We start from the raw sequence: 56643 nt of genomic DNA on the forward strand, positions 1-56643 counted from the left end.
TATATTTTTTATCTGCGAGTATGTATTGTTTTCATGGATCGGAGAAAGTTCCTAATTGGTGCAACGGGTGCAGCAGCCGTGGTGGCCGGCTGTAGCGACAACGACGAGAACGACGACGACGCGCCCGAGGATGATGGGGTAGCGGACGAAGACAACTCGACGGACACCGACGAAAGTGACGACGTCGGTAACGAGACCGACGACGAGGACGACGGGGAAGACGAGGACGACGAGGACGGGAACGAGACCGACGACGCCGGGGACGAAACCGACGACGAGTACGACAGCGAGGAAACCGACGACGACGAGGAGTTCGAGGGCGAGGAGGCTGACGACGACGACAGCGACGACGGGGACGACGATAGTGTAGACGACGATGAGGACGATAGCGATGATGGTGACGACGATGACGAGGAAGACGAGAGCGACGACGAGGACGGACAAGACGAGGGCGAGGACGAGCTCGATCCGGATGACTACGAGGACGAAATCGCCAACGACAGTCCGCTCGAGGTTGCGGAGTTCGAGGCCGAAGACGGCTGTGAACTGACCGCGAGAATCACCCGACCCGACGGCGAAACCGCCGAAATTCAGTACGATTTCGTCGTCTACTACGGTGACGAGATCATCTCGGAGTCGCGAAACAACGAGTACGAACTCGACGGGAACGACTCGAGTCACGAGCTAACCGCCGTACTGGAGGGTTGCGACGAGGCGACCCACTACGGGTTCGAACTTCACGGCTACGAGGCGATCGACCGCGACGCCGACAACGACATCGACGGACACGTCAGCATGGAGGGTGGAACTGACAACGTCTTTTCGATCCGGTCCCACACGTTCGACGGGCAGAACTGTCAGGTCGAGGTCGAAGTGTACAACGAGACGGACAGCGAGATTACGGGCTTCGTCTGGGTCGGTTTCCGGGGCGACCGCGGCGAACAATCCGAAAACACCGAGATCGAGCTCGAGGCCGGCGACACCGAGACGATCACGTTCGGCGCACAGAACTGCGGCGAGGTTCGAGCCTACCAACTTCGCGGCGACGTTCTCGATCAGTAGCGACGTACCGGAACGGGGCCTTCGACTCGGTGGCACATCGGTCTACGAAGGTGTTTTTGAGGAGATACGAGCTAGAACTCGCGAAGGTTTCGGCTTCGGAACGAGGTCGCGGATGTCTCGACTCCGGAACGAGACTCGAGATCCGGCGACTGAACGAGTATCCGCCATCGAATGCGTTTCTCGGGCGAGTTGCGTCGTTGCTGTGCCGGTGGTGAGTGGACGGAGACGCGTCCGTATACGAGCGTTCGAAAACCCGAGAGGTGGTTGGGGGTGGGTAGCCGGAGATGCATGCGAACGACAGAGCGTCAGCGGCGGGACCCTCCGGCTAATCCTTTGTACAATAATATGGAATAAATACTTTCTGTACTGATGTTATACCGTGGAGGGAGGTTCGGGGTGACCGTCGCGCTCGAAACGAACGCGACGCGGGGTGAACTGCGACGATTCCGACACGGGTGCCGAGAACTCCCGCGTTAGTATGAACCATTTATGTAGTATCCGACGAATGCAATAATCAATAATAGGTAGCTCAGATTCAGATCAGGGGGGTGGGATCGGGGAACGAATCGTCACTGCCGATCTTCCGACGGGATGGCGATACGACCCGGACTGGACGTGGGGGACGGTCGATGCCGTAGTGTACCACGAATCGCTCTTCGACGTTCTCGACGGCACCGACGAGGTAAGCTACGTCGTCGAAATTCGAGAGACGAAACTCCTCCTTCGGCGAATTTGCCGGGACGACGACAACGACGTCGTCGATCGGTTGGATCGAACGGACGAGACCGACGATCTCGAGTCGCTGCTCGAAGCTGTCGAGGTGTAGCGTCGTCGAAAAGGGCTGATGGCCGGGTCGGAGTTCGCGTACTATGGCTGTCGAGCGTATTCCGTCGGCCAGTGTCGACTCCGGAGCGGTTCGATAAATACTTTCTGGCGATTATAAGGTGAACAGAACTGGAGGGTTCCGTCACCGATCGTCGGTTGATGCGTAGTCGCTGCCGGGTCCGCCTCGAAGCGTCGCTGTTCGATCCGAGCTTCGTCTACGAAGCTGTGAGGGGGCGTCCCGAAATATCGGTCCAGTGTTCGGTGCAATCGCAGCGATCGAGTAACAGACGTGGGTGTGTGAAACCGACCGAGATCGGAATCCTCGACCGGTCCGTAGCGAACCGACCTCGAGCGAGCCCACCACGACTCTCGAGTGTCGGGACGCGACGATAGGAACAGGCATCCCACCCGTAGTACCGATCTGCCGATTGACAGTCGGACACTCTACCGTAAATACTTTCGTCAGACATAGTGTCGTCCGATAACAATTAGGTTCGGAAGACCCCCGTTCGGGAAGGGGGCCGACCCGGTCGAGAAACGAGCTACCCCTCGAGATCGTCCTCGGCGGTCGCGCGGCGACGCAGCCACTCGAGGCCGAGCACGCCGCCGGCGATCCCGGCGCCCGTCGTGAACCCGGGCGTTGCCTCGGCGTCGTCGTCCTCCGGTTCGGGGTCGGTATCGTCGGATACGCCGTCCGTCCGCTCGTCGGCATCGTTCGTATCGGTCGTCCCGTCATCGCCTCCAGTGTCGCTGTCGTCGGTTTCGTTCCCATGAGCGTCATTCTCGTCGACGTCGGTATCGGTGACATCGTCGTCCGCAGCGTCGTCGGCTTCACCGCTTGCGGAGTCGTCGGTCACGTTGCCGTCGTCTTCGGCCGGCTCGTACTCGCCGGTCCCGTCGCTCTCACCCCCGTCGGATTCGTCCTCGTCTGCAGGCTCGCCGTCCGTATCGTCGCCCGTCTCGTCGTCGTTGCCCGCTTCGTCACTCTCCTGGTCGTCCCCGTCCGTTTCACTCGATTCCTGCTCGTCGTCGGCGTGCTGGTCACCGCCGTCGCTCTCGTCGTCCTCACCGTCGTTTTCGCCTCCCTCGTCCTCATCGTTGGCGTCGTCCTCCTCGTCAGTTCCTTCCGCCTCCTCCTGTCGGATCGCGACGAGTCCGTTCTCGCCAGTCGTGTAGATCGTGTCTCCGGCGATGGCGTACCACTGGGACGGCCCGCCTTCGTCGACGACCGAGTGGGTGAACTCCCACCGTTCGCTGCCGTCCGCGAGGTCGAGTCCGTACACTGCGCGCTCGTTGTACCCTGGGTAGTACGGAACGACGATCGTCTCCCCGACGATCGACGGGTTCCGCCAGCCGGCTGTCCCGCCGACCTGTTCCCAGTCTTCGCCCCGCTCGTAGTTGCGGACTCGAAGCGCGTCGGGGCTAGCGGCGACCCGCGCTTCGGCGGTCACAGCGGGCGTGAACACGTTCGGAACCGCGTCAAGTCGCTCACCGGTCGCCGCATCGACGATCGGAAAGTCGTCTTCCGGACTTCCGCTGACGTACACTCGTTCGTCGGTCGCCGCGATCCCGGAAAACGAGAGTCCGCGATAGTCGTCTCGCCAGTGAGTCCACGCGGTCTGGCCGTCACCGACGTCGAAGGCGGCGAATCCCGGTTCGTCGGCGACCGCGTACACGAGCCCGTTTGCGACGGCCACGGGCGCGGACCCAAACGAGGCGGTTTCGGTCTGCGGCTCCGTCTCGGCCTCGCCGTCCTCGAGTTCGACCGTCTCCCGGCTCCAGCGCACCGAGCCGTCAGCCAGGTCGAACGCGAACAGCGACTCCTCGGCGACGACGTAGACCGTTCCGTCGGCGACGGTCGGGCTCGTCACCGCCGGTTCGTGGTCGTTCGCTGTGTCGTCGAACGTCTCGCTCCAGCGCACCTCGCCGGTGTCCGCCTCGAGCGCGCTCAGTTCCGCTCCGCCGACGACGACGCTATCGCCGACGACCGCCGGCGTGCCATCGGCATCGATCTCCTCGCTTTCCCACAGTACGGATCCGTCGGCATCCTCGAGCGCGTGGACCGCCCCTCCCGTTCGAAGGTAGACCGTCCCGTCGACGATCGCGGCCCGGCCGCTCTCGTCGTACTCCCACGCGACCGCTTCCGGCTCGGGGAACGAGCCCTCGGACGGAACGTACGCGGTGTTTCCCGCCGTGCCCCGGTAGGAAGACCAGCCCGCGGGCTCCCCGGTTGACGACCCGTCCCTTCCGTCGGTTTCCGCGACGCCGCTCTCCGTCGTCGTGATGGCGGTCCCGGTCGAAATCGCTGCTCCCGCCGCCAGTACGGACCGCCGCCTCCAACCCGACATGTCTGTCTCAGGTGTTATCGGAGACCTATATAGATCCCGTGCTTGCCACACTCGTCTCGTTACCGGCATCCTCGACGGAATTTGCGAGGACAGCGATCAGGAAGTGAAACCTCGAGGATACGAGCCCCGAGATGCTGCTCGCCGCCTCACGAACTACCTCGAGTACGACGCTGACAGCGACGTGTAGTCGATCGAGGAACACGGTACGCCGAAGGCGTGGTTCTACACGTAGTCCAAGCTGACTTTCTCACCGCATACAGTAGTAGCTATATTTAAATCATATAAGCTACCGTTTAATACCGAGTTAGCTATAAAACCATCACAAAAGATGAGTCACGAGCGCTGCACGAGCGTCCAGCCAGTCGTTTATCTGCTGTATAATAATCCGCCGTATTCGACGAACACAGTGTATGCCAGGAGTCACAGTCGCCCAGGAGGTAGACGATCCCGACGCTGTCGACGATGCTCTCCAATCGGTCTGTTTCGATGAGCGATATACGCGGCAGTACGCTATCGAGGACGGCGATCGAATCGTCGCACACACCGGGTACGAGGAGTATCCGACAGCGGTCTTCGAGACCGACGACTACACGATCGTGCTCGAGGGTCATCTCTACGGGACTGCGGATATCGAAGCGGCGGTAACGGACGCGGCTAGCTTGGTCGCAGAGGGACGACACGCGGCGCTCGAAGAGTGGGTCGCCGAGCGAGACGGCGACTTTCTGTTAGTAATCGTCGACCGAGCTGACGGAACGATGTGGGCCTTGAACGACGCGTTCGGTCGCCTCCCAACGTACCGTGCGACCATCGACGGAACGACGGTCGTCACGCGCGAACTCAAGTTCGTTCGCCAACTGGCCCGGGACCACGGCGACGATCTGACACCAGACGAAGTTGCGCTCGGACAGATGCTGTTGTTCGGGTATCCGCTCGGTACTCGAACCCTGTTCGACGAGGTCGAGCAACTGCCGCCGGGATCGGTTCTCGAGATCGACAGCGGAACGATCGACTCGACCCACGAGTTCCGGTTCGACCGCCATCCGAACGCGAATCAGTCAGTCGACGAAAACGCTCGAGCTCTCCGAGACGAGTTCGTTCAAGCCTGTGAAAACCGTGCCAGCGTTGTCGACGAGACGGTCGTTTCCCTGAGCGGCGGACTCGATTCCCGAGCGGTCATCGCGGGCTATACACACACTGATGGAACGCTACTGGCGGCGACGTCGGCACGGAAGGACGGCGGCAACACCGCCGAGGTCGACGTCGCCAGACAGGTCGCGAACGCACTCGACGTTCCCTGGCAGTCCTACGTCGCCGACAGGACCGACTATCACCGCGAGCGGCTGCTCGAAATGTGCCAGGGAATGAACAACCTGGGGATGTCGCTCGGTCTCGACTTCGCCGATCAAGTATCGTCGGATCACCCGTCAGCTGCCTTCGTAACCGGTGATGGCGGGGACAAGGCTCTCCCCGACCTCACACCGTCGAAGGACGTCGACTCGATGAACGACCTCGTGAGGACGATCGTCGAGTCTCAGGAAGTGTTTTCCCTCGAGGAGGTGACCGAGATCGTCAACGTCGACCGAGACACGCTTCTCAGTTCGGTTCAGGAACGGTTCCACTCGTACCCCGAGTCGACCCTCGAGGCGAAATACGTCCACTTCCTCGTTCGTGAGCGCGGAATCAACGCGCTCAACCACGGCGAAGACCGGACCCGGTACTATCTCTGGTCGACGACTCCGTTCTACTCGCTTCCGTTCTTTACGCAAGCGATGGCGTGTCCGCCCGAGCAGAAACAGGGCACCGATCTCTACCAGAAGTTCCTTGCCGAGCTTTCTCCGGTCACGCTCGAGATCGACTACGTCGACTTCGGGGCGCCGCCGAACTCCCTGACCTACCGCTTCAAGAAGCTCGGATACGATTGGATCTCCGGACATCCCGAACTCAAAGACCGTGTCTTCGGGTTACTAGGGAAGGGTACAACGGGTGCCGACAGTCCACCACTCGCCCTCGTCGAGGCGACGAGCGACCCGTCCGCACTCGGTGAGCACTTCTCGAGCGAAGCTGTACAGCGCATCACCTGGTCGAGCGGTGCGTACAGCGCCAATCACCAGTACTATCTCCTGACACTCATTGCCGCGACGGCGACCGATCGCAGCGAGCGTTCACCGGAATCGGACGGTGAGGAGTCGGATCGCGTCTCTGTTTCGTACCAGTCGTGAACTACCCTACCCTACCGCTCGCCTGACGGCTCGCGCTTGAGGGAAGGGCTTCCTGTTTCAACGACAGGCGTTGTAGATACGAACGTATCCACAGGGAGCGCAGTCTTCACAGGCGTTAACGAATCGCGAAGCGATTCGTTCGTACACCAGAAATCTTCGATTTCTGGGGACGTTGATTCGGAGTGTCCCACTCCTATCTGCTTGACGGGACTCGCGCCCGAACCTGCTTACTCTGGTCACCGAATCCGAGATCCAGAGTTCGTACGCGGCCCGAAACGCCGGCGTCCGGGCCGCCGATTCCGAGAGCGAGATTCTCGCCTTCCTCGACGCCGATACGACCGTCGAGGACGACTGGCTCGAGCGGGAGGGACGGCTGACGGTTCTGGCCTGGCTGCGCGGCGAGATCGCCGTCGACGTCGGTCGGGACGGCGAACTGTTTCTGGTGTGTGGTAAACACCGCTTCACGGTCGCCTCGTTGCTCGGCGTGAGCCATGTCCCGGTGTTGTTCCTGACTCGACACCCCGACTGGATGGCCCACGGGGATCGCGTCGCCGATGGAGAGGCCACCGCCGAAGCGCATCCCGACCTTCGAGCGCTTCGTGGAAGGGGTCTCCCCCACTGAGCCGGTGGGAGACGCGGTCGGAGTATCCTACTGGGTTCCTCGCTGCGGACGAGAGTGGAGTGGGGACAGTAGTAAGCAGTTACCGTCGCCGACGGTTCAACATCATGGTCAAGTAATATCAGTGCGGACGGTGGAAGGGAGTGCAATGACTGAGGCACGGATCTCCGATGGGTGCACCACGGCGGAACGCACGACGAAACGGGAGCTCACGACGGACGTGGTCTACACGGTCGCGGACGTCTCGGATACGGACCCCGTCGACCTCCCACCGCTCTACGACGTGATCGACACCGATGCGCTGAACGACCTCGTCGCCGGGAGCTACGATGGAGCGCTTCGGACGATCTCCTTCCAGTACTGCGGCTACACCGTCACGGTTACCGGCGACGGCGATATCAGCGTGGCCTCGACCGCCTGAGGTCGGCGTCCGACCCACGCGTCGCCTGACGCGAGGAACTCCGACGCGCTTACGAAAGGTCGATCTCGGCCGGCTCGCAGATCTGGATCCAGCTGTCGCTCCTGACCTTCACGAGGTAGTCCGCGTAGCGAAACTCGACGACTCCCGTTCCCCGTCGGGGTCCGTCCTCCGGATTGGACCCGAAGAACGCGTTCTCGATGGCCGCCACGTCGACCGACTCGTACAGCGGCGGTGACGTCACCTCGTTCGGGGAGACGTCCTCGGCTTCTGCGACGGCGAACACGATCGCCGTCGTGAGCTCGCCGTCTCGAGCGGGATCGTAGTGTCGCTGTGTAACCTGCCGCCAGCGAGTGTTCTGCTCGAGGGTCGACTCGTCCCGTTCGGCCCCGCTACCGTTGTTCGTCATCGTTCATCTCTCCTCGTGCGTGTGTCTCTTGATTCGAGTCCAGCGTTCCTCGACGGCCACCACCAGAAGGACGCGACGCTCGAGTACTTCGATGCGCTGTACGACGTCGCGAACGAGAACGCCACCGTCGTCTTCGACGACGTGAACGGCTACTCGTCGGGGATGGACGAGGCGTGGAACGAGATCAGCGCCGATCCGCGGGTCGATCTCTCGGTGCTAACGGACAGGATCGGGTTCGCCATGGTAAAGTCGAGCATTTCGGAGCCAGAGCGGCTTTCGCTGCCGTACTGAACCGAACGGAGTGGTCGGGGCCACGCGGAACTCCCTCGCGACCGTCGTTCATGATAACCGTTTAGTTACGGTCTTACTGTATGTCCAGTACCAATGAACGACGAGTGTCCGAACGGCGGAAGCGGGGCCGACGCGAACTCCGGGGACGAACGGTGACCAGCTGTGAGACACCCGTCGTCCTGTTGCTCTACAACCGACCGGATACGACTGCACAAGTGGTCGAACGGCTCGCGGCGGTCGAACCCGAAACGGTCTACGTCGTCGCCGACGGGCCGGTCGACGCCGAGGACGCCGAGCGCTGTCGGGCCGCGCGCGCCGTCGTCGAGGAGGGGATCGACTGGCCCTGCGAGCTCCACCGCCGGTACCGCGATCGCAACCACGGCGTCTCGAGCATCGCCAAGGGGCTCGACTGGGTGTTCGGACGCGAACGGGAGGCGATCGTCCTCGAGGACGACTGCGTGCCCAACGATTCGTTTTTCGCGTTCTGCGAGGCGATGCTCGAGCGCTACCGGGACGACGAGCGGATCATGTCGGTCAACGGGACGAACCGCCTCGAGAGCTGGAAGGACGACCGCCAGGACTACCACTTCGTCACCTACCAGGGCGTGTGGGGGTGGGCGACCTGGCGGCGCGCCTGGAGAGCGTACGACCAAGAGATGCAGAAGTGGACCGACCCGGAGGTCAGGGACCGCGTTCGGGACGTCATCTGCGACGACGAGCAGTTCGCCTACCGGTACGAGCGGTTCCAGAAACGGTACGAGGGCAACTCCGTCGCCTGGAGCAAACCCTGGCGCTTCGCGATCACGGTCAACAACGGGCTCTCGGTGGTTCCCTCGAAAAACCTCGTCTCGAACGTCGGGTTCGACGAGCGCGGCATTCACACGACCGATCCGGACTCCGACCTCGCCGAGATCCCGCGGTACGAACACTCGCCGTGGTACGAGGGGCCGGGACACGTCATGCCCGACCGCCAGTACGAACGGCGGTACTTCGAGCGCTTCGAGCGGACGACCGAGCGGGAGGAAGCGGTCGAACGGGGCGTTCGGCACGCGAAGGGCGTCGGCGCCCGGGTGCTTCCGGAGGGAGTGAAGAACGTGCTGAAACGCCGATTCGGGCTGGGCTACTCGACGTAACGGACGTTTCGCCGCGCGACGTCGGCGAGTTCGCGGCTGCGCTCGGCGAGTTCCTCGCGACGATCCTCTCCCTCCTCGGCGTACGAGCCCGCGAGTTCGACGATCGACTCGACGTGTTCGTGGAGTTCGAGGGCATCGAACGTCGGCGCGTCGAGACCGACCTGTTCGATCACCCCCATCGTTTTGTGAGTGTTCGCCGTCAACGTGACGATCGGCGTCCCGCCGACGAGCGCGTAGATGCTCGGATGCCACCGCCCGCTGACGTAGAGGTCGGTCTGCGAGAGGACGTCGATCGCCTGTCGAACCGGGGTGTGGGGCCCGATCAGCGGGTAGCCGTGGCGCTCGGCGATCGGGCGGAACAGCTCGGCGTCGCTCGAGCAGGACGCGGTCAGGACGACGGGTGCGATCTCATCCTCGAGACGCGCACAGAGCTCCTCGAAGGCCGGCTCGGGATCGTACGCGGGGGAGCTTTGTGTCCGGATCGGGACGGTCCCAGTCGCCGTCGCGAACGGCACCGAACAGGCGCTCCTTGCCATCCCAGGGCGGGTACTCGCGTATCGTCGTGTGCGTGATTCGTGACGGGTCGACGGACGCGATCCCGAACGGATCGAGCGGTGCGGCGTACTCGTCCGTGTCGAACGTCATCGCCCGCCTGTAGTACCGGCGTCCGAGTCGCCAGCGGACCGATTCGGGACAGGCCTCCCGTCCGAACACCGCGTAGCCGAGCCCGCGGACCGACAGCCACCGCAGTCCGTCACGTCGGAACGTCCGATACCCCCGCCGGAGCGGCGACTCACTCATCACGCGCCGTTCGTCCGCACACCGACAAGAGTCTTGAGGAGCGACCAGTTTCCGAACTACCACGTTCGACCCGTCTCGCCCCGTTTGCCGTCGTGTCCGGAACGCGTTGAACTCGAGAGGGAGCCCCGTCGACGGTTCCTCGACGGTTCGGTCCCGGAAACCGCTCGAGCCAGGACGGTCAGTCCTCGGACTCTCCTTCGGCGTTCGCACGGCGGCGGAGCCACTCGAGGCCGAGCGCGCCGCCGGCGATTCCGGCACCCGCAGTGAATCCCGGCATTCCCTCGGGGCCGTCCTCGAGGTCGGCGGCGTCGCCATCCGCGTCGTCGGACTCGGCGTCGGCTGCGTCGTCCGTGTCGTCATCGTCGGACTCGAGGACGTCATCGGTGGCGCCCTCGGGCTCGTCGGTCGACTCCGGTTCGGCCTCGCTCTCGGTAGTCGCGTCGTCGGTGCCGTCGTCGACGGTTTCAGTGTCGTCCTCGGTTTCGTTGTCCCCGGATCGCTCGTCGTCCGCATCTGCCGCCCCGTCACCGGTTCCGTCTGGCTCCTCGCTTGCACCTTCGTCGGTGCTGTCCATCTCGTCCCCATCTGCGTCGTCACTGTCCGTCTCCCCGCCGTCGGATCGGCGGTCGGTTCCGTCGTCCCGATCCCGGTCGCTCCCGTCGCCCTCGCTCTCGTCTTCAGTGCCGTCGTCACCGGTTCGATTGGATCCGTCGTCCTCGCTACTGCTGTCGTCCTCGCTGCCGTCGTCGTCAGTTCGGTCGGATCCGTCGCTCTCGCTACTGCTGTCGTCTCGGCTATCGCTCCCGTCGTCGTCCCGGTCGCCGTCGTCACCGTCGTCCGTCCCGGACCGGTCCCGAAGCGCGACGAGGGCGCCGTCGCTGGCGACGTAGATCGCGTCCTCGGTGATCGCCCGAATCGGTCCGAGCGGCCCCTCGCTCCCGTCGACCGACCACCGTTCGCTGCCGTCCCGTTCGTCCAGCGCGACGAGCCGTCGACCGTCGTCGTCGCCGACAACGGCGTAGACCGTCTCACCGGCGACGGCGGCCCGTCCGTGGGTGGTCGTCGCCTCGAGGATCCACTCGGTCTCGCCGTCCTCGAGCGAGCGACCGCGGTACGCGTCGTCCGTCCGGGTAACGGCTACCGACTCGCCCATCGCGACCTCGCCCGAAGCTCCGGACGCCGTCCCGAGGACGGCGCCCGTCTGTGCGTCGTAGTGCCGTCGATCTCCGTCTACACCGCCCGCGGAGATGACGGCGGTCGCGTTCCCCTGGATCGTCGGGCCGCGAGCGGAGCCATCGGACTCGCGGCGCCAGACCTCCTCGCCGGTGTCGGGATCGTACGCGAGCATCGTCCTCTCGGTCGCGGCGTACACGACGCCGTTCGCTGCCGCGGTTCCGGCGACGAACCCACTCTCGTCGCCGTCCTCGTCTATCGAGGCGACGTCCCACCGGACCGAGCCGTCCTCGGGCTCGAGCGCGTACAGCACCCCGTTGACGACGACGTAGACGCCGCCGTACGCGACCGTCTGCCAGGCGGCCGCCTCGTCCGTCCCGAAGTCCGTTCGCCAGCGGACGCGACCGTTCGATCGGTCCAGCGCGACGACCTCCGTTCCGGTGAGGAACACCCGCTCGCCGTCGACCGAGGGGGCGGTCGCCGCGACGTCGGGGTTCTCCCAGACGAGCGCCCCATCCGCCGCGTCGAGCGCGACGACGCCGTCGTCGATCGTCGCGTACACGGTCCCGTCCGCGACGGCGATCTCGTCGTGGTGGTCGATCGACCAGTTCGCCTCGAGCGTCCCGCCCTCGAACACGGGGCCGTCCGCGACGTACCGGGCGTGTCCGGCGTCGCCGCGGTGTGACGGCCAGCCCCCGACCAGATCCGGGGTCGCCTCGATATCGGGATCCGGGAGCGCCTCGTCCCGATCACCGCCGACGGCTCCTGCGGAGGCGACCGTCCCCGCCGGGAGCGCCGCAACCGCCGTCAGTACCGATCGCCGGCTCCAATCGCTCATACGCCCCCATGTTATGTAGCCTACAAATACTTTCAGGCCATATTTTATTATTTAGCTGAGGATTCGGCCGACGCGACAAACCGGTACGGGCGAAGGGACGACACGTCGCTTTCCGGGACCGGAGGGCGGTCTTCGAAAACGAGAGGCGGCGATCGAAAATCGATCCGCGACCCACCGAGGAGCGGCCAGGGGCGTGCGATACCGATCGGACGGGACTCACCGATCCGCGGCTTCGGATTCGATGCGTTCGATAGCCTGTGCGCAGGTTGCCGCCTCGAGCGCGCCCGACGCGCGCTCGGCCGCGTCCTCGGCGTCGACAGCCTGGACGGCGGCTTTGACCTCCGGAACGGTGACCGCGCTCATGCTGAGTTCGTCGAGACCCAGTCCGACGAGGAGGTCGGTCAGCTCGGGATCCCCGGCCATCTCCCCGCACATGCCGATCCAGGCGCCGTGCTCGTGGGCCGCCTCGACAGTTCGGGCGATGGCTCGCAACACGGCGGGGTGGCGCGGCTCCCGGAGCTCGGCGACGCGCTCGTTCTCGCGCGCTGCAGCCATGACGTACTGGGTGAGGTCGTTCGTCCCGATGCTGAAGAAGTCGACTTGGTCGGCGAGTTCGGGGGCAGTAAAGACGGCCCCGGGCGTTTCGATCATGACGCCGAGCTCGGGGATCGCGTAGTCGACACCCTCCTCGTCGAGCGCGTCGGCGATCGCGCTCACGGTCTCGAGCGCGTCGGTCAGCTCCTCCGGCGTCGTGACGAGAGGAAACATGACCGCCAGCTGCCCCTCCCCGTCGGCGGCCGCCCGGAGCAGCGCCCGGAGCTGGGTCTCGAAGAGGTCGGCGTCCGGGCCGAGCGAGCGCCGGATGCCGCGCTGGCCCAGGAACGGGTTCTCCTCTTCGGGCAGCTCGAGGTAGGGGATCGGCTTGTCGCCGCCGACGTCGAGGGTGCGGACGACGACGCGGCCCTCGGGGAACGCCTCGAGCGCCTCGAGATACGCCTCGTACTGCTCGTCCTCGTCGGGGGGTGCCTCGCGGTCGAGAAAGAGGAACTCGGTCCGGTAGAGCCCGACACCGTCGGCCCCCTGGGCCTTCGCCCCCTCGAGTTCGGCGGGTCGGCCGACGTTCGCGGCGACCTCGATCTCGGTACCGTCGGCGGTCGTCACCGGCCTCTCGCGGATCTCGACGTCGTGGGTGGCGCGTGCGGCCTCGCGGCGCTCGTCCCTCGGCTCGACGACCAGTTCGCCCGCCTCGCCGTCGACGACGACCGTCGCGCCCTCGGCGACGTCGTGGAGGTCGTCGCCAACGCTGACGACAGCTGGGAGCGCGAGCGACCGGGCGAAGATCGCGGCGTGGGACGTTCGCCCTCCGGTAACGGTGGCGAACCCGGCGACGCGGTCGGGATCCAGCCGGGCGGTGTCGCTCGGCGTAAGCCGCTCGGCGAGGACGACCGCCCCCTCGGGTAGCTCGCCGAGATCGATCCGATCGCTGCCGGCGAGGACCCGAACGAGCCGATCGCGGACGTCCCGGAGGTCGTCGGCTCGCTCCGCCGTGCGTCCGCCCATCCCCTCGAACTGTTCGATCGGATCGGCGAAGGCTCGCTGGACGGCGTGCTCGGCAGGCAGCCCGTCTGCGATCGCGTCTTCGACGCCGTCCTCGATCTGCGGATCCGCGAGGAACTGGAGGTGCGCGTCGAAAATCTCGGCTTCCTGTTCGCCGACGCGCTCGGCGGTGCGCTCACGTTCGGCCTCGAGTTCGCTCCGGGCGGTCTCCCGTGCGTCCGCGAACCGTCGGCGTTCGGCCTCGGGGTCGACGTCCGCCTCGTCGGGGTTGGGACGGTCGGCGTCCGGGCTGTACCAGACGACCGTGCCGACGCCCGAGCGCGGCGTCGCACCGGTGCCCGTGAGCGTGCGTTCGGTCATCGTCACTCCTCAGCGTCAGCGGGTTCGTCCTCGGGGGCAGTCAGGACGCGCTCGAGGGCGTCCAGCGCCGCCTCCTCGTCGGGGCCGTCCGCGATGAGCCGGACGTCCTCGCCGGATTCGGCACCGAGGCTCGTCACCGCGATCATGCTACCCGCGGCGATCGGGTCGTCGTCGCCGTACGCGATCTGTACGTCCGAGTCGTGCTCGTTGACCGTCTGGACGAACCTCGCGGCCGGACGGGCGTGCAGTCCCGCCTCGGGGACGATCGTCACGGTTCGTTCGCTGCTCATGTCGGCACCTCCCTCGGCACGGCCCGACCCCGAACCGTCCGCGGATCCGGCCGTTCCGGAACGTCGTCGAACGCGTCGAGCCCGTGATCGTGTCTAACGGTGGTTGCCCTCTCGCCCCGTACGAACGGTATCTCGGTTGGTTGTCGCATTCGATGGAACGGAGTACGCAGTCGGGCTAAACAGTATCGTCTGTACCCGTTTCGTACCGAACCACCCGCGGTGGACTCCCGATCAGCCGCCACCTGTGTTCGTCGATTCGTCCGAGCGAAAGAAGTGTTGAACCATCGATAGGTTACTCGATGGAACGTGCTCACAGTCCTCGTGGCAGGCTTCCTGCTCGTGACGGCAGTAGCCGTCTTCTTCCTGCCGAACTGGGCTATCGGTAGATGGCAATCCGACGGTCGGAACGACCGCACGGAGTCGCGGTGACGGGGCGCATCGGGCCCCCGCTACCGAACGGGAGGCCGGGGACTCAGTCCTCGAGCCGAAGATCCGATTCGGCGACACCCCTGACGCGGGAGCGCTCGTTCGGCCGGCCACGGTCATCCCGATACCGACTGAATCCCGGTCATCAGCGCCCATCGTAACCCTCAGCTGTCATACTCTGCACAGAATGTGCTACTTCACAGCATACGACGTACCGAAAGCGAACGCAAGACGGCTCGGGACGTCACCTGTGTAACCCGGGACGAGGGCCCGGGTCAGCATCGGTGCCGATCCTCTCAAATACCCAGCATGAGACTCATACTATAATAACACATTCACTACTACGGCTCCCAATTAGTTTGGAAACGGGACTATGCCGGTTCACGCTCTTGGTAGAAGCAACTCATGACCTCGATCGTCAATCTCGAGATTTCGGGCGACGGGACCGGGCTGGCGGAACTGTTCGACGCCGTTCCGTCGCTCACCTGCGAAGCGGAGGCCGCTATCGTCTCGAACGGGTACGATCTGTGGCTCTCCGGATCGTCCCGGTCGGAGCTCGAGGCAGGCCTCGAAGCGGCCTCGCCGATCGAGGAGTACGCACTGGTCAACGGCAGCGAGGAGGAGTGGCTGTACAACGTCCGGTTCAGTTCGGAGACCACCGATCTCTTCGAACTGGTCCTCGAGGAGGGCGGCACCATCCTCGACGCGTCGGCCGTCGACGGCTCGTGGGTCCTCAATATTCGGGTCCAGGATCGAAGCGACGCGAGTTCGATCTACGACGAACTGGAGGACCGCGAGCTCGAACCGACGATCATCCGCCTCTACGAGACCAACGACGGTAATCGCTCGCAGGCCGGGCTCACGGAGCGACAGTACGAGACCCTGGTCGCGGCCGCGAACCACGGCTACTTCGAGATCCCGCGAGAGGTTTCGATGCAGGAGCTCTCCGAGGAGCTCGAGGTCTCCCACCAGGCGCTCTCCGAGCGACTCCGCCGCGCGTACCGATCGCTGGTCACCTCGGAACTCGACGTCACGACGGAGGAAGCAGAGCCCACGCCTTCTTCGACGCTTTCGGACTAACCGCCGGCGGATCGAGCTCCCACGTTCGCTCCGAGTCGGCAACCCTGCAAATGGAGCCCGAGAACTGATTGCGATAGCCCCGCTTACAGCGGACAATGCAAAAGCGGTGTCTGAACTGTAGCTGGGAGATTCGAAGCGCAGAGAGACAGCCGAAGGAGGAGCGAACGCGCGAAACGATCGATCACTTCACCGAGACGGGACACACGATCGTGACGCTCTCCGAGCCGAACACGTTCCGACCGGCCGAGCTGATCCCGTCCGATTAGCGAACCCCCGCGCCCGAGACGGATACTCCGGGATCAGTCCTCGAGATCGGTCTCGGTGCCCGCACGTCGGCGCAGCCACTCGAGGCCGAGCGCGCCGCCGGCGATCCCGGCACCGGCGGTAAAGCCGGGCATCCCGTCGGTGTCGTCGCCATCGTCCCCGCTCGTCTCGTTGCTTGCGTCGCCGCCGTTCCCGTCGTCGGTTCCATCGTCGCCGTTTCCGAGCCCACCGTTCTCGTCGCCGTCCGACTGGTTACTGTCGGACTCGTTGCCGACGCCTTCGTCCTCTTCGGAGTCGTTACCGTCGTCCTCGCCCGGTTCGTACTCCTCGTCGTCGCTTCCGTCATCGGTTTCGTCGCTCTTCTCCTCGTCGCCGCCCTCCTCCCAGCCGGTCGGGCGGATCGCGACGAGCTCCTGCCCCCGCTGTGCGTAAACCGTTCCGTCCTCGACGGCGAGGAACCCGGCGTCGGCGCCGTCGGTCCAGCGCTCGCCGTCGTCGAACTCGTACGCCCAGCTCTCGCTGCCGTCCTCGAGGTCGAGTCCGAGGACCGCGTCGTCGTCAGCTCCGGGATCCGGGCTCGAGTGGGTGACGACGACGGTGTCACCGACGATCACCGGGAGCCCGTACGTGTACGAACCGCTGTGGGTCCACCCGGTCGTCCGCCCGGAGTCGTCGAGCGAAACGGCCTGGAGATCGTACCGCCCCTGCGTGACCGCCACGCCGTCGTCGATCGACAGCACGTAGGCGTCGGTGAGCTTCTCCTCGGTCTCTCGGCGCTCGGCGTCGAACGTGTAGACGCTCTCGAGGCTGTCGTTCTGGACGAGAAGTGTTCCGTCGGCGGCGGCGAGATCGCCCGCACCGGCCTCGACGGGACCGCTCCATCGCGTCTCGCCCGTCGCGGGCTCGAGTTCGGCCAGCCCGTCCTGCCCGGCACCCTCGAGGGCCACCCAGACCGAGTCGTCCGTCGCGACGACCTGGCTCTGGCGGGCCTGGAACGCCATCGGCCCGCCGTCGTAGTCGTCGACGTCGACGGACTCGCGCTCCCAGCGAAGCGAGCCGTCGGTCGCATCGAACGCGTACAACGATCCCTCCGAAAGGACGTACGCGGTCCCGAACGCGACGAGCGGTGCCGACACCGAGCCGTCGCCGACGGACGTCGACCACTCCTCGCTCCCGGTCGCCGCCTCGAGCGCGACCAGTCCCTCGCCGCCGACGTAGACGGTGTCGTCCGCGACGGTCACGTTCTGACTCTGCCCGTCGATCTCCGTCTCCCACTCGAGCGAGCCGTCCGCCGCGTCAAGCGCGCGGATCTCGTCACCAGCGAGGTAGACGGTTCCGTCGACGACGGCGGGTTCGCCACCTCCCTCGTTTCGCCAGGCGACGGTATCTGGCGTCTCGAGTGCGTTCGCGTCCGCGCGACGGGCGTTCCCGGGGCCGCCGCCGACCGACGACCAGCCGTCGCTCTCCGCCACCGTCGGCAGGTCGTCGGTGCGCTTTGGCTTCGCCGTCGCGACACCCGTTCCGACCGCGATGATCGCGCCGGTTGCGAGCACGGATCGCCGATTCCAGTTTTCCATACTCGCTTCGATCCGGAGCAGACGCATTACTATCGGCCAAGTATGTAAAATTCCCTTACTCTACAACAGTCTTAACAATGTCCTCATCGTCGCTCGCGTACGGCCGCGAGCTCGAGGGCAGGCCCGTAGGCGCCGTCAGCTCCCGGGAGAGGGCGATCACTCCGTCACGTCGATCGATCGACGGACGGACGCGATCTCAACTGAGGGGAGACCTGTCGTCAGGGCGAACGGTCGATCCTGGGTCGTGCGCGCTCGAGCGACGTCTCCGGCGTTAACTAACGGGTAAGCTCTCACCACGGAATCGGCATCAGCCCGATCGTCAGCGTGAGTCCCCAGGCGTTGACGAGTAGATGCATCACCCACGGGGCGACGAGGCTGTCGTACCACAACCGAAGCGCCGTCAGTACGACGCCGAGCGCCCCAGTGACGGCGATGCTAACCGCGCCAGCCATGAAGACGTGAACGAACGCGAACAGCGCGATCGACAGGAGGCTCGCGGTCACAACGCCGTACCCGCGTGCGAGGAAGTGGCCCAGAACCAGCCCGCGGAACAGGATCTCTTCGGCAACTGGGGCGATCACGATCGATGTCAGAACCAGCGCCGTGATCCCGGCGGTGCTCGTCACCGGAGCGCGAGCGTGCGGGTCGAGGCCGACCGTCGTCGCGGCGACGTTCCCGACGATGACGATCGCGATCCCGACGGCGGTAGCCACTACCGCGACGCCAAGTTCCCGCGGTGCCGGGGAACGGACGACCGCAGCCGCCCGCCAGGTCGACCGGTCCCACCGCCAGTACAGTCCGGTGACGACGGCGACGTACGCGGCGCCGAGTGGCACCAGCAACACCCAGTCCGGCCAGCCCGGATCCGAACCCTGGTGAGCGGCGATCCCGACGGTCATCACGAGCACGACAGTCAGGATCGGGACCAACGGGAGGAGGATCGTGTGGAGAAGCGAGCAGCCTGCCAGCGGTGCGACCGGTTCGAACGGCAAAGTGGTTAGATCCGCGCCGGCTGAGAGCTGGATACGGCTATCGACCGTTCGGAGACGGATGGGAGCCGGAGTCGGAATCGTTAACTCGGTACCGCGACCGCGTACAGTCGGATGGTCCGTCGGCGACTCGCGGTCGTGACCCTCACCGTCTTCGCGGTCGCGTTCGCGGTTCGGATGGCGCCGACGGTGTGGACGCCGTACCCGTTCAATCCGGACGGATTCGTGTTCGCTGCCCAGGCCCGCGACAGTATCGCGGCCGGCTCGCTCGTCGAAACGGTCGAGCCGTACGGCTACACGTTTCCGACCCTACTCTCGATCGTCGCGCTCGTCACGGCCGTTGGACCGCTGTGGATCGCGCAGCCGACCATCGCGTTCGTCGGCGCCGTTCCGTCGGTGATCGCGGCGGTGCTGACCTGGCAGATCGCCGACCGACGCGGGACCGACCCCTCGGTGACCGCCGTCGCGTCGCTGGCGGCCGGGACGACCCTCGCACTCGAGGGCGTGTTCCTCCGGCGTACGGTGGCCGTGAGCTACGAGGTCCTGGGCATCCTGTTCGTTCCGCTGGTCGCGATCGCGGCGTACCGCTTCTTCCGAACCGAGCGGCGGCGCTGGGGGGTCGTGACGGGCGCGTTCGTGCTCGTGCTCCCGATCACGCACCACCTGAGCGCGATCGTGGCCGCGCTGACGCTGACGGCCGTCTGCGTCCTGGCCGGACTGGAAACCTGGCGTCGCCGGGCGCTCAGTGTGGCCCTTCTCGTCGTCGTGTGGGCCTACGTCGGCGCGTACTACTGGATCGTCGACCCGTCGTACACGGGCGAACCCGTCGAGCAGTACGGGCTGTTCGTCGCCTGGATCGTGTTGCTGTGTGCGCTCGCGTACTGGCTGTCGACCGCGGCCCCGGCCGTCACTCGCGGGACGCTCGGCGGCGGATTGCTGTTCGGGTTCGCGGTCGTGGTCGCGGACGCCGTCTGGGGCGTGTTTCCGGGGACGATGGCGCCGCCGTCGCTGTTGCTCGGCCTCCTCGCGCCGCTGGTCGTGCTCGCCGCGCTCGGAAGCTGGGGCGTTCCGAACGCGACCGGCCCACGCGGGCCTCGAGCGGTCGTCCTGGCGTTGCTGCTCGCCCCGCTCGTCTGGGTCGGGTTCTCGCTCACCAGGGGCGTCGATCCGGCCATCGAGATCTTCGTCCAGCGCGGCCAGACGTTCGCCCACCTCGCCGTCGTCGTCAGCGCCGGTATCGGAATCGTCGATCTCGCCGGCCGTACGACGCCTCGAGCGCGGCGAACGGTCGCCGTCTCGCTCGCGGTCGTTCTCTGCCTGTGTGCGCTGGCCTCGCTCCCGATCGCGTTCGTCGGGCTCGAGGCGCTGTCCTACCAGGGGACGACGACGAGCGAGGAGTTCGCGGCCGCGACGTTCGCGACGACGACGCTGGGTGCCGAGTGGACGAGCGACGATCACCTCACCAGGATCGCCGGAAACTACTACGAAGCCGGTGGGTCGTCCCAGCCGGCCGCGGACTGGCTACGAGAGGGCGGCGGCGAACTGCACTGTTCGACGGCCCTGCAGTCGTCGTGGCAGACCGTCGGCGCCCAGCAGTATCCGGGGGCGCCGGTTACGATCCCGCAGCCGGCGTACGACGCGGCGATCGACGGCGGACACGCGATCTACGCGACGACCGGGAGCGACCCGGTGACGATCGTCGTGCCGACGGGGACGCCGGCCTGCTGAGCCGGCCGAAGCGAACGGCACTCACCGTGACGGTCGAACTCGTCGCAGTCAGTCGGCTCGGAGCCCGTCGGCGAGATCCGCGGCGACGTCGGCGATAGCCTCGCGAGTGCGATCGACGTCGCGCATCGTCATGAACCCGTGGACCATCGCCTCGTAGTTCTCGTAGCGCGTGTCGACGCCGTCGCGAACGAGCTGTTCGGCGTAGGCCCTCCCGCCGTCACGAAGCGGGTCGAACCCCGCGGTGACGACCGTCGCCGGCGCGACGCCGGAGACGTCGCCGGCGTTCGTCGGGTCGGCGTAGGGGTTGCGCTCGTGAACGTCGCTCTCGTAGTAACACTCCCGGAACCAGTTCATGTCCTCTGCCTCGAGTACGATCCCCGCGTGTTCTCGCATCGAGGGCTGGTCGGGTTCGATCCCGACGCTCGGATAGAGCAGCGCCTGATGGGCGATCTCGGGACCGTCGCGCTCGGCGGCCATAAGCGCGGAGACGGCCGCGAGGGCCCCGCCGGCGGAGTCACCCGCGACCGCGAGGCGTCCGGTGCCGGCGATCGCGCCCGGATTGGCGGCTACCCACTCGACGGCGGTATAAGCGTCCTCGACCGCCGCGGGAAACGGGTGTTCGGGAGCGAGTCGGTAGTCGATCGAGAGCACAGCACAGCCGCTCTCGCGCGTGAGCTGGCGGCACAGCCAGTCGTGCGTGGCGATACTCCCCAGCACGTACCCGCCCCCGTGAAAGAACACGATCGTCGGGAACGGTCCGTCCGCCTCGGGTAGGTAGAGCCGAGCGTCGAGGTCGTCAGCGGGTCCGGGAATCGTCCTGTCGACCGTTCGTCCCACCCGCGGCGGGTTTCGGTTCTCGACCCACATCGTCGCGCGGGTGACGTACCGGAGGAGCTTCAGCCCGCGACGGCTGTGCGGTAGCGAAAACCGATTCTGGCGCTCGAGCGCCGCCTTCGCCTGCGGATCGATCCGATCGGCGTGCATACCGGATCGTTCGGCGACTCGACGGAAGGTGTTCCGATTCGGGCGTTCGTGTTCGTCGCCCGGCTCGCCGTCTACGGGCGAGGAACGGCCCGTTCGACACGGGAGCAGCGCGCGAGCCCGCGGCTCCGACTCGTCTACGAAACGCGTCCGCGCTGCGGTTGGCAGCCTGTTAACTGCGTGTTATCTACGTGTTATCTATAGTAGTGAAAACTGAAACTCAAGTTATGAGACAATCAGTGGACTGTTCCCGACGCCAGGCGCTGGGGCTCACCGGTGGAACGGCGATGGCCGCTCTCGCCGCCGGTTGTCTCGGTGGGACCGAAACGAGCGACGAGAACGGGCGAGCCGACGACGGCAACGAGAGCCAGACCGAGGCGCCCGATAGCGGTAGTGACGACGGCGAGGACTCGACCGAAGGAGGCGGCGACGACGAAACCGAGACGTCGGGACCGGACGCCGACGCCGGGGACGACGAACGCGGCTCCCACGACGGAAGCGACGCGTGGACCGACGTCGAGGAGATCGTACTGAGCGCCACGACCGCCGGATGGAAGGGGGTCGAACCGGAACCGATCGCGGGCGAAAAGAACCCGGCGCTCGTGCTCGAGGCGGGTCGGGAGTACGTCCTCAGCTGGATGAACGAGGACGGCCAACCTCACAACATCGAGATCTGGGACGAGAGCGGCGACCTCGTCGGCGACTACGGGACCGATCTGATGGAAACGGAGGGGGCGACTCAGTCCCTCGAGTTCGAGGCGTCGGCGGAGATGGCCGAGTACGTCTGCGAGATCCACGCCGGGTGGCAAAAGCGCGGTCGGATCGAGATCGAGGACCCCTAATCGGGATCGCCCGACGGGTCCGTGCGAACGCGTGCAGTGCTCGAGACTGAGAGCGTTTCGTCGACGGTGAGCCGGAGTTCGGCGTCCTCGAGGCGATAGGTGACGCGGTACTCGCCGGCGTCGACGCGGTTAGTTCCCCATCGGCCGGCCGTGACGCGCCCGGTGAGTTCGCGGAAGCCGAACGTCCGGACGTCGACTCCGCGGTCCCAGTGGAACGCGACCGAGGCGGGATGAGAGACGAGCCAGATCGAGGGCGGTCCGTGGATCGAGCGCCGACACTGCCGGCAGCACCCGACCGCGGTCCACTCGAGGGCGTCGACGGACGCGGCCGATTCCTGCAGTTCGAGTTCGACGGCGCCGCCACAGTCGGGGCAGGCGTTCTCCCGGAAGCGCCAGTACCGCGTGACCATCCGCGCGGTCGCACTCGAGAGGACGCCCTCGGGATCGCGACCCCGGACCTGAGCGGGCGTGACGGGAAGCCCGCCCATCCGCCGTTCGCAGTCCTCACACGCCCAGAACAGGAGAAGGTCCTCGACGACCACGCGCAGCGCCTCGGCGTCGCAGATCGGACACGGGGTGTCGACCGGGACGGGATCGAAGTCGACGTCGCCGGCGTAGGCGCCCGACAGGACGAGCCGAACGATCGATTCGCCGGCGAACGTGAACGTCCAGCCGTCGTCGGTGCGCCGGAGGTAGGTGCCGTCGAGCTGCTCGAGGTGGTAGGACAGCTGGGAGGTCGAGTCCACGTCCACCCGGTCGTACACCTCCGAGAACGCGAGCGCGGGGAAGGGATCGTTCGAGCCCACGTCGGCCCCCTCGAGCGCCCGCGCGAACGCTCGCAGGATCGCGATCCGCGTCGTGTCGGCCAGGATTCCGAAGGCCGCGGCGGCGTCCTCGTTTTCGATCATCGGTGCCATACCACACGCGAATCGCCTTAGAGGTGGCTACCGACCGCGGCGAACCGGACGACGACGAGACTGCCGCCCTCGAGTCGTCGTGTGTTCCAGTGTGGGTACGCCCTCGAGGACGATTCGTCGGGAGCGCCGTGAGCACAGCCCGCAGCTTCGGCTCGAGCAGCGGTTAGCCGGCAGGACGGCGACCTCTGTGAGGCGAGAAATTTATATTTACACGTGCAAACTACTGAATAGTACAATCCGTGATGGGAGGGCTTTCCGACACGATCGACGTGCTGTACGTCGACAGTGAGGCGGACGCCACGGAGACGGTCACGAGCGCGCTCGAGGGCGAGGACGACCGGCTCGCAGTCGAGACGGCGCCGAGCATAGCGGAGGGGGTGGCCCGACTCTCGACCGGACCGATCGACTGCGTCGTTTCGGAGTACGACCTCCCCGACGGAAACGGGCTCGAACTGCTGACCAAGGTTCGAGAGGAGTTCCCGGAGCTCCCGTTCGTGCTGTTTACCGGCGACGGCGACGAGGCGATCGCCAGCGAGGCGATTTCGGCCGGCGTGACCGAGTACGTCCGGAAGGACGAGGGGACGAACCAGTACGTCACGCTGGCGAACCGGATCGGCGAGACGGTGACGGCGTCGACGGCGAGGCGGTTCGAGCGGGTTACGAGCCACGATCCGCTGGCGATCCTCGAGCGAATCGACGACGCGTTCCTCGCGCTCGACGACGACTGGCGGGTCGTGTACGTTAACGAACGGGCGAAAGCCGTCTTCGGGAGGTCCGACGAGGAACTGCTCGGAAACTCGCTGTGGGAAACCTTCTCCGAGGCGACGGAGACCCCGTTTTACGACCATTACCGGGAAGCAAAGGCTGCCAACGAACCCCGAACGATCGAGGAGTACTTCGAACCGTGGGGTCGGTGGTACAGGGAACACATCTATCCGTCGGAGAACGGGCTCACCGTTCTCTTCCACGATATTACGGAACAGAAGCGGCGGGAGCGACGCTACAGCGCGGTTTTCGAGAACACCTACCAGTTCACCGGGCTGTTAGAGCCCGACGGCACGCTCGCCGAGGCAAACGAGACCGCACTCGAGTTCGGCGGGCTGGAGCGAGACGACGTCGTCGGGAAGAAGATGTGGGAGACGGCGTGGTTCCAGCACTCCGAGGAGACCCGGGAGCGAGCGCGCGACGCCGTCGAGCGGGCGGCGAACGGCGAGTTCGTTCGGCACAAGCTTCCGGTCAAGGGTGCCGATCGAGAGGCGATCGTCGACTTCTCCGTGCGACCGCTGACCGACGAACGGGGGACCGTGACGCTTCTCATCCCCGAGGGCCGGGACATCACCGAGCTGACGGAACGAGAGCAGGCGCTGCAACGACAGCGCGACCGACTCGACGAGTTCGCGGGCGTCGTGAGTCACGACCTCCGAAACCCGCTGAACGTCGCGACGGGACGGCTCGAGCTCGCTCGAGAGGAGTGTGTCAGCGAGCACCTCGACGAGATCGAGACCGCCCTCGATCGGATCGATCGGATCACCGAGGACGTGCTCTGGCTGGCGCGCGAGGGACGCGACATCGGCTCCCGGGACGCCGTTCGGCTCCGCGACGCCGTCGACGCCGCCTGGGAGCTCGTTGCCGACGGAACCGACCGAGCGGAGCTTCGCTACGACGACGACCTCGCCTCGGCGACGGTCGAGGCCGACGACGACCGGTTCCAGCAGCTCCTCGAGAACCTGCTCCGGAACGCCATCGACCACGGCGGCGAGGACGTGACCGTCACCGTCGGAACGACCGATCGGGGGTTCTACCTCGAGGACGACGGCCCGGGAATACCCGAAAGCCGGCGCGAGGACGTGTTCGCCGGCGGGTACTCGACGAGCGACGACGGAACCGGGTTCGGGCTGCGGATCGTCGAGCGGATCGCCGACGCCCACGGCTGGGACGTTCGGCTCGGCGACGATTCGGACGGCGCTCGGTTCGACATCCTGTGTGACGTCGACAGCCTTCACTCCGTCCGAAACTGAGCTCTCGGGTGCGTCGGGCGTTCGACGTGCATGGGGGAGTTCGCCCGCGCTGCTCCCGTCCGTGAGAACGTCGTCGTCGTGAGCGCGGACGCTCGCGGCTCGCCGATTCCGGCGACGACCCACCCCCGAGTTCTCGCCCGCGCGGAACGGATCTCGAGGGGTCATTCCCGTTTCCGAACACAAATCCGATTGAGCGATTGGGGGCGTCGAACGCGTTGCGACGGTGATTCGACCGAATCTGGACCGCGAACGCCCCGCAACGCTCAAGAATCGTTTTGAAGCGCACCTGGTATTATATCAAATTCTCGATAATACTTATGGTGGGTCGTGGCGACGGTTCGCGTAGGGGTGAACGGAATGCCACCACACACTACGAACGAACGACGCCGAGCAGGCGACGACGAGCCGCCGAGGATGACGATCGCCGACATCCAGGCGGCGTACGCGGAGTACGCCGACCTGGCGGCCCGGTTCGACTGGCTGAATCGACTGTTCACCGGGCGGCACCGCCGTCAGCAGTTCGGAGATCTCGAGGGACGCGTCCTCGAGGTCGCCTGCGGAACGGGGACGAACCTTCGGTATCTACCCGACTCGGTCGAGTACGTCGGGATCGACATCAGCGAGGCAATGCTAGCCCGGGCGTGGGAGACCCTCGACCGGGTCGACGTGGAGGGGCGACTCGAGCGGATGGACGCCCAGACGCTGTCGTTCGCCGACGACAGCTTCGATACCGTGGTCTCGTCGTTTTCGACGTGTACGTTCCCCGACCCCGTCGCAGCGCTAGACGAGATGGCGCGGGTCTGTCGTCCCGGCGGCCGGGTGAGGCTGCTCGAGCACGGCCCCAGCGACGTCGACCTGATCGCGCGCTACCAGGAGTCCCGGGCGGACGCCCACTACGAGCGCAGCGGCTGTCGGCTCACGCAGGAACCCCTGGAGGTTCTCGAGCGATCCGCGCTGGTGCTCGAGGAACGGGAGACGGCGCAGTTCGGGCGGCTCACGATGATCACAGCCCGTCCGCCACGCGACAGCGAGGAGGTGGATCGATGAGCGTCCGATCGGCGCGGGGCGAGGGGATCGCGGGTCTGCTCGGTCGATGGCTCCTCCTCGCGGGGACCCCGGCAGCGCTGGGTGCGGTCCTGTGGGCACACCCCCACGGCGGCGCCTACGAGACGGTCGCGACGGCCGCCGACGCGTGGCTGGCCGTCCACCTGCTCCTGTTGCCGCTGTTCGCGCTGCTCGGCGCCGTCGTGTACGTGCTACTGGCGGGGTTCTCGGGACGGACGGCGACGATCGGACGGTTCGGGGTCGCCGTCTACGTCGTGTTCTACACCGCCTTCGAGGCGATCGCCGGGATCGCCACCGGGCTGGTGGTTCGCGGAACGGGATCGCTCTCCGGAACCGAACAGGCCGGTGCCGTCGCGGCCTACGACGCGATCGTCACCAGCCCGGTCGTGGGCGTGCTGGCGCTGCTCGGCGTCGCCGGGATGCTCGTCGCGGTCGCAGCGCTGGCCCTCGAGCTTCGACGAGCCGGCGCACCGATACTCCCCGTCGCGTCGCTGGCGGGCGTTCCGATCGCAATCGTCGGCCACGGCGGTACGCCGATCGACGCGGTCGGCATGGGAGTGTTTCTGATCGGCGTCGTCTGGCTCGAGTTCGGCTGGCGCCGACGCGTCGACTACCGCGAGGAAGTACCTGCCTGAGCTACGGTCGTACCGGTTACCCCGTCCGATCGCCGTCCTCGTCGGCTCGGTCGAACGAAACAGTGCTCGAGTCGATCAAGGAACTTATGCCGACTGAACGATAACTATTAATAGGGACCGAGAGTCATCGCGCGGGAACGCGACGGTTTTTGACACACCCCGTCGTGTGCCACCGCGCGTCGAGGTTCCCTCGGTCCCACCTATTTCAGGCGGGGCGTTGAAACTATCGTCTGCACTCACTCCCTGAGAGGTCCGCCCGCGATCGGAAGCTAGCCGGAGTCCGACTCCGATCGCCGGCTCGACGACCGGCGTGACGACCGAACGGACCGTGTTCGCACCGCACAAAGCACTTGTACTCCGACTCGAGTGGCTGCGTACAATGACGTTCGATCGCTCCGGAACGAGGACTCCCGCGACGCCTTCCGTGAGCCGCCGTCGGTATCTCGCCGTCGGAGCTACCGTCGGGGCTACCGCCGTCGCCGGCTGTTCGTCTGCCGTGGACTTCCTTGCAGGGATGGCCCTCGAGGACGTCAACGTGTTGAACGGCGGGGAGCAGGACCTCACCGGGTCGGTCGAGGTGGCAGGACCCGACGGCTCGCTCGTCCTCGAGGATCGGTTCGCTCTCGCTCCGGACGACGACGACACCGAGGACGCCCAGGCCACGTACGACGGCGTGTTGACCGACTCGGGCGAGTACACAGTGACGCTCGAACTCGATAACGGGGACGAGGACGCACTCGACGACCAGGTGATCGAGAACTCCGTCGAGGTCGCCGAGCCGGACGAGGAACACGTGATCGTGTTTTTCGGGCCCGCCGAGACGGACGACGCCGTCGCGATGACGGTAATCGAGGAGTTGAGCGATCTCGAGGAGCGCGGCGAGTTCGACGACGTCGACTTCTGAGCCACGTTCGTAGCGATCGACCTCGATCGTCGAACAGCCGTCTCTCGAGCGATCTCGAGTGCCCGATTCGCTCGGTCGGCGAACGGAGTCGTCGACGCCGAAACGGTGCCGGGCGAGCGCTCAGAGCAATCGGTCGGCGATGATGCGCTTTTGAATCTCGTTCGTTCCCTCGAAGATCTTCGTGAGGCGGGCGTCCCGCCAGTATCGCTCCGCGTCGAACGCCGTCGTGTAGCCGTAGCCGCCGTGTACCTGGATCCCGTCGCTGGTGACCTCCTCGGCGACCTCGGTGGCGAACAGCTTCGCCATCGCGGCCTGGGCGTCGGCGCGCTCGCCCTGATCGACCGCTTCCGCAACGAGCAGCGTCAGCGCCCTCGCCGCCTCGGTTCGGGTCGCCATCTCCGCGAGCTTGAATCGGAGCGCCTGGAACTCCGCGATCGGCTGGTCGAACTGCTCGCGCTCCTTGGCGTACGAGACCGCGTCCTCGAGGGCGCCGCGAGCGAGGCCGACGGCCCGCGCGGCGGTGTGGACGCGGCCCTCCTCGAAGAACTCCATGATCTGGTAAAAGCCCTGGCCCTCCTCGCGGCCGACGAGCTTGTCCTCGCCGACTCGCACGTCGTCGAAGTTCACGGTCCACGTGTCCCAGCCGTGGTAGCCGATCTTGTCGATCGGCTGCCCGCTCAACCCGTCCCGATCGAAGGTTCCGGCGGGTTTCTCGACGATGAACCCGGAGATTCCGGCGTGTGCCGGATCGGCGTCGGGATCGGTGACGGCGTACGTCAGGATGAAGTCGGAGCCTTTCGCGAACGTGGTCCACATCTTCTGGCCGTTCAGGACGTACTCGTCGCCGTCTTTCTCGGCGCGGGTGCGCATGTTCGCGACGTCGGAGCCGGCCTCCGCTTCGGAGATCGCGATGCTCTTGAGCAGGTCGCCGCGAGCCATCTTCGGGAGGCACTGCTCCTTCTGGGCCTCGGTCGCACCGGCGAGGCTCTGCCCGCGGGCGATGATGCTCCCGACGCTGAGCCAGCCGCGGGACAGCTCCTCCGCGAGAACGGCGTAGGCCTTCAGATCCAGCCCGAGCCCGTCGTACTCCTCGTCGATGAGGATTCCGAAAAATCCCATCTCACCGAGCTGGCGGACGAGGTCGTCGGACATGTGCTCGCCGTCGGAGTCCCGTTCGCGCGCCTCGGGTCGAACCTCGTTTTCGACGAAGGTTCGGGTCTCGTCCCGGAGCATCCGGTGTTCGGTGTCGAGCACGCCGTCGGCGATGTTGGTCTCGAACGCGTTCACGCCCTCCCGTTGCAGGGGGGCGGATGTAGTTCTGTGCCCGCCAGTGTGGCGGGGTCACGACCGTTCCGGTACGGCGCTCGAGGGGCGGCTCTCAGCGAGGGTCGTCGTTCGCCTCCGCGCCGTCCTCGCCCGCCTCGAGTGGGGTCGTACACCAGTGACAGAACTCGAGCTCGGGGTCGAGTTCCTTTCCGCAGTGCGGACAGGAGGGGGCAGCGTCCTCGTCGGCGGACGGGACGGTCGCCTCGCCGCCGGCGGACGAGGCGGGCGACTCGCCACCGGTGGCTGGCCGTCGGGCGATCAGGTACGCGTCGACGACGCTGAGCGCGACGACGGCGTACATCGGCCACACGGCGAGCAGCGCGTCGGTCCCGAGGTCTCCGCCGGCGAGGGTCTCGAAGGCCGCCTGGTCGACGAGCAGGAACGTGACGAGAATCGACGCGGCGAGCCAGCCGACGGCTCGCCGCAGCCGCCAGAGGTAGAGGTGTCCCAGCCCGGTGACAAGTGCTGCGAGGAGCGCTGCGAGCCACGGTCGCTTCCGGGACGTCGACTGCGACATATCCTGACTAGACGGTCAGTAAGGATAAGTGCTCTCCCTCGGATCGATTCCGCTCGACGGCGAGTCGAACCCGACGCCTCGCGTCCATCACGGCTCCCGTTCGCAGTCCCGACGGGAAACGCTTCGACCGCGAGTGTGCAGTGACGGGTCGGCACGAAAACGGTTCGGGCGTGCCTTCCCGGGAGGAAATCCCCCGCGAACGCTGTCGCCGTCGTCGTTTCTCCGGGCCGAAACCGACTCCCGCACTGGCCGCCAACGTCGTCTCATGACTACCCAGGGGACGTTGCCGGCGACGACGCGGATGGGGCGGGTCTCGCTTCGGGTGAGCGATCTCGAGCGAGTCGCCCGGTTCTACGAGGACGTACTCGGACTCGAGGCCCGAGCGGTCGGCGACGATCGGGCGGTGCTCGCCGCGGGCGAGACCCCGCTCGTCGTGCTCCAGAGGGAGTCGGAGGCGCGGCCCCGCGAAAACGACGAGACGGGGTTGTTCCACACGGCGTTGCTCGTCCCGTCACGGGCGGCACTTGGCGACGCCCTCGAGCGGATCGAACGGCGCTGGCGGCTCGAGGGGACGGCCGACCACGTCGTCAGCGAGGCGCTGTACCTCTCGGATCCGGAGGGCAACGGGATCGAGATCTACCGCGATCGACCGCGCGAGGAGTGGCCCGTCGCCGACGACGGCACGGTCGCCATCGGCACGGAACCGCTCGACGTCGAGGGCGTTCGGAGCGCGGGACGGGGCCGGGACGGGGTTCCGGGCGGGACGACCGTCGGGCACGTCCACCTCGAGGTGTCGTCGCTGTCTCTCGCTCGAGCGTTTTACGTGGATACCGTCGGATTCGGGCTCAAACACCGGGTCGACGGTGCGCTGTTCGTCGCCGCCGGCGGCTACCACCACCACCTGGGGCTGAACGTCTGGCGGCGTCGGTCGGCACCGCCGAAGGGACGCGGGCTCGAGCGCGTCGAGTTCGTCGTTCCCGACGAGGACGGGCTCGCCGCGCTTCGAACGCGGCTCGAGGAAGCCGGGCACGCGACCTCGAGCGTGCGGGACGGCGACGGGTTCGAGACGACGGACCCCGACGGGATCGGGCTTCGGTTCCGTCGAGACGACCCCAACTGAGCGGACCGTGTGAACCGCGAGTACCCGTCGCGGCGGAACGGTACGGCGCCGAAGCCGAGAGGGTCGCTCACGCGAGGGCGCGTATTGCCGTCCCCGTCGATCGATGCCGCGCTCGTTCGTCGGAACCGTGAACTCATCAGGAACGCAGACTCTCCGGTGTCGACCAGTAGATGGCTATTACCGAGAGTTTTATCACTCGCCGAATCGACAGCCTATCAATAAGAATGCGAGGCGAGCAAGCGAACGATGTGCTACACGCGTTGCGCGACGGACGGCGCCGGGCCGTCCTGGGACTCCTCCGGAACCGAACCGAGCCGATCTCCGACGAGGAGGTAGCCATCCATCTCGCCGCCGCGGACGCGGAGAAGCGACTGCTCGACGTCACCGAGGGAGAGCTGGCGGAGTGGCGCGTCTCCCTCCAGCAGACGCACCTTCCGGTACTCGAGGAGGCGGGACTGATCGACTGGGACGGGGAGACGAACGCCGTCGCGATCTCGACTCACCCGGCACTGCAGAACCCGACGCTCGAGCGCATCGTCGAAACGGACAGGGTCGACTGGGACGAGGTCCTCGAGGCACTCGTTCACCGCCGGCGACGCATCGTCCTGTCGGTACTCGCGGACTACGACACGGCGCTGTCCCGGGTCGCCCTCGCTCGCGCGGTCGTCGAACGGGAACCCGAGACCGAGACGGTCGAGACCGTCGACGCCGATCCGGTCGAGGACTGCTGTGCGGCCCTCCATCACGTCCACCTTCCGAAGCTCGCGGCGGTCGGCCTCGCCTCGTACGACGCTCGAAGCGGCGCCGTCAGCTACTGCGGTCACCCCCTCATCGAGGACGCCGAGTGGTTCGATCTGCATCTCCCCGAGACGCCGCGAGCGATCCTCTCGGTCGCCGAACCCTCACAGGATATCTGGCGACTCGACGGGCGCGCGAACGTGATCGAGCACTGCCGTGCGCTCTGTGAGTACGCCGACGACGAGCTGTTCCTGCTGTACACCGACGAGGATCTCATCGAGGCGGCCTGTCTCCAGTGTCTGCAGGACGCGGTCGACCGCGGCGTCGACGTCTACGTCGGCACGCAGACCCAGGCGATCCGGGACCGGGTTCGCGAACAGGTGCCCGGCGTCACGCTGTGGGAACCTCAGCGCGACTGGATGAACATGTCGCCCGAGCGCGAGAAGGTCGGCCGGCTGCTCTTCGCCGACCGGGAGGCGATCATGCTCGGCACGCTCAGCAAACGCAACGATCACGGGATTCAAAACGAGACCGCGATCACGGGCGCCGGCGAGGACAACGCCCTCGTCATGCTGGTTCGTGAACTGCTGGGCTCGCGCCTGGATCATCTCGACGAACAGAGTGCGGACTTCCTCGAGGAGATTCCCTTCTGATGAGCGACGCCGATCGGTCCCCCTCGACGACGACACACGAGTATCAGTTGGCCCCCGGCGAATCCCCGAGCCGCGGCGTCTGGACGGTCGTCGCCGTACTGGAGGACTGCCCCCCGCCGGAGCTCCCGTCGCTCGCGGAAACGATCGATCCGGAGGCGTTAGACGCCGCGTTCACCGACAGGGCCGCGACCGACCACGTCTCCTTCGAGTACGCCGGCTACACGATTACGGTGACGAGCGACGCCGTTCGGATCCGCGCGCTCGAGTGCGACGGCGGCGACGAGTGTGACGCCGGGTGACGCTCGGCGGATCGCGCTCGTTCGTCGGGACGGGGGGACTCGAGCGACGATGAGGTAGCTAGGGGACTGGTCGACGGCGTCGCCACGGGAGGTCCGCTCACAGCGTCGCGACTACTCGAGAACCGGCACTACAGGGTCGTCCGCTACCGGCACTGTTCGTCGGTCTCGGTTATCGTCAGCAGTTTCGAGGCGGAGCCCTCGGCCTCAAGTCGTGCGGGACCGAAGGTCCCGCTGACCATCCGAACGGGCCTGCGGCCCGTGAGGAGAGAGCGAGGGACTTCCGACGCTGAGTCGGAAGCGCGACGCGAGTAGGCCGGGGAGGAAGCCGACACCACACAAACTACGAGACTGTAGTCGTCTGACTCCCGATCTATTAAGCACCACCGGAAACACATCTGAACTATGGAGGTCAGGCGTACCGCGCCGGTCAAGCTCGTCGTGCCCGCCGAGTATCACGATGCCCTCCACAAAACCGCCGACCACTTCCTCTACTGCGCGAACCAAGCCAGTAATTACTGCTGGGACAACACCAACTACGAGGACTGCATCACCTCAAATGTGAAAGCCAGAGACGCGCTGTACGACCGTCTCCGCGAGGAAACCGACCTCACCGCAAACCTCGTTCAAGAAGCCATCCGGCGTGCCGTTCACGCCGTCGATAGCGGTGTTGACCGCTGGAAGAAGGGCAAACGGACGAACAAACCAGAGTTCGCCTCATGGAGTATGGTGTACGACAAGCGCAGTGCCACCTTCTACCGCAACAAAATCTCACTCTCCACGGTGAATGGACGCATCGAATGTGACTTTGAGCTGCCAGCAGGCAGTCCAACCCCATACGAAGAGTACGTCCTGTCCGACGACTACGAGTTCCGGACGAGCACACTCCAGTACGATCAAGCAACCGACGAGTTCTACTTCCACGTCACAACACGGAAGGTAGATGAAGCCGGTGAGGCTGTTGAAACCGAGGGCTCGGACGATACCGAGCACAAAACCGTCCTTGGTATCGACCTCGGGGTCAACAGCCTTGCAGTCTCGTCAACAGCCACGTTCTGGAGCGGTGACGAGTACGACCACTGGATTCGAGAGTTCGAAAACCGACGTGCGGAGATGCAACAGCGCGGGACGCAAGCTGCGCACAACGCCGTGCTTCGACTCGGACGGCGGGAGCAAACGTGGCGGAAACAGTACACCCACACAGTCGCCAACGAAATCGTTGACGAAGCCGTCGACTACGACTGCGACGTAATCGTATTCGAGGATTTAACGGACATTCGGGAGCGACTCCCGCATGCTGAGTGGCATCACGTGTGGGCGTTCCGCCGACTCGTCGAGTACGTCGAATACAAAGCGCCAGAACGGGGGGGTGGCAGTCGAACAGGTTGACCCCGACCATACGAGCCAGCGGTGTTCCCACACCGACTGTGGCTTCACCCACGAAGACAACCGCAACGGCGAGCAGTTCCGGTGTCTGAAGTGCGGGTACGAAATTAATGCAGACTACAACGGCGCAAAAAACGTCGGACTCCGGTATATGCGAAAGCGACAGCACAGCCTGCGTTCCTCGCCTACGTCGGGGAGCGCAGACGCACCAGTAGACGTGCGTGTGAATGGTGGGATGCTGAACGGCGACGGCTATCGGTCAACCGCCGAGAGTTGATCGCCGGGAGTCCACATCAAAGCCCCTCCCTCAATGAGCGAATCCTTGGGGGTGAGCGAAGTAGGGAGGGGTGGCTTACCGGAAGAGGAAGCCGTACAGGCGCTCGAGCGTCCTCGCGAACGAGGTCGTCGGCGTTCCAGGGAGGTGAAGCGGGGGTTCGGCGGTGTCGACCGGCACGTCCGTCACGGCTTCTCGGGGTTCGGCGTCGTTCATACACTCGTTTGGGTCCGGGGCTATTTACATATTCGCAATAATAGTTGGTGGAAACCAAAACGAACGATCGTTATCGAGAACAAATATCAAGGTACTGCGTACCGAGGTCTCGAGCACCGATCGGTCTCACGGCCGGACGATATCGTTCGGTGCTGGCTCGAGGAGTGAGCCGCGAGAACGGTGTGGGACGACCGCGTGTCCTACTGCGGGTTGTACTCGAACTGCCGACCGGGGCCGTCGCCGGGATCCGAATCCGCCTCTTCCGTCGGAGTGATCGAGACGGCTCCCGTCCCGTCAACGGTGACCGCGTAGTCGCCGTAGGCAAACGAGACGACGCCGGTGAAGTCGGTGCGCTCGTCCGGTCGCGGATGAACCAGGGACTCGAGGGCGTCGACGTCGATCACCGCGTGGAGGGGCGGATCCAGTGCGGCCGCATCGATACCCTCTCGGGCGGCGATCCGTCGTGCGATCTCGACGCCGAGTTCTGCGGGGACCATACCGGTTCCCACCCCGACCGAACACTTGAACCTCAGTCAGACACTCTCTCGGTGAGAACGGGAGGACCGACGGACGAGTTCGCGTGCTCGTCCGCGTCGGATCGCCCGCAATCGGGCTACGACCGCGTTCGGTTCGTGAGCGAGGCGTCGACCGCGGCGTCCTCGAGCCCGCCGAGCCCGTACAGATCGACGACGTTGAGGACGAGCACGGCCAGCGGGAAGGCGACGTCCGCGAAGCCGGCGTGCTCGAGGCGAAGCGCGGTGACGAGGAACGGCTCCGCGGCCGTACGCTCGACGAGTATCGCACCCGTGCTGAGGAACGCGAGGGCGGCGACACACAGCACGGCCCAGACGAGGCCGCGTCGCCAGTGGCCGGCGTAGACGTGTCCCACACCGGGCATCAGGACGGCGAGTACGTACGCCGGCCAGGTCCGGTTTCGGGTCGCGACGTCCGTTCCCCGCGACAGCAGCGTCCGGGGTCGCGTCGACAGCATCGGATCACCGCCTCCGTGGACCGGGTCGCGGGCGGTCGCGGCTGGTCGGTTCGGGCGGTTTCGCGGAGGGTGTCATAACGGTTCCATCGCGCGGGACGCCCATCAATCTCAGTCAGACGCTCGTGTGACGCCTCGTGGCTCTCCCTCGCGAACGAGCCCCTCGAGTGTTCGGGAAACGGTCGCGGCGGCGGAGTTCGGCCGCCCCGTCGGTCGCGTCCGACGTACCACCCCCAAAGATATACCACTCGTTCGCGACGTGTGACACTATGGTCAAATCGACGGTCCGGTTCCCCGAGGAGGTCCTCGAGATCGTCCAGCAGCACATCGACGAGGGGGCGTTCGCGAACAAATCGGAGTTCCAGCGCTTCGCCGTGGAGTACCTGCTGGCCCAGCTCGAGGACGACTACGAGCCGCTCCTGGAGGAGTTCGACGAGATCAGGGGGGAGGCGCTCAGTCCGACCGCCCCCGAGGCGACCGAGTACATCGACGACGCCGACTCGTCGGACTTCCTGCGAACTGCGGGGCGCGTCCGACAGTGTGCGGTCCGGGGCGACCTCGAGACGGCGCGCGAGCTGATCGATACGCGGTACCCGCCCTCGAGTCCGAAGGCGATGTTGCTGGATCTGGTCGTCGAGGGGGCGACGCCGAATCGGTCTCGCGGAGAGTGAGACGACGCACGTCGCCGGGCCGGTGGAAGTTCCGTCGACGGCGTCGATCCGACGAACTGCCTAGTCAGTGAACTCCGACGCTGGATCTGGTGTGCTGGCTCCTCGAGATCCCGTTCGACGGCTACATCTAACACCGTTCTCGTCGCTCTCACGTTCGACTGTTTCTTCTGACACCGTTCCCGTCGTTCTCACGTCGTACCCCCCTTTCGGAGCCCGCCATCACGGACTCCGCACCCGTTTCGGCCACTCTCGAATAGTGACACGCAATAGAAACGTTTTACTTGACAGCGCCCTCACACGTCGTATGCCACGGACCGTCATCGTCAACGGGGAAGAGGTTCTGGTGGGGAGGAACACGACGATCGCGGTACTGAGGAAAGCTGCGGAGATCCCCGACGAGACGATCGCCTTCTACCAGACCGATGACGACGTCGTGCGCCTCCTCCAGGACGACGAGATCATCGCCGAGCGGGTTCCCGAGGGCGCGACCATCGAGTTCCATCCGGGGCAGATCGGCCTCAGGTCCGAGGATCACACGGACGATACCAACATCTGAACGGCCACGAGTCGACGGCGAGGCCCGCTCCGTGCTCGAGGGGTCGGTTGTCGCTGAATCCCGTTGCCCGACGCCAGTTCGGAAGGTGCGCGTTTCGAGTCCCACGACGTAATCGGTCTCCAGTGACGGACTCGAGGGGGGTTCGTGAACGAACCGTGCAGCCGGAGACGTTCGAGGACGAGCAGTCGTCGAGTTCGTCACGACGTTTCTTCCACTGCGAACGACCGTACGTATCGAACTCCCTCTCGCCGGTGGATAGTTTTCGTGGGCAACGCCCTACTCGCGGTTCGGAGAAGACGGAGTCACCGACGAGCGGCGGAGTCGACGTATCGAACGGAGAGGACGAAACCGAGGACCGCGGCGAGAAGCGCTGCGAGCAGACCGGCCGCCACCGCCCATCCGGCCGCATCCGCAGTGACTCCGACCACCGTCGTCCCCGCTGCACCGATCAGCAGGTACGTCGTTCGAAACAGTCCGAACCCGGTCCCGCGGTTCGTCTCGCTCAGTTCGTCGAGAATCCGAGACTGGACCACCGTCGTGGCACTCGTCGCCACTCCAGCGAGGACGACTGCCGGAACCGCAACGGTCAGTGTCCCACCGGTGGCGAGGGCGCCGTAGCCGAGCACACCAGCCGTCATCTGAATCCCGATCGTCGCGTCGCGGCCGATCCGATCGGACAGCCGTCCGCCGAGCGGCTGACTGATCGCGGAGACCGCGAAGAACACAGCGAAAAGCAGGTTCGCCCGTCCGAGCGACAGCTCGAAGTGCTCGACGAGCAACACGGGGAGAAACGACATCGCCGCCAGGCCGACGAACTCGACGAGCGCCATCATGACCGTCGTGTTCCGGACGTGCGATCGCGCCAGTAGCTCGAGGAGCGTCTTCGAGGCGAACAGCTCGCGGAGCGACGCGTCGGGGCGACTCGGCGCAGTCGAGGATCGCCTCCAGAGGAAGACCGCGGCGACGACGACGGAGAGGGCGGCCCCCAGTCCGAGCGCCGGTCGCCAGCCGTACCGGACGGCGACGGCTGCGGTGACGACGGGCGCGATCACGCCGGCGAGCTGTCCGCCGATTCGATGCGTCCCGATCACGCCGCCGATCCCGTCGAACTCCCGGGTCAACAGCGCCGTCGCCGGGTTGTAGTACGTCCCGGCACCGACACCTAACGCAGCCGTTGCCGCGCCGAAGAGGAGAACACTCGGTGAAGCCGCCACCCCGAGCGTCGCACCGACCGTGATCACCAGCGCAGCGAGAATCAGCCGTCGTTCGCCGAACCTGTCGGCGAAGACGCCACTCGGCAACTGTGCGAGGGCGTACCCGACCCACATCCCAGTCAGCGCGAGCCCGATCGTTCCCCGAGAGACGGCAAACGACTCGAGCAAGAGTGGAACGACGGGGCTGATGCTGACCTGTGCGAACCGAACCGCGAAGTAGGACCCAACACACATCGACAGCAGGGTGTACTGCTCGCTCCAGTACTCGGTGAACCGCGTTTCGGGACGGATCCCGGAGGCGTCCATCGGATCTACTCCGACCAGTCCGGGGCTGGTACTTGTACTATCCGTTTTGCCGACTCGGCGCCCACCGCTCGACGACAGTATCGAACGCCGAATCGGTGCCGTGGAGCCGCGTTAGGCGAACGTGAGACCGTTCTCGAGTTTCGCGTACAGCTCCTTCTGCTGGAAGTACGCCGCGGCACCGAGCAGCGTCGGTGCCCAGAGGCCGACGAACAGGCCCGCCCGCTTGTCCTCTTTCAGGTAGAACAGGTACCACGAGTACATGACCGACAGCGCGGCCGCGACCGTCACCGGATCTCCGGACGAGAGCGGCGTTTTCTCGAGCGTTTCTGCAACATCGTCGTCGGCTTCGGCCGTTTCGCTTCGAAGGGTCATCCGATCGAAACGAACGGCCGAGGACGGTTGAGCGCACAGCCAACACAATGGGGGTCCGATCCCCGCCCTTCGGGCGCCGGATACAGTCGATTCGAATCCTGTTCGTCCCCGACGATACGCGGTCGGCCGGGTTCGGGGAGCACGTGGTCGTCCCTATCCGACCGGTGTCGCTTTTGTCCAACGTACCGAGTATTCTCTATGGCAGACTCAAACGGTGTCCCGTTCGACTACGGTGACGGCTGCGTCGAACCCGGCGAGAAAGCCCATCTCCGATACGAGGTCGGCGAAACGTACCTCGGCGATTCGGTCGCCGTTCCGGTTACGATTATCAACGGCGAGCACGAGGGGCCGCGGCTCTTCCTCACGGCGGCGGTCCACGGCGACGAGCTCAACGGGGTGAAGGTGATCCAGGAGGTCGCCACGCAGTACGACCCGGCCGAGCTACGAGGGACGCTCGTTTGCGTCCACGTCGTGAACGTCCCGGGATACAAGGCACAGATGCGGTACGTCCCGATCTACGATCTCGATCTCAACCGATCGTTCCCCGGTCTCGCGAACGGAAACACGGCCAGCCGGATGGCCAAACAGATCTACGACCGGTTCATCGAACCCTGCGATCTCGGTATCGACTTTCACACCTCCACGCGAAACCGGACGACGATGTACCACGTCCGCGCCGATCTCGAGGACCCGACGGTCACTCGCCTCGCGGAAGCGTTCGGAGCGAACGTCGTGCTGTACGGCACGGGTGCGAAGGGGTCGATCCGGACGACGGCGACGAACGACGGCGTTCCGACGATCACGGTCGAGATGGGGCGCGCTCAGCAGTTCCAACCGCACCTCATCGAGCGCGCCGTTCGGAGCGTCGCGAACGTTCTCTCCGAGTTCGACCTTCTCCCGGAACGAGAGCCCACGCACCCGAGCTGGTACGTTATCGGAGATTCGGAGACGACGAAGCGGTGGCTGCGCGCCGACGTCGGCGGACTCGTCGAGATGCAGTGGGGACCGTACCCGCTCGTCCACGAGGGGGACCCGATCTGTACCATCACCGACCACTTCGAGCTCGAGCAGCGGACCGTTCCGGCACCCTTCACAGGACTGCTCGTCGGCTTCAGGGAGAATCCGGTCGCGCTTCCGGGGCATCCGCTCTGTCACATCGTCGAGATCGACCGCGAGACTCACGACGTGATCGCCCGCGAGATCGAATGGGGCGAGTTCGACGGCTACCGCGTCCACGATCAGGACTTCCCGCAGGACAGGTAGGCGACGATGGCCGTACGGGGGCCGAAGTAGTATTCTGGCCACGGTTCGCGCGAAGAGGGCAGCGACCGGTCGGTGGCTTACAGCGACACGCGACCGAACAGCGATCCCAGCCGAGCCGCCGGGGTTCGCGCGGCCACCGCTCAGTGACCGAGCGCCCAGGGATAGCCACCGGAGCTCTCGACGACGTCCGTCGGGTCGTGGTCGGGTGCGTGGTCGTGGTCGTCCGCTTCGGGCGTCGCCATGACCACTTCGTCGACGCGGACCAGCACGGTTGCGGCTTCGGCCGCGCTGGCGATCGCCCGGTCGGTGACTGCGAGTGGCTCGAGAATCCCACCGGCGACCACGTCGCCGATCCGTCCGGGCTCTTCCTCGAGACGCAGCCCCGCCGCGTGATCGCCGTCGTGGTGTCTGGCTCGCAGCTCGACGACGACGTCGATCGGATCCAGTCCCGCCGACGCGGCGAGCGTCCGCGGGACGGTCTCAAGGGCGTCGGCAAACGACTCGATAGCGAGTTGCTCCCTGCCGGAAACGGTCGCGGCGTACTCGCGGATCGCGCCCGCGAGTGCGATCTCCGTCGCCCCGCCGCCGGGAACGACGACGCCGTCTTCGATGGCGTGAGAGAGCACATGCAAACAGCCGTCGACGACCCGTTTCGTCTCGTCGGCAGCCTGCCGTGTCCCGCCCCGGAGGAGCAGCGAGACCTGGTCGACGCCCGTCCCGCCGTCGACGATCGTCAGTTTCGTCGGGCCGAGCTCACGACGCTCGACCTGCCGTGCTGTCCCGGTATCTGCAGCCGTCAGGTCGTCGACCGTGCCGACCGGGCGCGCTCCCGTCGCCCGACCGAGCTTCTCGAGTTCGTCCCGGCGCGTCCGCTCGACGGCGAGGATCCCCGCCCTCGTGAGCAAGTACCGAACCGCGTCGTCGACCGACTGCTGGCAGAAGACGACGTCCGCGGCTGCATCGACGAGCCGGTCGACGTACCCCTCGTAGACCGTCCGCTCGTACCGTCTGAACTCCCGGAGATCGGCCGGCGACTCGAGGCTGACCGCTCCCTGTCCGGCCGCGGTGTCGATCGTAAGCTGATCGTCGACGAGTGCGACCGTCGCGTCCTCGAACACGGCGGGAAGGGCCGGCTCGAGCGACACCGGGGTCGTCGACGACGACTCCGTGTCGATGACGAGCCCGTCGACGAGCTCCGAGTCGGCGTCGGAACCGCCCGGAACAGCCTCGAGCGTGATCCGTCGCAGGTCGACCGCCCCGTCGCGTTCGATCGCACGGACGGCAGCGACCGCCTTCCGTGCCAGGACGTCACCGGTGTCGCCGCCCCGCTTCCCCGTGATCGCCGTTCGAGCGACGGCGTGTAGTTTCTCGTCGTCGTCGGGAGCCACCGGAATCGTCAGTTCGCGCAGCGTCTCGCGGGCGCGCTCGGCGGCGAGGGCGTACCCCCGCGCGATGGTCGTCCGGTGTAGGCCCGTCTCGAGCAGCGTTTCGGCCGCCGCGAGCAGCGCGCCAGCCAGGACGATCACCGACGTCGTTCCGTCGCCGACCCGCGTGTCCTGTCGGGCTGCGACCTCGGCGAGGGAGTTCGCAGCCGGATGGGTGATCGCCACCCGGTCGACGATACTCGCACCGTCGTTGGTCACGACGACCGTTCCGTCCGACCCCACGAGGAACTTGTCCAGCCCCTTCGGACCGAGCGTCGTCTCGACCGTGTTCGAAAGCGCCCTCGCGGCCGCGATGTTGTCCGCCCGTGCGTCTCGCTCGTCGAGCCGCTGGAGGCCGCTGCCTCGCGATAACACCCGGTACGGACGGTCACCAGTCGACATGGGCTGTCCTCTCACCGAGGACCGGCAAAAAGCTACGGTGGGCCCCTCTCGAGTCCGGGGCTGGCGGTACCGATACTACCGGGGAGTTGTTGTCGACGGCGGGCAGCCGAGTGTCCACTCTCTCGGCCCCGAACACTTACGATCGTCTCTCTGGTGGCACACTCTCATGGACGACGAGGAAATCGCAGCCGCGGCGACTCGGTTCCACGAGGACGTTCCACACCGGTTTCAGGTATCGCTGACGATGTCGGTTCAGACCCGCGACCGACTTCGCGATATCCGGGACGATCTCAACGAGCGCGTCGGCGAGCAGCTGTTCACGACGGACGACGTCGTGCGAATCGCGCTCCTCGGCGCGGACCGGTATCACGCGCTGGCCGCGAGCGAGGACCGGGAGCTCGAGCCCGTCGATAGCGAGCAGTTGCTGCCGTTGACCGCGTCCGTTCACGAGAGTGTCGATGCGGAGCGCCTGTTGGACCCGTTCGATCGCGACTCGAACTGAACGGCCGGTCCGAGGTCGGTATCCCGTCGACTCAGCCCAGCGGATCGTCGGTGATCGAGATCTGTCCGCGGTCGTCGTGTTCGCCGAGTGCGGCGGGACTGACGTCGAACTCGAAGACGCTCTTCGGGACGGCGATCGTCGAACAGGCGTTGGGAATGTCGACGATCCCGCTCTGTCTGCCCTCGATCGGAACGGTCCCCAGGATCATGTACGCCTGCTCGCGGGTGTAGCCGAACTTCGTCAGGTACTCGATCGCCTCGAGAGCCGCACGCCGGTACGCGACGTGGGGGTCCATGTACCGCTGCTCGCCGTCCTCCGTGACGGAGTAGCCCTCGAACACGACGTAGTCGGAGAAGTTCGGCCCCCGGTGTCCGGGTTCGAAGATCGGGTGGTCGATCCCGAACTTGTTCATCCCGCCCTTGACGAGTTCGAACTTCACGTCGACGTACCCCGCCATCTCGATCGCGCCACAGAAGGTGATCTCGCCGTCGCCCTGCGAGGCGTGGATGTCTCCGATACCGAACTTGGCGCCCTCGACGAACACCGGGAAGTAGATCGTCGAGCCGAGCGAGAGATCCTTGATGTCGCAGTTGCCGCCGTGTTCCCGCGGCGGGACCGTTCTGGCCCCCTCCTCGGCGATCCGGTCTGCAACCTCGCCGGTCGCCTCACCGGGCAGCGCGCCGTCGGGAGTCGGTGGCGAGGCGACGGGGGGTTCCGACTCGCCGGTCGGGTGGTTCCGGATCGACTCGGGATCCTCGGCGTGTCTCTCGATCAGTTCCTGCTCGCGTTCGTTCCACTCCTCGAGCAGCTCCTGGGACGGCGCGGTGCCGATCAGGCCGGGGTGGATCATCCCCTCGAAGTGGACGTCCGGGATGTGTCGCGAGGAGACGTACGTTCCGTCGAGGTTCCAGATCGCCTTCGCGGCGTCGGGGAAGTGATCGGTGAGAAACCCTCCGCCGTTTTGCTGTGAGAAGATCCCGGTGAAGCCGAACTCCGACCGATCGTTCAACACCCCGATATCGAGCAGCGTCGTCTTGAGAAGGTCGCCCGGCTCGGCTCCGGTTACCGCCACGGGCCCGCTCAGATAGTGGACCTGGTTGAGATCGACGTCCCGAACCTCGTTTGCGTTGTCGTTGTCCTGTATCTGTCCGCCCGTCCAGTCGAGACACTCGAGTCGAACGGCTTCCCCGGGCTCGACCGTGACGACGGGCTCGAGCTCCGGATGCCAGCGATTGAACGGATTCGCTCCTGGCTGTTCGTCGGGTGGCGCGTCGACGTCCACCTCGAATTGTACTTCTGGCATGAGTTGTGTCGGGCCCGCAGGCCCGTCTGGTAGGGCCACCAACGGGATGATAATGCTTATCAATGATTATATTTAGCACCGTATAAGATCTAAACGCGCTATCGACCGCACACAAGTACGAGTACGGGTTCGATTTGTCCACGATCGAGGTCCCGTACCGCAGCGTTGAGGTCGGATCGCCCACGCGACGGGAGCGAGACCGGAAACCGCCTCGGTGTGGTAGCCGGCGAGGTATATGATTACCAGAATTACATTTACCAGTGAATTATATCATATCCTTTGATAGTACTAATATACTAAAAGCTTGTTCAGAGAAATACAAATATGGTGCAACATTGATTAATTAAAGCAGTAATTATTTACCAATTCTACAGAAAACACGTTTCGATAGACGGTGTCCAGTCGAGTAAAGTCAGGATTTTCGAGTAGCCGGCTCGTGTTCCGATCGGATACAGCACTCCGGAGTCGAGCCGACGAGCGCACGACTCTCACGAGACCGCCGTACGCCCCACAGACGGCTACTGACGACTCACTCTGACTACCGACAGCCGACGCACAACCGACCTCGAGGATCTCATGATAACGCCACGACACGACTCGCCGACGACACTTTCAGACGCACAGTTCGGTCTCGGGCTGCTTCCCGACGACCAGGTCTCACTCCGGGCCGTCTCCCGAGCGCGCGCCAGTAACTACCCCGTCTTCGTTCTCGACACGGGCCTCGAGGACGACGTCGTTTCGCTCCTCGAGGAGCTGGGGGCCACCGTGCTCGACTCACCCGCCGACGACGAGGGTCGGCGATCGAAGCTGGTTTCGGCCGCCGAGACCGACGGCTGTGACGGGCTCATCGTCACGGGAAGCGGCGAGCGGCTCGACCTCGAGGCGAGCCGCCGTCGGAGCGTCGCGTCGTCGTCGTTCAGCACCGAGGCCGTCACCACGGAGTCGCCGGCCGAATCCGACCGTCTGATCGGGATTCCGGCGTACAACGAGGCGGGCAGTATCGAGCGCATCGTCGACCAGGCGGCCGAGTTCGCGGCCGAGGTCGTCGTCGTCGACGACGGGAGCAGCGACGACACCGTCGAGATCGTCGACGAAACCGACGCGACGCTGCTCGAGCACGACCACAACCAGGGGAAGGGGACGGCGTTGCGGACGCTGTTCGAGCACGTCCGAACGACCGAGTACGACTCGCTCGTGATCCTCGACGGCGACGGCCAACACCTCCCGGAGGAGATCCCGACGGTCGTCGAGCCCGTCGAGGACGAGGGCGCCGACATGGTCATCGGCAGCCGATACCTCGAGGCCGACGAGGACGAGACGCCGGGGTACCGACGCTTCGGCCAGCAGGTGCTCGACTACCTCACGTTCGGCTCGAGCGGAACGAAGCTCTCGGACACCCAGAGCGGGTTCCGCGCGTTCTCGCGGGACGCCGTCGAGACGCTCTCGATCGAGACCAGCGGGATGGGCGTCGAGAGCGAGCTCATCATGGACGCCCAGGACTCCGAACTCGAGATCACCGAGCGTCCAATCGACGTCCGGTACGAGGACGTCGACGGCCAGACGCTGAACCCGGTCTACCACGGGCTCAGCGTCGCGCTGTTTCTCGCCAAATCCGTGCCCGAGCGCCGACCGGCGCTGTTCTACGGGGCGCTCAGCACGGCGGTGCTGGGCGTTGTGGCGGTTGCCCGCTGGGTCGGCCGGTCGGCGTCCTCGTGAGCGCGGTCACCGAAGTCTCGGACTCGTCTCTCCGGTTCGCTCGCCGTTTTGCTGTGGTTGCCCTCGAGCGACTCAGTCGACTTCGAGGACCTCGAGGTCGAACTCGAGGGTCTCGCCCGCCAGCTCGTGGTTGAAATCGATGCGGACGATCTCCGGATCGATGTGTGTAACCTCGCCGACGCTGCCGTCTTTGGTCTCGATCCGGGTCCCCATCTCGAGGGAGCGCCCCTCCGACTCGAGCATCTGGTCGAACTCGACGGTGTTGTGCTCGATGACCCGGTCCTCGCGTCGCTCGCCGTAGGCTTGCTCCGGCGGGACCGTGATCGTCGTTTCGTCGCCCTCGTCCATCCCGACGAGCGCGTCGGTAACCCCCTCGATGATCTCGCCGTCGCCGACCTCGAAGCTCAGCGGCTCGAACTCGCGGTCGGGGAGCTGTTCGGCCAGTCCCGTCTCCTCGGCGACCCGTTCGTCCGTCGTATCGAACACGGGTCCGTCGGCGAACCGGGCCGTATACTCGATCGTGACCGAGTCGCCGATTTCGATCGACATAGGTAGTCGTCGGCGTTGGGGCGGATAAAGGACTCGACGCCGAGTCGATCGCGGTCGGCGAGTGCGGACGGCGGGCTCGAGACGGTGCGTGTACGTCGAAAGCCCTCACAACTGTTGACGAGATATGTAGGTTTTAGTGTTCCTCTCGAGATGGTACGACTGGGCGACCCGGCCCCGATAGGTAGGAACGGTCGTTTGAAAACGTGTCATAGATCACCGTTGACGACTGTCCGTTTCTCCCGTCATTTCTGGGTTGCCTGCTGTTCGTCGCGGCTTGCTCGAGTCGGTGACTGTTTGACTCTCTTCGCTACTCGAGATCGGGTGGGGATCTCTCGGCGAACCAGTCGACAGTAGCGACCTCGAGGAGTACGGAGTGCTCGAGTGCGAACGCGCACCGGGTAGAACACGGAAGTACAAAGTCGAGTTGCCGGTCTCGCTTTGTGGTTTCGCTCAGCCGGGTGTTGGGGTGTCAGGTCCCGTCAGCGCGTCGTTCTCGTCGGGGTCTTCGCGGTTGAGGATCGCCTCTCGCACGCGGTCGAACGCCGATTTGTCGGTGCGGATCGTTGGGAGTGTCATACGACGACGAATGCTAGATAGTGTCGCGCTTAGGTCTGGTGGATATTGTCACGTTGCGTAAGAGAGACCCGCCCTCACGCTGCAACGAGTCTCGAAACCACGAGTGTCGTAGAGGGTGCCAGTGCTGAGTCAGTGTCGACGCTGCGGCGGAGTCGGATTCGGGTCGGTGTCCCAACTCGAGGACGATTCGAGTCGCGACGTCCGCGGGATCCGGTGGTCGCGGTTTCCGATGCGGTCGGCCAGGATGTCGTCCTGTCGTCGGTTCGGGCTTCGCGATCCCGATCGGTAGTCCGCTGCAGCCGGCGGGCCGGGCCGTTCCGCGACCCGCTCTATTCGTCATCCACAGACACGCGTAGTTCCGCTGGAAGGTGAACAGAAGCGACGAGTGCTCCGGCGTCACCGCACTCGACGAGCGTCCGTTCGCCGATAGGGGCACGCTCGAGACGGACCGCCACGACCGACTCGTCGGGCAAATTGGTCGGCGGTGCGGTGGCGGACCTGCTCGCGAGCTGAATCGTCTCTCTGACGGGTCCCACGTGATTTGGAGCGGACCTTTTGCCCGCGTTGTCCCCAGGACGGGTATGGACACCCACGAGGCGTTCGCCATCCTGGCCGACACGGACCGCCAGCACATCGTCACGGAGCTCCTCGAAACCGATGGCCGCTCCACGGTGGGCATCCTGGCCGACCAGCTCGCCGCTCGCCGGCAAAACCACGTCGACGAACTCGAGCGCGAGCGCGCCGAGGTCGAGTTGGTCCACAACCACCTCCCGCGGCTGGCCGACCACGGCGTGCTCGCGTACGACCGCGCGAGCGGCGAGGTCGTCCTGACGGATGCGTCCGGCCTCGAGCCGTACCTGACCGATCCGACGCGCAAGCGGACGATCCCGCTCGATTCGTAGTCGGCGGGTTCGGCTGCGGGACTCGCGGTGGGCGGGATTCTCCGCGTGCAGTAGCCCTCGAGACCGTGTGCCGCGAGGGGCTGGATCCGACGGTCGTGGCTCGTCGCGTCGTGTCGACGCGGGAGAGCCAGTCGGTGCTCGGCTCGGACGCGTACGCATTGGGGCCTGTGGAGTCGGGGCGGCTCCAGCGGTACATAGGGCTTTGTAGCTGAGCGTCGAACCCGTTAGTCCAGGTGTCACCGTGATCGATTCCAGCTGGGTTACGCGCCCGGTACTCCGCGTCCGGAGCGCGTTCCGGGTGGCGTTCACCGAGGACCACCCGCCGCAGTGGGTCGCGAGCAGCTTCGCCTTCGGGATCTTCGTCACGGCGCTGCCGACCCTCGGCGCCGGGCTGCCGGTGCTCGCGTGGGCCAGCCACCGGTTCGTCTGGGCCAACAAGGTCGCGTTCGTCGCCGCCGTCGCGGTCCTGAACCCGCTCGTGAAAGGCGGCGTCTACGCGGGGAGCTTGCTCATCGGGATCCAGCTGCTCGGGCCGGTTCCGGGTCCGGGCCACGTCGAGATCGGGCTCGACGCCGGCACCGACGTGCTCGTGCGGCTGCTCGTCGGGAACGTCATCCTCGCGCTCGGCTTGACGGTTGTCGGCTACGCCGTCGCCTACCGGACCGCACACGCCGTTGGTCGGAAGCGAGCGTGACGGAATCGCCAGATTCGAGATGTTCTCTAATATATTAGGTGCGCACTAGCCTGTTTGTTCACTCGCCCGGGCTAGTCGAGGGCAATACGCCAGCGTGGCAGCACTGGTTTCTCGCAGACGCTTTTTAATCATGTCCGCAACAGGCTACTACCTGAGCCATGCGCTCTACGATGTGACGATGGACTCACTTGAGTCCCGGCCGGATTCAGGATCGTTTCTCCCGCAGAATTTGTGACTTGGCTCAGTATTCGACGATAGTTTAGAGAGAAGAGACCGGATACTACTCGAGCAAACCCAAGTCCTCAAGACGCTTAGTGATGACGTCAAGAGCCTGTTCTGCATCGTTGGTGTCCTTTCCACCGGTGACAACCAGCTTTCCGGAGCTAAAAAGCAGGGCAGCAACGTCAGGTTCGTTGAGTCGATACACTAATCCTGGGAACTGCTCAGGTTTGTACTCAATTTCCTTAAGTCCGAATCCGACCACAATTGCGTTCAGATTGAGATTACGGCCGAGGTCTGCACTACTAACGATATTCTGTACGATGATTTCCGGGTCCTCTGCAACCTCAATTTGGAGATCTCGAAATGTATTGAAGAGCATCTCCATACTCTCATGTACATCCTCGATACCTTTCGCGCCAGTGCAGACGACTTTTCCGGAACAGAACATGAGAGCGGTGGATCTGAAATCTGTACTGCGATAGATAAGGCCGGGGAATTTTTCAGGATCATAGTCAGCCCCTGTAAGGACCACTGCAACACTCTCGAAGTCCAGTTCTTGTCTACTACTGGATGATGCAACCACGTTTTCGATTCTAATGAATTCCTGTGAAACTGTTATCTACCAGTAATAAGTGTGTATAAGTGTCATACCGTTCGGCGTCGCTACTATGCGTGACATAAGTATGGTGAGGAACCACTCATCAGTTGGATGTAGTTTCAGTGTATGTGAATTTATATTTAAACCACAATAGGAATTATGTGATAGTTCTATCATTGTAAGGATACATGGGTGAAATTGGTGAGCTAATCAACGGGATACATGGTGAACAACGACTCCAGAACGGCGGTAACGACCGCTCGCTCCTCCGAGCAAGCGGCGTCAGCACCTACAGCGGGCCGTAGCCACGCAGACGAACTGCAACCACAGTGGGTGCTCAAGTCGGTTTCAAATTCGCTGGCCCACTAAACGAACTCAGTAGTGGCGTTCCGAGATGACTCACTACTGGTCTATATTTCTCGAATAAGACACCAAAATGCCAAGGTAGGGAAAATCATCCATGAATGTGTTTTATAGCTAACTTATTGGAACGATCCTATTAATTCTGTTACTGGACTAGAATTAATATACCGGGGATAGAGGAAAGTGATACTATGCCGATCGACGTTGAATCGAATCAGTGGGACAAGAGCAAACAAATCGATATCTTAGAAGTAGAGATCGAGAGGTATCTCCAGAAGAATTCAGAGGCAGCCTATAAGCTATCAGAAATCACGGAGCATCTTGCAGCCGAAAAGCCAGAGGTGTTTCCTGAATCGTTACTTACCGAGGGTGATTCTGCTAGATTATCTCGGACTGTGTTGGTTGCATCTCGACTGGAAAAGCTAGCCTGGCACGAGCGTATAGAAGCCCGTAGCCTTGACAACAGATTGTACTATACTGATCGGGAAGGCGGTCAGTTCCCGATAGCCGAAGTAGAGCGGAATATCCCCAATCGGTTTATCGATCTCGAGCAGAAAATCGAAGAGGTTGATGACCAATTGCGAGCCATCCAGAGACTGCTCCAAGACCTCGAAGAGGTTCCTGCGGACTTTGATCTACAGTAGACATAAGCGGCACTGTCTAGCTCAGCACCTCCTGAACTGGCGTCTTTCCGTCGAGCGACTAATACGGTCTTTGGCGGTTATACAATGCATGAACCGCCCTAACGGATGTTGTCGTCCGCTCGTTCTTACAAGATTCTTCCAAATCTGCGGCGTTGCTCTCACTGAATAGGTCTGTGAGTAGTTGTCCAGATCACCTCGACGACCTACTCGCTTCTCAAACTGGCTCAACCAGGCAGTATTGGTTTTTATTCAATCAAATGGGGTGGATGCAATACTGTCTTGCTATATGTTTGATTTATATTGGAATTTTCGACACTATGCTAGATGAGTAAACACTAATACGCAATCAAGCCGAACGTTTATTTTATTCCCATCTATCCTTTCTCCCAGACGCAGCGGCACAGAAACAAGACAGTCCGATCCGAGAGAGGTATCGCTGCGGAACCAACCGATTATCCCACGATTCGAACGATGGTTACCGAAAACGGAAACACGACACGTCGTACCGTGCTGAAACTAACCGGAGCGGGCCTCGTGGCCGGAGGACTCGCTATCAGTCCTGCGGGAGCGGACTCGGACAGCGGCTGGATCGAAACGGACGTTTCGTTAGACGTGGAACTCTCGAGTACGGCAATCTCGAGCCACGGGCCGGTTGCCGCCGGAGAGGGCGGCGTCGTCCTCGCTCGGCGGGTTACTGGCTGGGACCCAATTATCGAGGTTGGCCCAACAACGGAATCAAACCCGCTGAACGATATCGCAGTCACCGATGATGGTCGTCACGTTTGGTTTGCCGGTGGCAGCGGTGTCGTCGGCCGGTACGACGTCGAGGCTCACCAACTCACCGACTACTCCGCACCTGAAGTCGAGGAGGAAGACGGAAGCACGAACGAAAAGACCAGCACCTGGGAAGCGCTCGACGTCGCCGGTGACGCGGGCGAGGAGCGAGTCGTCCTCGCCAACGGCTCCGGAGAGGTCCTTCCCGGAGAGCTTACAGACGAAGGCGGTGTCGACTGGGGTACGGTCGTTGAACCGGGTGCCGGAACGACGATCACCGGTGTGTCGCTCTACGAACGTGACGCCGGTTTCGTTGCCGACTCCGAGGGGTCGGTCTACGAGACGACAGACGGCGGCCAGTCCTGGAACGAAGAGGGAGTATTCATCGCTGAGGTTGGTCTGGAGGATATCGCGGCCACGAGCGAGAGCGACGCAACCGCGGTCGGTGAGAGCGGCTTCATCTACGAGTACAGCGGAACCGGCTGGACCGAACACGATGTCGGCGGAGAGACGATCTTCGCCGTCTCGCGCGACGGCGACGACGGACTGGCTGTCGGGGCCAGCGGCTTCACCTACGAGCGAACGGACGACGGGACGTGGGAGCAACGTGAGCAGCCCACCGAGAGCGACCTCCGGGGTACGGCGCTCGCTACCGATGACTTCCTCGACATCGCGGTCGGGGCGTCCGCAACAGCGATCGAGCGCGGCAGCTATCCCGACGGAACGAATCTTCCACAGACAATTACCCTCTCGAAAGACGTCCCCGCGTCGATCGAGTATACCCTCGAGATCAACGGCGAGATCGCAGCCCTCGACGCGGATGTCGATATCGAGGACGGCACCGCGTCGGGCACGCTCGGAAACGGTGACGTCCACGAGTTCGCCTTCGACGGTCGCGTCGCCGACTTCGACGTATCTCGCGGCCCGCTTCCCCAACTGAACGTCTCGGTCAACGGGCTCGAGGTATCGCCGCTGCGACTCTCTGACCGAGAGTGGTCGGCAGCAGACGTCCCGATTGAGAGCGCACTGTATGGCGTTGCGGCAGCGAGTTCCCCGGTCGCCGCCGGCGAGGGCGGCCGCGTGCTCCGTCGCGAGGACGACGAGTGGTACGTCGTCGCCGACAACGGCCCGACCGGCAACGAGGGCGAACTGCTCGACGCCGCGGCGACCGATGGTGGCGACGCTGCCTGGGTCGCCGGCGGTAGCGGCGTCGTTGGCCGCTACGACCTCGCGGATGACGAGCTCGAGGACTTCTCCGCACCAATGGAAAAGACGAGTACCTGGGAGGCGGTCGCCGTCGGCGGCGACGCAGGCGGCGAGCAGATTGTCCTCGCGAACGGCTCCGGCGAGGTGCTCCCGGGCGAGTACGACGGTGAGTCCGTCGACTGGGGCGATGTCGTCGAACCCGGCGGTGGCTCCAGTGTCGGGGGAGCAAGCTTCCTCGACGACTCGACGGTCTACGTCTCCGATACGAACTCGAAGATCTATCGCAGCAACGATGCTGGGGCGAACTGGAGCGAGATCGGTATCGATGGCGGGAGCGTCGCGCTCAACGATGTCGCCGCGGGCGATGACGATGTTCACGCCCCGGGCGGCGATGGCTCGACGTTCCGGTACAACGGTGCCGTCTGGACCAAGAAGGCTGCTGCCGAGGGAGGACTTCTCGGATTAGACCGACGCAACGATCGTGGCGTCGCCGTCGGTGGGAGCGGAACAGCAGTCACTCGACGGCTGTATGGCTGGCAAACTGACGAGACGCCTACCGACGCCGAGCTACAGGACATCGTTCTGACCGACGACTTCCTCGACGTCGCGGTCGGCGGTGAAGGAACAGTCCTCGAGCGCGATCGTCGGTGATCGCTCCGGACGGGCTCAAACTCGTCGCAGCCAGCCTACTCCGTTATCATGGCAACGTCAGCATTGAGACGGTCGACAACGGGTACCGGAAGATCGTCACCTTCTACGACCCAGTCGAGGACGGAACGCAGCGCTACTATGTCGAGGTATCCGATGACGCAACCGACGCGTACATAGCAAGAAGTCCGTAATCAGTATTATCCGCCCTTGCTACCCCTACGTTACGCTCCTACTTCAACGTGCAAAGCTGGGTGTTCAGTTGGGACGAACGGTGACCGTCCATACCGGTACGCAGATCATGTTCGCTTCCGGCTCAGAGCGTGAACAAGAACGTCGCTCCCTCACCGGGTTCGGAGTCGACCCAGATCTCGCCTCCGTGGCGCTCGACGATCCGCTGACAGAGCGCGAGCCCGATGCCCGTCCCCTCGTACGCCTCCTGATTGTGAAGTCGGTTGAATACCGTGAAGATACGGTCCTGATCTTTGGGATCGATCCCGATCCCTTGTCGTTGACCGAGATCACCCAGTTGTTGTTTCTCCGGTCGGCGCTCACGTGAATCTGCGGTGACTCGTCTCCGCTATAGGTGATGGAGTTGTCGAGCAAATTTTGGAACAATTGTCGGAGCTGGCCGGCATCAGCCTCGAGACGAGGAAGATCCTCGACCGTAACTTCGGCACCGCTTTCGACGATCCGAACGTGGAGGTCCTCGAGCACGGCATTCAACTCGATTGATTCGACCGGATCGCCCTGCCTATCGACTCGGGAGTATTTGAGTAGCCCCTCGATCATGTCGCGCATCCGGTCGGCACTGTCAATAGCGAACTCGCGGAACTCTTCGGCATCGTCGTCGAGGTGGTCTTTGTACTGGTTCTCAATGAGTTGGAGGTAACTCGAAACCATACACAAGGGTTCCTGCAGGTCATGGCTGGCGGCGTAGGCCAACTGCTCGAGGCGCTCGTTCGATTTCTCGAGGCGCCGCTCGAACTGCTTACGCTCAGTGATATCGGCCAGGGCGCCAGGGAACGACACTGAAGTACCGTCATCGTCGTACTCGATGTGACCGCGCGCAACGACCCACCGGAGTTCGTTGTCGTTCCAAACGCGGTACTCTTCTTTGTACCCTTCGCCCGATTCGATGGCGTCCTCAACTTTCCGTTTGATCCGCTCGCGATCATCGTCGTGGATGGCCGAGAGGAACTGGCCGAACGAGACGCTCTCGGTAGCTGTCTCGGGATCGATCTCGAACTTCTTGGCGAATGACGCACCGTGACCATTTGGTCATGCGTAGCGTGCTCAGAACGGAAGTCGTCTCAAGAGGCACTGTCTAGTTGAGCCAGTTTGAGAAGTGAGCAGGCCGTTGAGTTGATTTGGATTACTGCTCGCAGACCTGCTCAGCGAGAGCTACGATGCGGATTTAGAAGAATCTTGTAAGAACGAGCGGACGGCGAACGCCCTGACGGGCGTCGCCGTCCGCCTCCATCAGACCGGTTGTTCTTTCGGGAGACAACAACGATTCTCGCTGAATTAGGCGTTGAACGGTCTCACGGAGCGGTCTGAAACTGGGTACATCGGCTAGCTGACAGCGGACGCGACCCGCCGACGTCCACGAGAGCGAAGCTCTCGTGCGGCCCATCAGAACGCGAAGCGTTCTGAGGACGGCGTCGCCGTCGCGGGTCGCTGTCGACGAAACTGCTGTCAAGATCAACGGCGAGTGGTCTTGGTTATATGCTGCAATAGATATCGAGTCAAAGTTGATTCTCGGCGCCACGTTGTTTAGTCGGCATGGCACTGATCCGGCACTGCATTTCTGCATGGACTCCGTGAGAAACACGAACTCTCCGAGGCTGAGTTTCTTGTCGATCAATTCGGCTATCGGACTGCCATTGCTCGATTAGGACTGAACGTTCGGGTGAACTATACCGATCGAAACCTCGTCGAAAAGTGGTTTCATACTCTCAAAATGCGAGTCGACCGTTTCCATAGTTCGTGGATGGGAAGTCGGGCGAGCGCACGCGAATGGGTTGAATAGTTCGCACATTATTATAACCGCCAGAGACCGCATCAATCGCGTGATGGAAAGACGCCGGCTGAGGAGGTGCTGAACTAGACAGTACCGTTTGGGTTAATTAAAGACCGCATCAATCGTTCGGTAGACGACCGCTAGCCGGCGAGGAGTTCAAGGAGACAGTGACTATCCCCTCAGACCTCTTGTCGAGAGGTCTGTCATCGGATTTCGGGTTTCAGTTTCACTGTGGTTGGCTCGCCTATATACAGATTCAGGAATAATACTGGTAATAGAGGGAGCGGACACACCACCACCCTGTTGCAAGTCACACGCGCTCCCTCTTTTCCACACGCCATCTCTACTAACCCATGTCCACGGCGAACCCACCACCCCTCGGTACATGCCCGTTCTATCAAGCCGAGATCACGACGACCAATGTGATCCTTGAATACGAAACAGAGACAGGACCAGCAGTATACGCCGAGTGCCCCAACTGCCGTGAGGTTGTGAACCCAGAGTAATTCCCTGTATCTGTGTTATTTGAACGTGTAGACCGGTTGCTGTCCTGGACAGAGCAGCCAGAAGTCGTATACGAATGTCGCCATGTGACGCCATCTATCTAGCTGTCCGATTCCCTAATAGAGAACCCTACACGCCGGGTTTATCTAAGAAATCCTAATTAGTCAGATCGTCAGTTGCGTTGATCAGGCCGTTCGGTCGCCGGTGACGTCGTCAAGAGTCGTAAGTGATACGGCGAACACCAGTAAACCGATTCTTCTCAAAATCCCCCGTTCGCTAGTCGTCCTTCCCGTCTAACTAACAATCTATCTTAAAGACATCCCGAAGTTGGTTAAGGCTCTGCTATAAGATAGTTTATTGTACTGTACTATATTGGAGTAGACAGAGAAGATGGATCAGCGGGCACAAAATAAAGAAGCCTCATCCACCGATAACTCACCCGAGGCCCGGGTGCTTTCCGAGGATGATGTCTTCCACCTGTTGAACACTAGTCGGCGACGAGAAGTAATCCGGTGTCTGTTAGAAACGGGTGAACCGATTCAATTGCCCGACCTTGCCAGACACGTTGCAGCAGCAGAGAATGAGATGCCTATTGACCTAGTAACTTCAGATCAATACCAACGAATTTACGTCCCACTATATCAGGAACAGCTCCCGAAGCTCGACAAAGCGGGTGTTATTCGCTACGACCAGTCCAGCGGTGTCATTGAACCGACTGACAGACTAGGGGTTTTTTCACCATATCTCGAGCACTCACCTAACGAAGAGGGTGGCACGAGATCCAGTGTCACCACTACCAATTCCGACAAGCAGGTAGTCAGCAAGTGGTATTTCGCATCTGCAGGTCTCAGTGCAATATTACTACTGGCTGTTACACTTGAGTTGATACCGATCGCTGGTGAACTTCTTGGTGCGATCATCATTGTCCTGTTTCTCGCCGCGAACGCCGCTGCGAGGCTATCATTGTTTCATCTGTCGGGTTGAACGTACTGCCTGTCTCTCTATCAGAGAAGACGTAATACTTATCGAATTTTTTGAAAAGCTACTATGTATACATTTAACGCAAAGATCGAAAAGCAAGACAGTTCGTACGTAGTCGAAGTGCCGAAACGCGAACTCAGTGATAGGAAGAAAGATCTCGGGCAGCCTTTTCTCCACCTCTTATGTCGGCTACAGATACCAATGACTCCTGCGTACGATACGACGATTATCGCTGTCATTTCGATCATCTCACGGACGCCCGGTGCGATCACACCTGGCACCTCAATTGTTCAACAGTGTTACTAATAGCCCCACGAATTCCGAAAGTGCCGCTGCACACTTGAGACTCCCACCGCTTTCCTGTTGCCGAGCGATTCTCGCCTGTATTATTTTCATCGTGAGAGTTTCCGAGCATCGACATCCATCTCTGCTAACAATCAAAATACGCAACACCGCGTCTCAACCTACGATAAGAGTCTCTACCGAGCCAGTGTTGGTTAGTTTCGAAGGCGCTACTCCTCGTCGTCCACCATCACGACCGCGGTGCGCCTGCCGACCCGCTGGCGTGCCGGGCCACCCCTCACGTGGGTACTCGCCAGCGTGTTCGTGATGATATGCCCGGTAATTCCCGCGCCCCGAACGTTCTCGAGCAGTCGGGAAATGGCCACTCATTGGTCTCGATGTCGTTGCTCATACGTCAATCTCGAACGTCTCTAGCGTCTAAGCCGCTTTCGCGACAGTCGGTCGGCTCGCTGGCGGTTTTGGCAAGTCGGTTCTTACCTCTAACCAACACCGGGGTTCTGTCACCCTCGAGTTGATTAGACACAACATCGAGTAGTGGCGACACTCTAATTTCACTTCGTATCTGTTCTATCGATATATTTGCTATAGACCTAGGTATCCTAAACCTCTGCAACTAGTGGAAGATTATTAGGCAGAGTACCGAG

Annotated in this window: 53 protein-coding genes and 4 pseudogenes; 31 read left to right on the plus strand and 26 right to left on the minus strand. The window is 64.0% G+C overall.

Annotated elements, in window-relative coordinates; all coding sequences use genetic code 11:
- The first annotated feature begins 33 nt into the window (after nucleotides 1–33).
- Nucleotides 34–1062, plus strand: coding sequence for a hypothetical protein (locus QA609_RS20500; protein WP_278304487.1), 1029 nt, complete (start codon nucleotides 34–36; stop codon nucleotides 1060–1062).
- Nucleotides 1063–1699: 637 nt separating this feature from the next.
- Entirely contained in the window at nucleotides 1700–1888 is a 189-nt protein-coding gene (locus QA609_RS20505; protein WP_278304488.1) for a hypothetical protein, read from the plus strand.
- Between the two features lie 541 nt (nucleotides 1889–2429).
- On the opposite strand, the gene QA609_RS20510 is transcribed toward QA609_RS20505, so the two are convergent.
- Nucleotides 2430–4235 (minus strand): PQQ-binding-like beta-propeller repeat protein, encoded by a 1806-nt coding sequence (locus QA609_RS20510; protein ID WP_278304489.1) that lies wholly within the window; start codon nucleotides 4233–4235, stop codon nucleotides 2430–2432.
- A gap of 410 nt (nucleotides 4236–4645) precedes the next feature.
- Here QA609_RS20510 and QA609_RS20515 point away from each other — a divergent pair, with 410 nt between their 5' ends.
- The 3 genes and pseudogenes from QA609_RS20515 to QA609_RS20525 all read left to right on the plus strand — a co-directional run bounded on the left by QA609_RS20515 (nucleotide 4646) and on the right by QA609_RS20525 (nucleotide 7494).
- A complete protein-coding gene (locus QA609_RS20515) occupies nucleotides 4646–6454 on the plus strand; it encodes an asparagine synthase-related protein (protein WP_278304490.1) in 1809 nt (602 codons plus the stop codon).
- 238 nt (nucleotides 6455–6692) lie between these two features.
- Nucleotides 6693–6815 (plus strand): annotated as a pseudogene (locus QA609_RS20520) (glycosyltransferase family A protein); the annotation flags it as partial.
- A 406-nt stretch (nucleotides 6816–7221) separates the two neighbouring features.
- Nucleotides 7222–7494, plus strand: a complete 273-nt coding sequence (locus tag QA609_RS20525; protein WP_278304491.1) for a HalOD1 output domain-containing protein — start codon at nucleotides 7222–7224, stop codon at nucleotides 7492–7494.
- Nucleotides 7495–7543: 49 nt separating this feature from the next.
- Here the strand turns inward: QA609_RS20525 and QA609_RS20530 are convergent, their stop codons facing one another.
- Nucleotides 7544–7900 (minus strand): HalOD1 output domain-containing protein, encoded by a 357-nt coding sequence (locus tag QA609_RS20530; RefSeq protein ID WP_278304492.1) that lies wholly within the window; start codon nucleotides 7898–7900, stop codon nucleotides 7544–7546.
- Between the two features lie 21 nt (nucleotides 7901–7921).
- On the opposite strand from QA609_RS20530, the gene QA609_RS20535 reads away from it, so the two are divergent.
- Together QA609_RS20535 and QA609_RS20540 are read left to right on the plus strand one after the other, a co-directional pair.
- Nucleotides 7922–8191 carry a hypothetical protein gene (locus tag QA609_RS20535; RefSeq protein ID WP_278304493.1) on the plus strand — a complete coding sequence of 90 codons (270 nt, stop codon included), beginning with the start codon at nucleotides 7922–7924 and terminating at the stop codon, nucleotides 8189–8191.
- Nucleotides 8192–8271: 80 nt separating this feature from the next.
- Nucleotides 8272–9324, plus strand: a complete 1053-nt coding sequence (locus tag QA609_RS20540) for a hypothetical protein (protein WP_278304494.1) — start codon at nucleotides 8272–8274, stop codon at nucleotides 9322–9324.
- Here QA609_RS20540 and QA609_RS20545 read toward each other — a convergent pair.
- The 5 genes from QA609_RS20545 to QA609_RS20565 form a co-directional block, all read right to left on the minus strand.
- On the minus strand, nucleotides 9312–9839 hold the full coding sequence (locus tag QA609_RS20545; RefSeq protein ID WP_278304495.1) for a polysaccharide pyruvyl transferase family protein: 528 nt from the start codon (nucleotides 9837–9839) through the stop codon (nucleotides 9312–9314). The two genes, QA609_RS20540 and QA609_RS20545, sit on opposite strands and share 13 nt — an antisense overlap.
- Nucleotides 9733–10125 carry a hypothetical protein gene (locus tag QA609_RS20550; protein WP_278304496.1) on the minus strand — a complete coding sequence of 131 codons (393 nt, stop codon included), beginning with the start codon at nucleotides 10123–10125 and terminating at the stop codon, nucleotides 9733–9735. Before QA609_RS20550 ends, QA609_RS20545 begins: the two co-directional genes overlap by 107 nt.
- A 178-nt stretch (nucleotides 10126–10303) precedes the next feature.
- The gene (locus QA609_RS20555; protein ID WP_278304497.1) at nucleotides 10304–12136 is read right to left on the minus strand and encodes a PQQ-binding-like beta-propeller repeat protein; all 1833 of its coding nucleotides are present in this window, start codon (nucleotides 12134–12136) and stop codon (nucleotides 10304–10306) included.
- A gap of 216 nt (nucleotides 12137–12352) precedes the next feature.
- The gene (gene ptsP / locus QA609_RS20560; RefSeq protein ID WP_278304498.1) at nucleotides 12353–14053 is read right to left on the minus strand and encodes a phosphoenolpyruvate--protein phosphotransferase; all 1701 of its coding nucleotides are present in this window, start codon (nucleotides 14051–14053) and stop codon (nucleotides 12353–12355) included.
- A gap of 2 nt (nucleotides 14054–14055) precedes the next feature.
- On the minus strand, nucleotides 14056–14343 hold the full coding sequence (locus tag QA609_RS20565) for an HPr family phosphocarrier protein (RefSeq protein ID WP_278304499.1): 288 nt from the start codon (nucleotides 14341–14343) through the stop codon (nucleotides 14056–14058).
- 831 nt (nucleotides 14344–15174) lie between these two features.
- Here QA609_RS20565 and QA609_RS20570 point away from each other — a divergent pair.
- Nucleotides 15175–15849: a helix-turn-helix domain-containing protein gene (locus QA609_RS20570; protein WP_278304500.1), complete on the plus strand. Its 675-nt coding sequence runs from the start codon at nucleotides 15175–15177 to the stop codon at nucleotides 15847–15849.
- Nucleotides 15850–15944: 95 nt separating this feature from the next.
- Entirely contained in the window at nucleotides 15945–16115 is a 171-nt protein-coding gene (locus QA609_RS20575) for a hypothetical protein (protein ID WP_278304501.1), read from the plus strand.
- Nucleotides 16116–16148: 33 nt separating this feature from the next.
- Here the strand turns inward: QA609_RS20575 and QA609_RS20580 are convergent, their stop codons facing one another.
- Both QA609_RS20580 and QA609_RS20585 read right to left on the minus strand, forming a co-directional pair.
- Nucleotides 16149–17690 carry a PQQ-binding-like beta-propeller repeat protein gene (locus tag QA609_RS20580; protein ID WP_278304502.1) on the minus strand — a complete coding sequence of 514 codons (1542 nt, stop codon included), beginning with the start codon at nucleotides 17688–17690 and terminating at the stop codon, nucleotides 16149–16151.
- Between the two features lie 290 nt (nucleotides 17691–17980).
- Nucleotides 17981–18682, minus strand: coding sequence for a type II CAAX endopeptidase family protein (locus QA609_RS20585; protein WP_278304503.1), 702 nt, complete (start codon nucleotides 18680–18682; stop codon nucleotides 17981–17983).
- Nucleotides 18683–18793: 111 nt separating this feature from the next.
- On the opposite strand from QA609_RS20585, the gene QA609_RS20590 reads away from it, so the two are divergent.
- Complete coding sequence (locus QA609_RS20590; RefSeq protein WP_278304504.1) at nucleotides 18794–20407, plus strand: sodium/phosphate symporter; 1614 nt, start codon at nucleotides 18794–18796, stop codon at nucleotides 20405–20407.
- A gap of 48 nt (nucleotides 20408–20455) precedes the next feature.
- On the opposite strand, the gene QA609_RS20595 is transcribed toward QA609_RS20590, so the two are convergent.
- Nucleotides 20456–21391, minus strand: coding sequence for an alpha/beta hydrolase (locus QA609_RS20595; protein ID WP_278304505.1), 936 nt, complete (start codon nucleotides 21389–21391; stop codon nucleotides 20456–20458).
- Nucleotides 21392–21615: 224 nt separating this feature from the next.
- Between QA609_RS20595 and QA609_RS20600 the strand changes: the two genes are divergently transcribed.
- Nucleotides 21616–22230 (plus strand): plastocyanin, encoded by a 615-nt coding sequence (locus QA609_RS20600; RefSeq protein ID WP_278304506.1) that lies wholly within the window; start codon nucleotides 21616–21618, stop codon nucleotides 22228–22230.
- Here QA609_RS20600 and QA609_RS20605 read toward each other — a convergent pair.
- Nucleotides 22227–23138, minus strand: coding sequence for an ArsR family transcriptional regulator (locus tag QA609_RS20605; RefSeq protein WP_278304507.1), 912 nt, complete (start codon nucleotides 23136–23138; stop codon nucleotides 22227–22229). The two genes, QA609_RS20600 and QA609_RS20605, sit on opposite strands and share 4 nt — an antisense overlap.
- 251 nt (nucleotides 23139–23389) lie before the next feature.
- Here QA609_RS20605 and QA609_RS20610 point away from each other — a divergent pair, with 251 nt between their 5' ends.
- The 4 genes from QA609_RS20610 (at nucleotide 23390) to QA609_RS20625 (ending at nucleotide 27769) form a co-directional block, all read left to right on the plus strand.
- Nucleotides 23390–25165 carry a PAS domain-containing protein gene (locus QA609_RS20610; protein WP_278304508.1) on the plus strand — a complete coding sequence of 592 codons (1776 nt, stop codon included), beginning with the start codon at nucleotides 23390–23392 and terminating at the stop codon, nucleotides 25163–25165.
- A gap of 357 nt (nucleotides 25166–25522) precedes the next feature.
- Nucleotides 25523–26212 carry a class I SAM-dependent methyltransferase gene (locus QA609_RS20615; protein WP_278304509.1) on the plus strand — a complete coding sequence of 230 codons (690 nt, stop codon included), beginning with the start codon at nucleotides 25523–25525 and terminating at the stop codon, nucleotides 26210–26212.
- Entirely contained in the window at nucleotides 26209–26865 is a 657-nt protein-coding gene (locus QA609_RS20620; protein WP_278304510.1) for a hypothetical protein, read from the plus strand. Before QA609_RS20615 ends, QA609_RS20620 begins: the two co-directional genes overlap by 4 nt.
- Nucleotides 26866–27244: 379 nt before the next feature.
- Complete coding sequence (locus QA609_RS20625; protein WP_278304511.1) at nucleotides 27245–27769, plus strand: hypothetical protein; 525 nt, start codon at nucleotides 27245–27247, stop codon at nucleotides 27767–27769.
- Between the two features lie 120 nt (nucleotides 27770–27889).
- Here QA609_RS20625 and QA609_RS20630 read toward each other — a convergent pair whose 3' ends face one another.
- Complete coding sequence (locus QA609_RS20630) at nucleotides 27890–29056, minus strand: acyl-CoA dehydrogenase family protein (protein ID WP_278304512.1); 1167 nt, start codon at nucleotides 29054–29056, stop codon at nucleotides 27890–27892.
- A gap of 91 nt (nucleotides 29057–29147) precedes the next feature.
- Nucleotides 29148–29612, minus strand: coding sequence for a zinc ribbon domain-containing protein (locus QA609_RS20635; protein WP_278304513.1), 465 nt, complete (start codon nucleotides 29610–29612; stop codon nucleotides 29148–29150).
- 265 nt (nucleotides 29613–29877) lie between these two features.
- On the opposite strand from QA609_RS20635, the gene QA609_RS20640 reads away from it, so the two are divergent.
- The 4 genes and pseudogenes from QA609_RS20640 (at nucleotide 29878) to QA609_RS20655 (ending at nucleotide 34082) form a co-directional block, all read left to right on the plus strand.
- Nucleotides 29878–30732 carry a VOC family protein gene (locus QA609_RS20640; protein WP_278304514.1) on the plus strand — a complete coding sequence of 285 codons (855 nt, stop codon included), beginning with the start codon at nucleotides 29878–29880 and terminating at the stop codon, nucleotides 30730–30732.
- Nucleotides 30733–30956: 224 nt separating this feature from the next.
- The gene (locus QA609_RS20645; RefSeq protein ID WP_278304515.1) at nucleotides 30957–32123 is read left to right on the plus strand and encodes a hypothetical protein; all 1167 of its coding nucleotides are present in this window, start codon (nucleotides 30957–30959) and stop codon (nucleotides 32121–32123) included.
- Entirely contained in the window at nucleotides 32123–32422 is a 300-nt protein-coding gene (locus QA609_RS20650) for a HalOD1 output domain-containing protein (protein ID WP_278304516.1), read from the plus strand. The genes QA609_RS20645 and QA609_RS20650 overlap by 1 nt, the downstream gene beginning before the upstream one ends.
- 402 nt (nucleotides 32423–32824) lie before the next feature.
- Nucleotides 32825–34082, plus strand: a pseudogene (locus tag QA609_RS20655) (transposase).
- Nucleotides 34083–34157: 75 nt separating this feature from the next.
- Here QA609_RS20655 and QA609_RS20660 read toward each other — a convergent pair.
- The 3 genes from QA609_RS20660 to QA609_RS20670 all read right to left on the minus strand — a co-directional run bounded on the left by QA609_RS20660 (nucleotide 34158) and on the right by QA609_RS20670 (nucleotide 35286).
- Nucleotides 34158–34295: a hypothetical protein gene (locus tag QA609_RS20660; protein ID WP_278304517.1), complete on the minus strand. Its 138-nt coding sequence runs from the start codon at nucleotides 34293–34295 to the stop codon at nucleotides 34158–34160.
- A 200-nt stretch (nucleotides 34296–34495) separates the two neighbouring features.
- On the minus strand, nucleotides 34496–34792 hold the full coding sequence (locus QA609_RS20665; protein ID WP_278304518.1) for a HalOD1 output domain-containing protein: 297 nt from the start codon (nucleotides 34790–34792) through the stop codon (nucleotides 34496–34498).
- Between the two features lie 116 nt (nucleotides 34793–34908).
- Entirely contained in the window at nucleotides 34909–35286 is a 378-nt protein-coding gene (locus QA609_RS20670; RefSeq protein ID WP_278304519.1) for a DUF6677 family protein, read from the minus strand.
- Between the two features lie 266 nt (nucleotides 35287–35552).
- Between QA609_RS20670 and QA609_RS20675 the strand changes: the two genes are divergently transcribed.
- Nucleotides 35553–35954, plus strand: a complete 402-nt coding sequence (locus QA609_RS20675; RefSeq protein ID WP_278304520.1) for a transcriptional regulator — start codon at nucleotides 35553–35555, stop codon at nucleotides 35952–35954.
- A gap of 304 nt (nucleotides 35955–36258) precedes the next feature.
- On the plus strand, nucleotides 36259–36510 hold the full coding sequence (locus tag QA609_RS20680) for a hypothetical protein (RefSeq protein WP_278304522.1): 252 nt from the start codon (nucleotides 36259–36261) through the stop codon (nucleotides 36508–36510).
- Between the two features lie 302 nt (nucleotides 36511–36812).
- Here the strand turns inward: QA609_RS20680 and QA609_RS20685 are convergent, their stop codons facing one another.
- Nucleotides 36813–38030, minus strand: a complete 1218-nt coding sequence (locus QA609_RS20685; protein ID WP_278304523.1) for an MFS transporter — start codon at nucleotides 38028–38030, stop codon at nucleotides 36813–36815.
- Between the two features lie 111 nt (nucleotides 38031–38141).
- Entirely contained in the window at nucleotides 38142–38402 is a 261-nt protein-coding gene (locus QA609_RS20690; RefSeq protein WP_278304524.1) for a hypothetical protein, read from the minus strand.
- Between the two features lie 198 nt (nucleotides 38403–38600).
- Here QA609_RS20690 and QA609_RS20695 point away from each other — a divergent pair, with 198 nt between their 5' ends.
- Nucleotides 38601–39665 carry a succinylglutamate desuccinylase/aspartoacylase family protein gene (locus QA609_RS20695; RefSeq protein WP_278304525.1) on the plus strand — a complete coding sequence of 355 codons (1065 nt, stop codon included), beginning with the start codon at nucleotides 38601–38603 and terminating at the stop codon, nucleotides 39663–39665.
- 140 nt (nucleotides 39666–39805) lie between these two features.
- Here QA609_RS20695 and thsA read toward each other — a convergent pair whose 3' ends face one another.
- Nucleotides 39806–41491 carry a thermosome subunit alpha gene (gene thsA, locus QA609_RS20700; protein ID WP_278304526.1) on the minus strand — a complete coding sequence of 562 codons (1686 nt, stop codon included), beginning with the start codon at nucleotides 41489–41491 and terminating at the stop codon, nucleotides 39806–39808.
- 166 nt (nucleotides 41492–41657) lie between these two features.
- On the opposite strand from thsA, the gene QA609_RS20705 reads away from it, so the two are divergent.
- On the plus strand, nucleotides 41658–41993 hold the full coding sequence (locus QA609_RS20705; RefSeq protein ID WP_278304527.1) for a hypothetical protein: 336 nt from the start codon (nucleotides 41658–41660) through the stop codon (nucleotides 41991–41993).
- Between the two features lie 31 nt (nucleotides 41994–42024).
- Here QA609_RS20705 and fmdA read toward each other — a convergent pair whose 3' ends face one another.
- Nucleotides 42025–43296: a formamidase gene (gene fmdA / locus QA609_RS20710; RefSeq protein ID WP_278304528.1), complete on the minus strand. Its 1272-nt coding sequence runs from the start codon at nucleotides 43294–43296 to the stop codon at nucleotides 42025–42027.
- 576 nt (nucleotides 43297–43872) lie between these two features.
- Between fmdA and QA609_RS20715 the strand changes: the two genes are divergently transcribed.
- A complete protein-coding gene (locus QA609_RS20715; protein ID WP_278304529.1) occupies nucleotides 43873–45012 on the plus strand; it encodes a glycosyltransferase family 2 protein in 1140 nt (379 codons plus the stop codon).
- 72 nt (nucleotides 45013–45084) lie between these two features.
- Here QA609_RS20715 and QA609_RS20720 read toward each other — a convergent pair whose 3' ends face one another.
- Both QA609_RS20720 and QA609_RS20725 read right to left on the minus strand, forming a co-directional pair.
- Nucleotides 45085–45561 carry an FKBP-type peptidyl-prolyl cis-trans isomerase gene (locus tag QA609_RS20720; RefSeq protein WP_278304530.1) on the minus strand — a complete coding sequence of 159 codons (477 nt, stop codon included), beginning with the start codon at nucleotides 45559–45561 and terminating at the stop codon, nucleotides 45085–45087.
- A gap of 450 nt (nucleotides 45562–46011) precedes the next feature.
- Nucleotides 46012–46137 carry a hypothetical protein gene (locus QA609_RS20725; RefSeq protein ID WP_278304531.1) on the minus strand — a complete coding sequence of 42 codons (126 nt, stop codon included), beginning with the start codon at nucleotides 46135–46137 and terminating at the stop codon, nucleotides 46012–46014.
- A gap of 581 nt (nucleotides 46138–46718) precedes the next feature.
- Between QA609_RS20725 and QA609_RS20730 the strand changes: the two genes are divergently transcribed.
- On the plus strand, nucleotides 46719–47039 hold the full coding sequence (locus tag QA609_RS20730) for a hypothetical protein (protein ID WP_278304532.1): 321 nt from the start codon (nucleotides 46719–46721) through the stop codon (nucleotides 47037–47039).
- 241 nt (nucleotides 47040–47280) lie between these two features.
- Nucleotides 47281–47733 (plus strand): DUF2062 domain-containing protein, encoded by a 453-nt coding sequence (locus QA609_RS20735; protein WP_278304533.1) that lies wholly within the window; start codon nucleotides 47281–47283, stop codon nucleotides 47731–47733.
- 280 nt (nucleotides 47734–48013) lie between these two features.
- On the opposite strand, the gene QA609_RS20740 is transcribed toward QA609_RS20735, so the two are convergent.
- Nucleotides 48014–48574, minus strand: a complete 561-nt coding sequence (locus QA609_RS20740; RefSeq protein WP_278304542.1) for a TATA-box-binding protein — start codon at nucleotides 48572–48574, stop codon at nucleotides 48014–48016.
- 533 nt (nucleotides 48575–49107) lie between these two features.
- Here QA609_RS20740 and QA609_RS20745 point away from each other — a divergent pair.
- The 3 genes from QA609_RS20745 to QA609_RS20755 all read left to right on the plus strand — a co-directional run bounded on the left by QA609_RS20745 (nucleotide 49108) and on the right by QA609_RS20755 (nucleotide 52382).
- Complete coding sequence (locus QA609_RS20745; protein WP_278304534.1) at nucleotides 49108–49560, plus strand: hypothetical protein; 453 nt, start codon at nucleotides 49108–49110, stop codon at nucleotides 49558–49560.
- Nucleotides 49561–50172: 612 nt separating this feature from the next.
- On the plus strand, nucleotides 50173–52191 hold the full coding sequence (locus QA609_RS20750) for a hypothetical protein (RefSeq protein ID WP_278304535.1): 2019 nt from the start codon (nucleotides 50173–50175) through the stop codon (nucleotides 52189–52191).
- On the plus strand, nucleotides 52188–52382 hold the full coding sequence (locus tag QA609_RS20755) for a hypothetical protein (RefSeq protein ID WP_278304536.1): 195 nt from the start codon (nucleotides 52188–52190) through the stop codon (nucleotides 52380–52382). The genes QA609_RS20750 and QA609_RS20755 overlap by 4 nt, the downstream gene beginning before the upstream one ends.
- A 122-nt stretch (nucleotides 52383–52504) precedes the next feature.
- Here the strand turns inward: QA609_RS20755 and QA609_RS20760 are convergent, their stop codons facing one another.
- Both QA609_RS20760 and QA609_RS20765 read right to left on the minus strand, forming a co-directional pair.
- On the minus strand, nucleotides 52505–52717 hold the full coding sequence (locus QA609_RS20760; protein ID WP_343233814.1) for an ATP-binding protein: 213 nt from the start codon (nucleotides 52715–52717) through the stop codon (nucleotides 52505–52507).
- A pseudogene (locus QA609_RS20765) lies at nucleotides 52672–53430 on the minus strand (histidine kinase dimerization/phospho-acceptor domain-containing protein); the annotation flags it as partial. The gene QA609_RS20760 and the pseudogene QA609_RS20765, both read right to left, overlap by 46 nt.
- A gap of 136 nt (nucleotides 53431–53566) precedes the next feature.
- On the opposite strand from QA609_RS20765, the pseudogene QA609_RS20770 reads away from it, so the two are divergent.
- Nucleotides 53567–54298, plus strand: a pseudogene (locus QA609_RS20770) (IS6 family transposase).
- Nucleotides 54299–55105: 807 nt separating this feature from the next.
- Nucleotides 55106–55699 (plus strand): hypothetical protein, encoded by a 594-nt coding sequence (locus QA609_RS20775; RefSeq protein WP_278304537.1) that lies wholly within the window; start codon nucleotides 55106–55108, stop codon nucleotides 55697–55699.
- Nucleotides 55700–56208: 509 nt separating this feature from the next.
- On the opposite strand, the gene QA609_RS20780 is transcribed toward QA609_RS20775, so the two are convergent.
- Nucleotides 56209–56364 carry a hypothetical protein gene (locus tag QA609_RS20780; RefSeq protein WP_278304538.1) on the minus strand — a complete coding sequence of 52 codons (156 nt, stop codon included), beginning with the start codon at nucleotides 56362–56364 and terminating at the stop codon, nucleotides 56209–56211.
- Nucleotides 56365–56643: the final 279 nt, after the last annotated feature.

It is taken from the genome of Natronococcus sp. A-GB7 (assembly GCF_029688865.1).
Taxonomy (GTDB): Archaea; Halobacteriota; Halobacteria; order Halobacteriales; family Natrialbaceae; genus Natronococcus.

Excerpts from the sequence above, each read along its gene's own strand:
- QA609_RS20500 (WP_278304487.1), top strand. The coding sequence starts at position 34 with ATGGATCGGAGAAAGTTCCTAATTGGTGCAACGGGTGCAGCAGCCGTG.
- QA609_RS20510 (WP_278304489.1), bottom strand. The coding sequence starts at position 4,235 with ATGTCGGGTTGGAGGCGGCGGTCCGTACTGGCGGCGGGAGCAGCGATT.
- QA609_RS20515 (WP_278304490.1), top strand. The coding sequence starts at position 4,646 with ATGCCAGGAGTCACAGTCGCCCAGGAGGTAGACGATCCCGACGCTGTC.
- QA609_RS20525 (WP_278304491.1), top strand. The coding sequence starts at position 7,222 with ATGACTGAGGCACGGATCTCCGATGGGTGCACCACGGCGGAACGCACG.
- QA609_RS20530 (WP_278304492.1), bottom strand. The coding sequence starts at position 7,900 with ATGACGAACAACGGTAGCGGGGCCGAACGGGACGAGTCGACCCTCGAG.
- QA609_RS20540 (WP_278304494.1), top strand. The coding sequence starts at position 8,272 with ATGTCCAGTACCAATGAACGACGAGTGTCCGAACGGCGGAAGCGGGGC.
- QA609_RS20550 (WP_278304496.1), bottom strand. The coding sequence starts at position 10,125 with ATGAGTGAGTCGCCGCTCCGGCGGGGGTATCGGACGTTCCGACGTGAC.
- QA609_RS20555 (WP_278304497.1), bottom strand. The coding sequence starts at position 12,136 with ATGAGCGATTGGAGCCGGCGATCGGTACTGACGGCGGTTGCGGCGCTC.
- ptsP (WP_278304498.1), bottom strand. The coding sequence starts at position 14,053 with ATGACCGAACGCACGCTCACGGGCACCGGTGCGACGCCGCGCTCGGGC.
- QA609_RS20565 (WP_278304499.1), bottom strand. The coding sequence starts at position 14,343 with ATGAGCAGCGAACGAACCGTGACGATCGTCCCCGAGGCGGGACTGCAC.
- QA609_RS20570 (WP_278304500.1), top strand. The coding sequence starts at position 15,175 with ATGACCTCGATCGTCAATCTCGAGATTTCGGGCGACGGGACCGGGCTG.
- QA609_RS20575 (WP_278304501.1), top strand. The coding sequence starts at position 15,945 with ATGCAAAAGCGGTGTCTGAACTGTAGCTGGGAGATTCGAAGCGCAGAG.
- QA609_RS20580 (WP_278304502.1), bottom strand. The coding sequence starts at position 17,690 with ATGGAAAACTGGAATCGGCGATCCGTGCTCGCAACCGGCGCGATCATC.
- QA609_RS20590 (WP_278304504.1), top strand. The coding sequence starts at position 18,794 with ATGGTCCGTCGGCGACTCGCGGTCGTGACCCTCACCGTCTTCGCGGTC.
- QA609_RS20595 (WP_278304505.1), bottom strand. The coding sequence starts at position 21,391 with ATGCACGCCGATCGGATCGATCCGCAGGCGAAGGCGGCGCTCGAGCGC.
- QA609_RS20600 (WP_278304506.1), top strand. The coding sequence starts at position 21,616 with ATGAGACAATCAGTGGACTGTTCCCGACGCCAGGCGCTGGGGCTCACC.
- QA609_RS20605 (WP_278304507.1), bottom strand. The coding sequence starts at position 23,138 with ATGATCGAAAACGAGGACGCCGCCGCGGCCTTCGGAATCCTGGCCGAC.
- QA609_RS20610 (WP_278304508.1), top strand. The coding sequence starts at position 23,390 with ATGGGAGGGCTTTCCGACACGATCGACGTGCTGTACGTCGACAGTGAG.
- QA609_RS20615 (WP_278304509.1), top strand. The coding sequence starts at position 25,523 with ATGCCACCACACACTACGAACGAACGACGCCGAGCAGGCGACGACGAG.
- QA609_RS20620 (WP_278304510.1), top strand. The coding sequence starts at position 26,209 with ATGAGCGTCCGATCGGCGCGGGGCGAGGGGATCGCGGGTCTGCTCGGT.
- QA609_RS20625 (WP_278304511.1), top strand. The coding sequence starts at position 27,245 with ATGACGTTCGATCGCTCCGGAACGAGGACTCCCGCGACGCCTTCCGTG.
- QA609_RS20635 (WP_278304513.1), bottom strand. The coding sequence starts at position 29,612 with ATGTCGCAGTCGACGTCCCGGAAGCGACCGTGGCTCGCAGCGCTCCTC.
- QA609_RS20640 (WP_278304514.1), top strand. The coding sequence starts at position 29,878 with ATGACTACCCAGGGGACGTTGCCGGCGACGACGCGGATGGGGCGGGTC.
- QA609_RS20645 (WP_278304515.1), top strand. The coding sequence starts at position 30,957 with ATGCGAGGCGAGCAAGCGAACGATGTGCTACACGCGTTGCGCGACGGA.
- QA609_RS20650 (WP_278304516.1), top strand. The coding sequence starts at position 32,123 with ATGAGCGACGCCGATCGGTCCCCCTCGACGACGACACACGAGTATCAG.
- QA609_RS20660 (WP_278304517.1), bottom strand. The coding sequence starts at position 34,295 with ATGAACGACGCCGAACCCCGAGAAGCCGTGACGGACGTGCCGGTCGAC.
- QA609_RS20665 (WP_278304518.1), bottom strand. The coding sequence starts at position 34,792 with ATGGTCCCCGCAGAACTCGGCGTCGAGATCGCACGACGGATCGCCGCC.
- QA609_RS20670 (WP_278304519.1), bottom strand. The coding sequence starts at position 35,286 with ATGCTGTCGACGCGACCCCGGACGCTGCTGTCGCGGGGAACGGACGTC.
- QA609_RS20675 (WP_278304520.1), top strand. The coding sequence starts at position 35,553 with ATGGTCAAATCGACGGTCCGGTTCCCCGAGGAGGTCCTCGAGATCGTC.
- QA609_RS20680 (WP_278304522.1), top strand. The coding sequence starts at position 36,259 with ATGCCACGGACCGTCATCGTCAACGGGGAAGAGGTTCTGGTGGGGAGG.
- QA609_RS20685 (WP_278304523.1), bottom strand. The coding sequence starts at position 38,030 with ATGGACGCCTCCGGGATCCGTCCCGAAACGCGGTTCACCGAGTACTGG.
- QA609_RS20690 (WP_278304524.1), bottom strand. The coding sequence starts at position 38,402 with ATGACCCTTCGAAGCGAAACGGCCGAAGCCGACGACGATGTTGCAGAA.
- QA609_RS20695 (WP_278304525.1), top strand. The coding sequence starts at position 38,601 with ATGGCAGACTCAAACGGTGTCCCGTTCGACTACGGTGACGGCTGCGTC.
- thsA (WP_278304526.1), bottom strand. The coding sequence starts at position 41,491 with ATGTCGACTGGTGACCGTCCGTACCGGGTGTTATCGCGAGGCAGCGGC.
- QA609_RS20705 (WP_278304527.1), top strand. The coding sequence starts at position 41,658 with ATGGACGACGAGGAAATCGCAGCCGCGGCGACTCGGTTCCACGAGGAC.
- fmdA (WP_278304528.1), bottom strand. The coding sequence starts at position 43,296 with ATGCCAGAAGTACAATTCGAGGTGGACGTCGACGCGCCACCCGACGAA.
- QA609_RS20715 (WP_278304529.1), top strand. The coding sequence starts at position 43,873 with ATGATAACGCCACGACACGACTCGCCGACGACACTTTCAGACGCACAG.
- QA609_RS20720 (WP_278304530.1), bottom strand. The coding sequence starts at position 45,561 with ATGTCGATCGAAATCGGCGACTCGGTCACGATCGAGTATACGGCCCGG.
- QA609_RS20725 (WP_278304531.1), bottom strand. The coding sequence starts at position 46,137 with ATGACACTCCCAACGATCCGCACCGACAAATCGGCGTTCGACCGCGTG.
- QA609_RS20730 (WP_278304532.1), top strand. The coding sequence starts at position 46,719 with ATGGACACCCACGAGGCGTTCGCCATCCTGGCCGACACGGACCGCCAG.
- QA609_RS20745 (WP_278304534.1), top strand. The coding sequence starts at position 49,108 with ATGCCGATCGACGTTGAATCGAATCAGTGGGACAAGAGCAAACAAATC.
- QA609_RS20775 (WP_278304537.1), top strand. The coding sequence starts at position 55,106 with ATGGATCAGCGGGCACAAAATAAAGAAGCCTCATCCACCGATAACTCA.